This window comes from Paramesorhizobium endophyticum (assembly GCF_014640615.1).
Taxonomy (GTDB): Bacteria; Pseudomonadota; Alphaproteobacteria; order Rhizobiales; family Rhizobiaceae; genus Paramesorhizobium; species Paramesorhizobium endophyticum.
In genome coordinates this window covers 57672-115070 of the sequence record NZ_BMHH01000012.1, presented here as the reverse complement: position 1 = coordinate 115070, position 57399 = coordinate 57672, and the positions used below count along the sequence as shown (strand labels likewise).

Sequence of the window (57399 nt, the reverse complement as noted above, 5' to 3'; positions counted from 1 at the left end):
ATTTTATAATCGAATTTGTTTTCAAATAATAATATTCAATTTTATATATAAATCGCTATGCACTTTTCGAGGTCTTTTAACCTAATTTAATCCTGATTTCGGCATATTTGGTTTCACCAACGCTTTCATACATTTATATGTGCATTCTTTATCCAGATACGAGATTGCTCTAAGTTCCATCATTGCCTGCGGAGAGGCAATGAGGAGGAGACACTTATATGACGAATGCAATGGTTGATTCCGCGGTACGCAAGGCGACGCGGAGACTTCTGCCTTTTTTGGCCATCATGCTGATCATGGCCTTTCTCGACCGGGCGAATATTGGTTTTGCCAAAAAAGAGTTTCAGCTCGATACCGGGTTGAGCGATGCCGCCTACGCCTTCGGCGCCGGCATCTTTTTTATCGGCTACGCGCTTTTCGAGGTGCCAAGCAACATCATCATGCACCGCGTCGGCGCGCGGCTGTGGTTGAGCCGCATCATGATAAGTTGGGGCCTGGTGTCGGCAGCCATGATGTTCGCCCACACGGAAACGACATTCTACGTGCTTCGTTTTCTGCTCGGCGTGTGTGAAGCAGGCTTTTATCCAGGCGTTCTGCTCTACCTGACCTATTGGTTCCCCGCGAAGGAGCGGGCCAAGGCGATAGGTCTCTTCTATCTGGGCGTTCCCTTGGCGCTCGTGCTTGGAAGCCCGCTGTCTGGTTGGCTCCTGACGCATCACGGCGTGTTGGGCCTCACCAATTGGCAATGGATGTTCGCGGTGGAGGGAGTCGGCGCGTCGATCATCGGCGTAGTCGCCCTGTTCTATCTGACGGACCGGCCCGAAAAAGCCCGCTGGCTGACTGCGGACGAGCGCACAGCGCTATCGGCGGTCATCGCCTCGGAGGAGGAGGCGAAGCAAAAACAGGCCAGCCATACGGCGCTGTCCGTTCTCAAGGATTCCCGCGTATGGGCTTTTATTGCCATTTACTTCTTCCTTCAAATTGGTACCGCGCCGTTGACGTTCTATTTCCCTTCCCGCTTCGCCGAAGCGGCATCGGGCGGGCAGATGAACCTTCTGATCGGGACGCTGCTGAGCCTGCCATGGGTGTGCTCGGTCATCGCCACGCGCTATTTCACTGTGCTGGCGGACACCACGAACCGGCATCGGATGATTTGCGCAGGAATGGTCACCGTCGGGGTTCTGGCGCTTGCCGTCATCGGCCTCACGGACAATGCTTGGATCATGCTGTTGGCGGCCTGCGTCGCGGTCCCGGGGCTTACCGCATCGCAGCCGGTATACTGGAGCCTGCCGACCCGTTATCTCGGCGGACTGGGAGCAGCGAGTGGCATCGCCTTCATCGTTTCCATCGGTAATCTCGGCGCCTTCTTCGCGCCGCAGATCAAGAATTGGGCCGACGTTGCCGCCGGAAATCATGACGCCGGATTTTATACACTGGCTGCGCTATGCGGTCTGGCGATCCTTGTGCTCGCCGGGCTTCGCGCACCTTCACCACAAGAGCCGGCGGCACAGCGAGTATAACAACCACTGGCCCTCTCGATTGGCCGCCGACACGGCAATCGAGAGGCTACCCTCGCAGTTCGCATGGACGATCCAGATTATGCGTCCGCAGCGATCAGTCAGCCAGAAGACGCTGCCCCCTTGCGCCACCGCTGTCGCCAGCGGCCGCTCCGGTTGTTCGAAAATGTCGAGGCATTCCACACCGCATCGTCGATTCACGACCCGACAAACCAGCGGAATAACGGCCGGACTGCAATTGCTCGATCAACTGACGTTCTGAGCGGATCGAAATCCATCATCCCCCAATGCCAGTGGGTTTTGCAGCAACCTGTTGCAGCAGCGACGGCGCGCCGCTCACAGCCCTCACCACGAATATTTCAGCGTGCCGACGATCTTGCGCCGGTCACCATAATATTCGGTTCCGTAATAGCTGCTGGCGATATATTCGCGGTCGAAAAGGTTGGTGGCGTTCACGGCGAGGGTCACATCCTTAGTCACCTTGTAGCTGATGGCGGCGTCGACGAGGGTGTAGCCTCCGATCGAGACGGTATTGGCGTCGTCGCCATAGGTCTGGCCGATATAGCGCACGCCGCCGCCGATCGTCAGGTCGCCGCGCTTTCCTTCGCCCGGGATCGTATAATCGAGCCAGGCGGATGCAAGGTGCCTCGGTACGCGGGAGGGGCGGTTGCCGGCATTGCCTCCGGTCCCGTCCTCGCGGATTTCGGCATCCCAATAGGAATAGGCGAGCGTCAGGTTGAGATTGTCCGCGATTGCCGCCTTCCCTTCCAGTTCGATGCCGCGCACGCCGACCTTGCCGATCTGCTCCTGCACCAGCGGGGTCACATAGGTCGGCACATTGGTCTGGGTCAGATCGAACAGCGCCACCGTGAACAGGCCGTCGAATCCTTCCGGCTTGTATTTGACGCCCACCTCGTATTGCCTGCCCTCCTGGGGCTTCAACTCGCCCGTCATGGTGTATCCATTCGCGGTCTGGGCCACCAGCGGCTGGAAGCTTTCCGAGTAATTCGCATAAACGGCAAGATCCGGCGTGAATTTATAGGTCAGCCCGACGCGGCTGGTGAAGTCGGACGCCGTGTCGTCGTCTTGCGTTCCGCTATCCGGGTAATCCGCCTTGGTGCGGACATGATCCCATCGTCCGCCGAGGGTGACGATCCAGCGGTCATCGAAGGTCAACTGCTCCTGCGCATATATGCCAACCGCCTGCTGCCTGACGCGCCAGTTCACATAGGGACCGAGATTGATACAGGAGAGCCCGCAATAAACGGGATTATAGAGATCGATGGGCCCCGCCGTGCCCAGTAATATGTTTTCGTGCGTGTTGTCGTTGGTGTAGTCGACACCGACAAGCGTTTTGCTCTCGATCCTTTCCCATCCCGTGTCGTATTGCAGCTGGTTGTCGAAGGCGTAACGGTTCGACATGCCATCCACCGAATACGCCGTTCGATCCGCCGTGGGGTCGAACGATGCGCCGTAAACTTCGGCATAATCGAGGTTGAGATGGGTATAGCGGGCGTTGGAGCGGAATGTCAGCTTGTCATTGATCGCGTGCTCGAACTGATAGCCGATGTCGACCTGCTCGGTATTGAAGCGGTTGAAGTCCGGTTCGCCAAGGAACGTATTGATATCGAGGCCGGAACCAACAGGAAATCCACGCGCGCCGGTTCCGTCGCGCTTGTAATAATCGGCCAGGATGGTGAGCGAGGTGCCCTCCTCCGGCTTTATCGTAAGCGCCGGCGCGATATAGATGCGGTCGTCGCGGGAATAATCCCGGCCGAGATCGCCATCCTTGACAAGCCCGGTCAGGCGATAGCTCCACACGCCATCGGGATCGACCGGCCCGCCGAAGTCAAGGCCAGCCTCCCTGGTGCCGTCTCCAAGGGAGGTGTAGACTTCCCCATGCTTCTCGTCCATCGGCCGTTTCGTGATGCCGTTGACGAGGCCGCCCGGACCGTTGAGGCCGAAGAGCGTCGAGGTCGATCCCTTCAGCACCTCGACACGCTGAAGGCCGTAGGGCTCGAGGCGGCTGGCGGTGAACCAGGCGGGGATGCGCGCCGCCAGCCCATCGCGATAGGTGCCGAGACTGGTCTGATCGAAACCGCGAATGCGGATATAGTCATACCGGTCGTCGTTACCGAACTCGTCGGTCAAAACGCTCGATGTGTAGGCGACGGCCTGTTGAAGATTCTCCACATGGCGCGTCTCCAGCTCCTTCTGCGTCACGACGGAAACGGAAGCGGGCACATCGATAACCGGAGTGTCCGTCTTGGTGCCGGTGGCGGTATTCCTGGCGACGATAGTCCGATCCGGACCGCCCGCACGATCCGACTTTCCATCGACGACAATCGTCTGCAATTGAATTGCATCGCCGCCCGCGCCGTCCTGGGTCCAGCCCGGACCAGTCGTCATCGTTATCAAGGCGCTGCTCGCGATCAATCGCTTTGCCAACGAACGCAACCCAACCTGCCGGCCTGTCATCATCATTTGCCCCTGTTCATATCCACATCAAGCGGAGCGCCGCCTCCGATCCGGCGCACCGCAGGCAGGAATTAATAAAACAGGACTAAAAGAGTCAACTTAAAATCGGCATTCCGGAACGGCCTTGTGCGGGAATGTCGCGGGCCGCCGTTTTATACTTGATATAAACACTCATCTTTAGTAATCCCGCCCTGCCATGAGGGATGACGAATGAGCGAGACGCATCAAGACCAGCGGTCCACAGCCCTATCCGGGGCATGCGCTTTCAAGGTGGAAGGGCTCAGCCTGACGATTGATGACAAGGTGATTCTGCAGGATGTATCGCTGCCTTTTCCGAAAGGCGAACTGGTCGGCATATTGGGCCATAACGGCTCGGGCAAATCCACGCTGATGCGGATCATGGCCCGGCAGCAGAAGCAAACCGGCGGCCGTATCGAGGTCTTCGGCAACGATCTCGAAACGTTCGGCGAGCGCGACTTTGCGCGGCGCGTCGCCTATCTGCCGCAGGATATCGGCGCCGGGTCCGACATGACCGTCCGCGAGCTCGTCGCATGCGGGCGCTACCCATGGCATGGAGCGCTGGGGCGGTTCTCGGCGCTGGATACGGAAAAGGTCGATGCTGCCATTACCGCGACCCATATCGATGGCCTTGCATCAAGGCTTGTGGGTACGCTTTCCGGCGGAGAGCGCCAGCGCGTCTGGATCGCGATGCTGATTGCGCAGGACAGCGAATGTCTCCTCCTGGACGAGCCGACGGCGGCGCTCGATATCGCCCACCAGATAGAAATCCTGTCGCTCGTGCGCGGGCTTTGCCATTCGAACGGGCTCAGCGTCATCGTCGTGCTGCATGATATCAACATGGCGGCGCGCTTCTGCGACCACATTCACGCCCTGAAGAACGGGCAGGTCGTCGCCAGCGGCACACCGGCATCGATCGTGCGGCCAGAGCAATTGAAAACCATTTACGGCCTGGAGATGGGAACGCTCACCGCGCCCGATCTCGATACGCCGCTTGCCTATGTCCGATGACATGCCGCATCTGACGCGACGAAGCTTTCTCCTTTCCGCGGCCACAGCAATGGCAATGCCGCGCGCCGCGTGTGCGGCTTCTTCTCCTCGTATCGTCAGCCTCGACTATGGCCTCTCTTCGACGCTGCTTTCGCTCGGCGTGGTGCCGGCGGCCATCTCGGATCTCGCCGATTGGGGCCGGTGGGTAATCGAACCGGCCATGCCGGCGAGCGTCATCGATCTCGGCAATACGATGGAGGTCAATGTCGAAATTCTCGCGCAGATCAGGCCCGACATCATCCTGATGACACCTTATCTCGATCAACTCGCGCCGATCGTCGCGCCCTATGGAAAAGTCTCGCGTTATGAGATTTTCACCCCCGACAGCGGCGCGATCCTGACGGCCTCCATCGCGGCGACCCGCAAGCTCGGAGCGGAAATCGGGCGAGAGATGGAAGCGGAAGCCTTTCTGGCGCGAGCCGACGCCTTTTTCGGGAAATGCCGCGAACGGCTTGCCCGCGTGTCGCCGCCGCCCGTGGCGCTCGTCAATTTCATGGATGCCCGTCATGCGCGGATTTATGGCTCACCCGGCCTGTTCCACAATGTGCTGGAAAGGATCGGCGTGATGAACGCATGGAAGGAGCCGGCCAATTACTGGGGATTCCAGACGATCTCCATCGAGGAACTGGCGCGGGTCACCGATCCCGACGCTGTCCTCATCGCGTTCGACCCCGTCCCCGGCGACGTGCTGCCGAAGCTCGGCCGAAGCCCTTTGTGGCAAGCGCTGCCATTTTCCAGGCCCGGCCACTTCTCGATCCTGCCGCCGACCCTGATGTTCGGCATGGTCAATGAAGCCATGCGGTTCGCCGGACTGTTGACCGATCTTCTGGAGCGGCGGGCATGATTGGCGTTCTGGCAAGGCCGCGTCTCGGTCCCGCTTCGGTTGTCGTCTTCCTTTTGCTGCTGTCGGCGCTCTCCATATGGTCGCTGGTCTCTGCGGGGCTCAAGGGCGATGGCAACGCCACCTATGACGCCTCCCGCATGGTGCTTCTCTATTCGACGCTGCCGCGACTGGCGGTCGCCTTCATCGTCGGCGCCGCGACATCGCTTTCCGGCGCCCTGTTCCAGCAGGTTCTGCGCAATCCGCTTGCCTCGCCGACCACGCTCGGAATCTCGGCGGGAGCCAATCTGTCGCTCGTCATCGCCATGCTGTTCTTCCCCGGCCTTCTGGGCCTCGGGCGGGATCTGGTGGCGCTGGCCGGTAGCGCCGTCGCTGCGGCGATCGTAATGAGCCTTGGCGCCCGTCGCGGCTTCTCTCCGTTCGTGCTCATCCTCTCAGGCATGGTCGTCAGCCTCTGGTGCGGCTCGCTTGCGGCAATCCTGACGCTGCTCAACGACCGCTATCTTGCCAGTCTGTTCATCTGGGGGGCCGGGTCGCTCGCCCAGCAGAGCTGGGATATTCCCCTGTCGCTGCTCTGGAAGACCGTCCTCCTTGCCGTGATCGGCGCGCTCATCGTCCGCCCGATGTCGCTCCTGGAACTGGGCGAAAGCAATGCATCGGCGCTTGGCGTCAAGCTGCGCCAGCTCCGGTTGGTGGCAATCTCCGTCGCCGTCGCCCTCTCCGCCATCACCACAAGCGCCGTTGGCGTCATCGGCTTCATCGGCCTCGTCGCGCCCATCACCGCCCGCCTTGCCGGCGCGCGCCGCACCGGCGGCATTCTGATCTGGTCGGCGTTGATCGGCGGCGCGCTGCTGCTTCTGGCCGATGCGACGATCCAGGTGCTGGCGGGAAACCTCAGCGATTTCCTGCCGACCGGAGCGGTCACGGCGGTCTTCGGGTCGCCGCTCCTTCTCCTGCTTCTGCCGCGTTTGAAGGTCCGGCACAGGGCCCTCGAGGGAACCCGCAGGATCAAGGTGTCTTCGCTCCCGCGCCGGCAAATATTCGTGATGATCGGCCTGACGCTCGCCGGCATGATCCTGATCGGCCTCTTCGTCGGCAGATCCCTCGATGGCGGCTGGAGCTGGCTCGGTTCCGACCTCGTGGACACGCTGTTGCCTCTGCGGGCTCCCAAGGTGCTCGCGGCGATAGCCTCAGGCGCCATGCTCGCCGTGGCTGGTGTCATCCTCCAGCGAATGACCGGCAACGAGATGGCCAGCCCGGAGGTTCTCGGCATCAGCGCGGGCGCGACCTTCGGCTTGATGGCCGCCGTCTTCTTCGTTGCATCTCCAGGCATTCTCGGCCAGCTCGGTTTCGCCGCTATCGGAGCTCTCGGCGTCATGACGATCATCTTTGTCCTTGCCTTGAGATCGGGGCTCACGCCCGAGCGCGTGCTCTTGGCCGGCATCGCACTCAGCGCCATGGTGGATGCCGTGGTCGGCGTCCTCGCTTCCAGTGGCGATCCCCGCGCGCTGCTGCTCATGCGCTGGATGAGCGGCTCGACCTATAATGTCGATGCCGGTTCCGCGCTTGCCGCCACGACCGCCGCCGTGCTGCTTTTGGCCGGCGTGATGCTGGCGCGCCGGTGGCTGGACCTCCTGCCCCTCGGCACAACACCGGCGGCGGCTATCGGCGTCAGGATCACGCAATCCCGCCTGATCCTGTTCGGCCTGGCGGGCCTCTTGAGCGCGACCGCCACGGTCTGCGTCGGACCGCTGAGTTTCGTCGGCCTGATGGCGCCGCATCTGGCGCGGGAAGCCGGCCTCGTCAGAGCCCTTCCCCAGACCGCTGGCGCGGCCGCGATCGGGGCGGCGCTCATGGTGCTGGCCGATTGGCTGGGCCGCACCATCGCCTACCCCTATCAGGTGCCGGCCGGCCTGGTATCAGCCCTCGTTGGAGCGCCTTTTCTCATCCTGATGATGAGGAAGGGGCGGTAGGGGGCGAATATGCCCTCTTGACCGCCCTCCCCCACCGTCGGATAAGCTGAGCATACGGAACAGGTTCCGTCAGCATGACGGATGAAAAAGGGAACACGGTGAGGACTACCCATCAGAGACCGGGACTGTATCTCGGAGACGGGTTCCTACCCATCGAACGCGGATCGCAACACCGAAATCATGCTGACCGGCGAGACAGTGACCTTACAATTGGCAGACGGATAATCAACCGTGCGAAGCCATTCCTGCGAATGGGGAAGAGCGACTTTGATCTTTTCGCCATTCTTATACGGCGCTTTAAGCGGCATCCAATTGCCGAGGAAGATATAGATCTGGCATTTACAGCGACTGGAAAGTCACCGGAACAGACAGAATGGTGGTCTGCGGTGAGTAACCGGCATTTTCCAACGGGGGCCGTCCGGGCCGATTAGAGCGGTTCATGTTTTGATGGAATCAGCGCCAAGCGCCCTCGCCTTTTCGACAAGCTGCCGGGTGCCCGCTGCATAATCGCCACCGACATAAGAAACAGGTCTATCGGCGTCGTCGCACCGCCCGATTGCCACCAATGGATAATCCCCCCGCAAGCCGAAGCGCGGCTTGTTCCATTCCCGCCTTGCGGTGTGGTATCGGGTCATATCCTCACCCGGACAGGAAGCCGGTAGGGGTCTCAGACTCAATCAATGTGACCCCGCTTGTCGCTTGTTTCAGCATCGCACTGATAAGCATGGCGATCCGGGAAGCAGCCTCGGCTATCGGCAGACCGCCGTCGCGGATATTGGAAATGCAGTTGCGGCGGGAATCCGGCAAATTGGTTTGCGGTGCATGGGTCAGATAGGCGCCGAGACTATCGACCGCTGAAAGGCCGGGGCGCTCGCCGATCAACATCACGGTCACCCTTGCCTTCAGTGCAACGCCGACATCATCGCCCAGCGCCACGCGCGCCTGAGTGGCCAGGACGATCGGTCCCATGGTCAGCCCCTGTCCCTGCAAGAGCGGCAGAAGGGCGGCAACCAGCGGCGCGGCATTCCTTTCGACCGCCGTCGCCGACAAGCCATCGGCGACGATCAGTGCGACATCCACCTCCTTCTCCCGTTCGCCCAGCGCAAGGCTGTGATCTGGAGAAAGGCGGCGCCCAAGATCGGGCCGCCGGAGATATTCTGCCCGGTCCTTTGCCCAGCTGGCGACGTGGACGACGGTGACGCCGAAGGATATGAGTTCGCGCTCTACCGCCTCCACGTCGAGGGGACGCCACACCGCCTCGCGAGCGCGGGCATGGTCGAGCAGGAAAGCCTGAACGGCAGCTGTCGGCAGACCGGTACCGCTGCGGCCCAGCGCGATACGGGCTTCCGTGGCCGGACGTAGCGCTTCCAGTTCTTCCGGCGCGCGGGTGATGAGCGAGGGGCGCGTCTCCGGCATCACGAAACCTCCATCGTCAGTTGGGCGAGCTTGCCCAATACACGTCCCGTCAGGCTCGGTTTATCCATGAGATGACCCTCTGCATTGGTTAGCCCGACTTTCTGCATCCATGCCTCGAATTCCGGCGCGGGTGAGCGGTTCAGCGTCTGGCGGGCATAAAGGCAATCGTGGTGGGAAAGCGTCTGGTAATTCAGCATCACGTCGTCGGAACCCGGCACGGTGATAACGAAATTGACGCCCGCCGCGCACAGCATGGTCAGCAGAACGTCCATGTCTTCCTGGTCGGCATCGGCATGATTGGTGTAGCAGACGTCTACCCCCATAGGCAGGCCCAGCAGCTTGCCGCAGAAATGGTCTTCCAGTCCGGCGCGGATAATCTGTTTGCCGTTGTAGAGATATTCCGGACCGATGAACCCCACCACGGTGTTGACGAGAAGCGGAGAGAATTCGCGCGCCACCGCATAGGCGCGCGCTTCCATGGTTTGCTGATCGACGCCGAAATGGGCGTCGGCGGAAAGCGCTGCCCCCTGCCCCGTCTCGAAATACATCAAATTGCTGCCGAGCGTTCCACGTTTCAACGCCAGCCCAGCCTCATATGCTTCGCGCAGCACCGCGAGGTCGACGCCGAAGCCGGCATTGGCCTTCTGGGAACCGGCAATCGACTGGAACACCAGATCAACAGGTGCCCGCTTTTCCATCGCCCGGATGGCCGTCGTGACATGGCCGAGGCAACAGGTCTGGGTCGGAATATCAAGCAATTGCCTGAGATCATCGAGCAATTGCACGATGCGGAGGTAATCCGTCAGGGTACTGGTGGCCGGGTTGACGCCGATCACCGCATCGCCGCTTCCCAGCAGCAGCCCGTCAATGGCCGAAAGGGCGATACCACGGGATTCATCGGTGGGATGGTTCGGCTGATTGCGCGTGGAAAGCCGCCCCTGAAGACCGATGGTGTTGCGGAAACGGGTGACGACCTGCCGCTTGGCTGCGACCGTCACCAGATCCTGCAGGCGCATGATCTTCGAGACCGCCGCCACCATTTCGGGCGTCAGACCGAAGGTGAGCGCTTCAAGTTCAGCCTGCCCGACAGCGGGATTGAGCAGCCATTCGCGGAATTCGCCAATCGTGAGCGACGCGATCGGTGCGAAGGCGGAAGCATCGTGCTGCCTGGCAATCAGAGCCGACACTTCATCTTCGTCCGAAGGTATCAATTCCTCGCAGAGAAAGGCTGCAAGCGGCAGATCGGCCAGCGCCATTTGCGCCGCAAGCCGCTCCACCGGCCCCTCCGCCGCTATGCCGGCGAGTTGGTCGCCGGAGCGCTCGGGCGTGGCCCTAGCCATGAGGGTTTTCAAATCATCGAAACGATAGGTGGTTCCCGCTGCAGTCTGCCGATAAGCCATGAGACGTGATTTCCGTTATTTCACGAAGGTGCTGGTCAGCCCGGCGGTCAGCGGCAGCGGAACGGGACGTTCGTCCATGGGGTAGTCTCCTTTAAAGAACGGCCCGCAGAAGCCGGGAATAGAGGACAAGCGCCACGCCAAATATCAACAGTACGATCATCGACAGCGTGGCGGCAAGCGGCCAATTAAGCGTGACGATCGCCTGGTCATAGATTTCACGATCGCCCAGCAATTGGCCTGGTCTGCTCGACAAGGAAAGGGCGTGTTTCATCCAGCACCAGCGGCTCCAGCGCTTCCCGTACATGGGCATGATACGCGTCGAGGAACGCAATCTCGTTTTGCGTCAGGCCGGCTAAATTGACGGCGGACAGATCGATCGGCGCGAGTGTCAGGGATTTGAAACGGCAGAAGCCCTGCGCCGCGGCGGCAACCACTTCGACCTGGTTCTCGATGCGCAGGCCGTAGCGACCCACCTCGTAATAGCCGGGCTCAATGGTCATGATGTTGCCCGGCTCCAGCCCGTAGGGGTTCGCCAGCTTGGAGAAGCGGTGCGGATGTTCATGCACCAGCATGTTGTGGCCTACGCCATGGCCGGTGCCGTGATCGTAGTCGAGCCCTAGATCCCAGAGCGGGCGGCGGGCGAAGGCGTCGAGCTGATGGCCCTGCGTGCCCGCGGGCATTTGCGCCGAGATCAGCGACAGGAAACCTTTTAGCACCGCCGTATAGGCGCGGCGGATTTCGGGTTCCGCAGGCCCCAGGAACAGCGTCCGCGTTACGTCCGTCGTGCCGTCCACATACTGGCCGCCGGAATCGATGAGATAGGGCAGGCTGCTGTCGATGGGGGCATTCGTGGCTGGCGCGGCGCTGTAGTGGCAAAGCGCCGCGTTGATGCCGGAAGCTGAGATCGAACGGAAGCTATCTTCGAGGAAGCCTTTGCGCGTACTGCGGAATTCGAGGAGCTTCGCCTCCGCCTCCAGTTCCGTCAGCGGGCGGTCCGATCCCTCCCGCAAGCGGCCTTCGCGGAAGACCCACGCCATAAAATCGGTGAGCGCCGCGCCGTCCTCGATATGGCAGCGCCGGTAGCCGGCAAGCTCGGTATCGTTCTTCTTTGCCTTCAAAAGCGTGAGCGGGTTTGAGCGCACCAGCACCGCGCCGCCGCCTGCTTCGACCGCAAGCCTGACCGAGACCGGTGCGAACTGCTGGTCGATCATCACCTTTCCCTTGCGGGCGAGTTCCGTGACGCGGGGCAGGAATTCGTCAGGCGTACCCAGGCGTACGCCTTCAAGCTCGAAGCCCGATAAGTCATTGCCGAGCTTGCGTTTATCGACGTACCATTCGGTACGCCCATCCGCTTCGATAAGAAGGAAGGAATGCGGCACGGGGTTCATCGGCACATCCGAGCCGCGCACATTCAGGAGCCATGCGATGTTGTCGGGCAGGGTTTCGGCAAGCGCCACGCTACCTGCCTCGGCAATCGCCCGGCCGGCGCGCTTTCGTTTGTCCAGGGAATTTTCGCCCGCGACCGCCACCGGCACGGCGCGGATGACGCCCAGCGGCGCGGCGGGTCGGTCCGGCCAGATGGCGTCGAACGGATCGGCGGAGGCGACGAGACTGCCGCCCGCAGACGCCATCGCCATGGCCATGCGGTCGTGAAGCTCGCCATTGACCAGCGTCGGATCGAAGCCGATGCGCATGCCGGGCTTTGCATTCTCCCGCATCCATCGGTCGATCGGGGCATTGTGAAGGTGGCGGATATCGAACAGCATTTCATCCACTTCGCGCCGCACCTGAATGTCATAGCGGCCATCGACGAAGATCAGCGCCTTATCCCTGAGGATCAGTGCCAGACCCGCCGAGCCGGTAAAACCGGTGATATAGGCAAGGCAATCGTCGCGCGGCGCGGCGACTTCGCTCTGGTGCACATCGGCGCGCGGCACGACGAAACCGTCGAGGCCATTGGCCGACATATATTCGCGAAAGCCTGCGAGGCGCGCGGGGATGTCCATGGAAACACTCCTTTATGCGAGCGGACCGCCGCGTTCTTTCACCATCTCGACGAGACGGCTGAATACGCGGGAGGACTGGCGCACACCGTCATGCTCATATTCATTGGTGACCCAGCTTTCGAGATTGCCGACCCGCGCCGCCGTTTCCAGCGACAGGCCCGCATCGACATACATGTCGTCGAAATAGATCGCCGCCGCCACCGGCACTTCATTCGCGGCAAGGCGCTCAGGATCGTAGAGGCGGGGATAATCATCCCGCGCGGCCAGCGCCATGGCTCCGGCCCGGAAGGGTTTGAGGGAGCGGATGTCCTCGAACATCCACGAAAACATCATCTCGCCGGTGAAAAGGAGCGAACGGCGATTCTCGGCAAAGTCCGGGAATTCCGCGCGGATGCGCTCCGCCGCCCAGTTCGTCGCGCCATGGCCCTGGCCGTAAATGCTCTCCTGCAACACGGCGAAAAGCGGGCCGCTGTCGTAGGAGGTGGCGTTCATCACGGCGGCGAGGAAGCTGTCGGAGAGGCGGTCCGCCCGAGGTGATGAAAACGCCTCGTCCACGATCCAGTGGACATTCTCGAAACCGGGCGCCATGCCGAAATCGATGCCGATGGTCTGGAAGCGGCGCACCGTCAGCCGGTCGCCATCGGGCAGGCGGATATCGTTATCGGCGAGCACATCGGCGATGCGGGAGATGGTGGCGCGGTCATCGGGATAGCGGCGGTAATAGCGCTCGGTCCTGGCCGCGACACGCGGGTAGGTGCGGCGATAAACATCGTCCGCCGTGGCGTCGAGACCAGCGAGGCCGCCCGTCACATAACAGGCGGCGAGACCCTCCGGCGCTTTCGACAGATAGGTCAGCGTCAGGAAACCGCCATAGCTTTGCCCCAGAGCTGCCCATTTGTCGGTGCCATAAACGGTCATTCTGATGTATTCCGCATCCCAAATGATGCTATCGGCGCGAAAACAGGCGAGATAATCCGCCGCCGCCGCGCCGTCCGAACCGAAGCGCTCCATGGTCGCGGTTTCGATCCGCGTGCTGCGTCCGGTACCGCGCTGGTCGAGCAGCACGACGCGATGCGTCTTCAACGCTTCCTTCAGCCAGGACGGCCCGCCATTCGCCGGCCTCGGCGACTTGCCGCCGGGACCGCCTTGCAGGAAGACCAGAAGCGGCAGCTTGTCCCGCCGCTTCACCGGATCGCACACCTCACGCGCGAACACCTCGATCGTCTCGCCATCGAGCTTCCCCCAATCGAGCGGAACCGTGACCGTGTAATCGCGGATGAACATGCCGGGGATGGTGTATTCGGAAAGGATCATATTATTGCCTCTTATAGCAGTTCCCGGTTTTGGATTATCGGAGCCCTCTCCGCCGTCATTCTCGGGCTTGTCCCGAGAATCTACGACGGAGCGTTCAATCAGGACGGTAATCGCTTTTCTTCCTCTTATGGCAGATCCTCGGGACAAGCCCGAGGATGACGACGGCGAGGCGTTATTGTCTCACTCTGGGATCGAGCACCGCATAGAGAAGATCGACGATGATGTTCATCAAGACGATGAACAGGCCGCCGAGCAGGACCACGCCGATGATGATCGGCCTATCCTGATTCTTCACCGCCTGCACGGCGAGCGCGCCGACGCCCTGAAGCCCGTAGATCTGCTCGATGACGATGGCGCCGCCCAGAAGAATAGCGATATCAGCGCCAAGTTGGGTGACGAGCGGCGTCAGCGTGCTGCGCAGGCCATGGCGGAGGAGCACGTTCCTTTCGGAAAGGCCCTTGGAGCGGGCGGTGCGGATATAGTCCTCGCTCATGACCTGTAGCAGATTGCCGCGTGTCAGGCGGGCATAGATGGCGGCGGTGACGAGGGCGAGCGTCATCCATGGCAGGGTGAGGTGCCAGGCCCAGATGACTGGGTCTTTCAGGAAAGGCTTGTAGCCGCCGGGCGGAAAGAGCGTGAAACCCGCCTGCCTGGGCAGGAAATAGAAGACATAGAGCGACAGCATGCCGAGCACGAAGGTCGGGAAACTCAAGCCTATGAGGATGAAGCCCTGCCCGAGCCGGTCGCGCAAGCCGCCCGGATGCCGGGCCGACATGATGCCGATGGGAATACCGATGGCGAGCCAGAAGATCACCCCGCCGATGACAAGCGAAACGGTCGCCGGAATGCGGTTGGCGATGAGCTTCGTCACCGGCTGCTGGTTGCGATAGGAAAAGCCGAGATCGCCCGTCAGCGCCTTGCCGGCAAAGGATAGGTACTGCTCATATATGGGCCGGTCGAGGCCGAGATTGGTGCGGATCTGCACGAGCTGCGTCTCGGTCGCCTTCTCCCCGGCGATCATGCGGGCCGGGTCGCCCGGCGCGACGAAGAACAGGAAGAAGACGAACAGGCTCAGCGTAAACAGAACGAAGGCCGAAAACAGCAGCCGTTTGGCGAGGAAGCGGATCATGCGGCGGCCTTTCCCTTGAGCCGAACCGGCCTTGCGCGCGGATCGAGCGCATCGCGCAACCCGTCGCCCAGAATGTTGAAGGCGAGCGTGGTGAAGAGCAGCGCCATGCCGGGGAAAACCACCAACCACCAGGCGACGAGATAGATGGAGTTGGCCGCCGCGTCCGCCAGCATCCCGCCCCAGCTTGGCGTCGGCGGAACGATGCCCAGACCCAGGAAGGACAAAGTCGCCTCGAACACCACGGAACTCGGGATCATCATGGTGGTGTAGACGATGATCGGCACGCTCAGATTCGGCAGGATATCCCTGATCATGATCGAGACCGGCCCCGCCCCTAGCGACCGGCTCGCCTCGACGAATTCCCTATGGCGCAACGCATTCACCTCCGCCCGGATGACGCGGCCCATGGTGGTCCATGAGAAAAAGACGATAACACCCACGCTTAGAGAAAGGCTGGGCCCGAACACGGAGACGAGCGCCAGCGCGCAGAGCAGGAAAGGCACGCTCATCACCAGGTCCATGAGCCGGCTCAGCATCATGTCCGTCGCGCCGCCGACATAGCCCGCGATCATGCCAATGGTGAGGCCGATGCAGGCGGCGGCGAGCGAGGCGAGCACGCCGACGAGTAGCGACACCCGCGCGCCATAGGCGAGCCGGACCAGCACGTCGCGGCCCAGATGATCCGTGCCGAGCACGAACTCGCCGTTCGGCCCGACCGGCAGGCCCATGGGTGAGAGGCCCGTCGTGCGGTATTGCTCAATGGCGGAATGCCCGGTCCACGCCTCGATCAACGGCGCGGAAATGGCAAAGACGACAAGCAGCAGGATGAAGACCAGCGCCGCGAGGCTGGCCTTGTCACGCATGAAGCGGCGAAGCGTCAGTTCCAGCGGGCTGCGCTGGACGATAGCGGGGCCGGCCTCTTGGGTACTCATGCGGCTTCTCCCGGAAGGGTTTCCACGAGACGGCGTGTATGCGTGCCGCTCCGGCGCGGCTCATGGAAGGAGGCGGCGATCAGTTCGCGCGTATAGGGATCGGTGGCCTCGGAATAGATGGTTTCGGCGTCGGCCAGTTCGACGATGCGGCCCTTGTTCATGACCGCGATGCGGTCGCAGACATGGCGCACCACGGCGAGATCGTGCGAAATGAAGAGGTAGGTGAGCTTCAACTCCCGCTGCAAATCCCGCATGAGGTTCAGCACCTGCGCCTGGATCGACACGTCGAGCGCGGAGACCGGCTCGTCGAAGATGATGAGCTCCGGATTGAGCGCGAGCGCCCGGGCGATGCCGATGCGCTGGCGCTGACCGCCCGAGAATTCAGCCGGAAAGCGGTTGTAATGCTCCGGGTTGAGGCCGACCTTCTCCATCAGCCCCTCAACCGCGCGCTTCAATTCCCTCCCCGAGCAGACATTGTGAATGCGCAGCGGCTCGCCGATGATCGAGCTGACCCGCCGCCGTGGATTGAGCGAGCCGAACGGGTCCTGAAACACCAGCTGCACGCGCTTGCGCATCTCGCGCCATTCGCGGCTGCCGAGCGCATGAAGAGCCCGGCCCTCGAAGGTGACGGTTCCGCCGGTGGCAGGGATAAGACCGGCAAGGACACGGGCGAGCGTGGACTTTCCGCAGCCGGATTCCCCCACAAGCCCGAGCGTCTCACCCTTGTAAAGATCGAGATCGACGCCTTTCAGGACATCGATTTTTTTAGCGGCGCCGAAAAATCCGCCCTGGCTATAGGTGAGCCGCACTTCGCGCGCCTCGACCAAGGGGGGGCTTTCGGCATCGATGGGAGGAGGAGCGGCAGGCGAAATAGCGGCAGTGTGGCTTTGCGGCGGGAGGGTCTCGAGCCAGCAGAGGCTCTGCGCGCCATCGTCAAATTTTCGCAGCGGCGGTGGGGTAGCACAACGGTCCATCGCATGCGGGCAGCGGGGCTTGAAAACGCAAGCCTTCGGCAGGTCGATCAGGCTCGGCGGCCGGCCGGGGATCGGCACAAGCGCGCTGCCGGGCGTGGCGTTGGCCGGTGAGGAATTGAGCAGCCCCGCCGTATAGGGATGGGCCGGCTGCGTGAACAGCGTTCCGCTTTTGCCGGTTTCCATGCGCGTTCCGGCATACATCACCAAAACCTGATCGGCGACGCTGGAAAGAAGGCCCAGATCATGGGTGATCATGAGCACCGTCGTGCCGCGCTCGCGCCGCATCTCGTTGATCAGCGCAACGATCTGCTGCTGCACGGTGACGTCGAGCGCCGTCGTCGGCTCGTCGGCGATGATGAGCGGCGGGTTCAGCACCAGCGCCATGGCGATCATGACGCGCTGGCGCATGCCGCCGGAAAACTGGTGCGGATAGCTGCCGAAACGCGCCGAGGCATTGGGGATGCCGACCCGTTCGAGCAGCGCGACGGCCCGCTTTTTCGCCTCGTCCCGCGTCACCCGCTCATGCGCGTGGATCATCTCGGTGATCTGCGCGCCGATGGTGTAATAGGGGTGCAGGCTCGACAGCGGATCCTGGAAGATCATGCCGATCTTCGCCCCGCGCACCTTGCGCATGTCCCGCCGGGGAAGATCGAGCAAATTGCGCCCCTGGAAGAGTACCTGCCCGGAAATCAGGGCATTGGGCAGAAACCCCATGATCGCCTGCGTCAGGACGCTCTTGCCGGAGCCGGATTCTCCGGCAATGCCGAAGAACTCCCCCTCCCCCACAGCGAAAGACACATCGCGCACCGCCTCCACCACGCCATCCTCCGTCGGGATACGGACAGTCAGATTGCGCGTTTCGAGTATCGGCATTGGTTCCTCCCCGAGGGCGCGTAGAGCCGTTCATTGTCAAATGGAGCCGCTGGCGAAGTGACACCCCCCTCTGTCCTGCCGGACATCTCCCCCTCAAGGGGGGAGATCACGCTGTCATGAATGCCCGGCACCAATCGCAGACGTTGCAGAATGTGCGGTGATGGTCGTGTCAGCCAATCTCCCCCCTTGTGGGGGAGATGCCCGGGAGGGCAGAGGGGGGTGAGCGGCGCTTCCATCTATCCGCTTATTTCAACGTTCCAGCCACACATTGGTCCAATCCCCCTGCGCCCCCAGCGCATAGGGCTGAAAATTCTGCACCGCCTCGCCGTGATAGAGCACCACCTTTTCCGAGATGTAGGGCACGACCGGCGCATCCTTCATCACCAGTTCATCGACCTGAGCCCAGAGCTTCCCCGCCTCCTCCGGGGTGGTGGCGTTGATGGCCTGCGCGGCGAGCTTGTTGGCTTCGGGATTGTTGTAGTCGGTGTAATTATAGGTCTGGTGCGTGCCGTTATATGTGAATTGCGGCTGGAACACCGAGCGAGCCGCGCCCCCGACCCAGTCAGGCGACCAGCCGACCGGGGCGATGTCCCAATTGCCTTCCTTGGTGTTGAGCGGATTGGTCATGAACTTCGAATAATAGTCCGCAGGCGTGACCGGGATCAGCTCGATCTCGATCCCCGCGCGCTTCAGGCTCGCCTGGATTGTCTGGGCAATCGCAGGTTCGGCATTCTGGTTGCGATACGGCATTTTCAGCTTGATGCCGTTGGGAAACCCGGCCTCCGCCAGCAACGCCTTGGCCTTTTCCGGATCGCCTTTCGAACCCTCGGACGGATAGAGGTCGAATGCGTGGAAGCCGAGCACGCCGGGGCCGAAGATGCCGTTCTGCGGCTGCGCGACATCGGGGCCGCCCCATTGCTGGACGATGGCTGCCTTGTCGATGGCATATTGGAAGGCCTGCCGGACGCGCAGATCCTTGAGTGCGCCATTATTGTTGTTGGAAACCGTGTTGATGAAGATGAAGGAGGTGCGGCCCACCGACATGGTCATCAGCTTTTCATCCCCCGCGCTCGTCAGCATGGAGAGCGTGGCGGAAGGTATGATGATGTCGTAAGTCATGTCGCCATCGCCCGCCTGCAATTGCTGGATGGCGGCATCGGGCTGAATGCCGAAGGTGATCTCGATCTCGTCGACATAGGCCTTGCGCAGCGGATCGGACTCCGGCACCCAGGCCGGATTGCGCTTGAGCGAAAGCTGGCTGTCCGGCACGTAGTTGTCGACTGTGTAAGGACCACTGGCGATGAAGTTGGAGCGGTAATCCGGCCCGTCAGGCATATAATCCAGAACCTCGACCGGCGCGGGCGCTGCTGTTGCCAGCGATAGCATGTATACAAAATCGCCCGCCGGTTCGGTCAGGCGAATGACGATCGTCTTGTCGTCGGGCGTCTCGATGCCCGAAATATCATTACCCTCGAGATAGGCTTTCATCGTCGGAACCGTGGGCTCGACCTTGGCAAAGCCGTCGCAGAAGGCGCGCATTCCCTTGATGAGATCGACGAAATAGGTGAGCGCGGCGGAGCCGAGCGCGGGGTTGCACATGCGCTTCACACCGCGCTCGAAATCCTGCGCCGTGATGCCGCGCGGGCCGGACGGCGCGTTCCAGGCGATGCCGTCACGTAGCGTGAAGGTATAAGTCAGGCCATTGTCGGTAGGCTGCGGCACTTCCGCCGCCAGGTCGCCTTTCGGCTCGATCTGGACCTTGCTATCCGTCGAGGCCTCATAGCTGATCAACTGACGGCTGACCGCGCGCAGGAAGTTGTTGGTCGTCACCAGCGCACCGGATGTCGGATCGAAATGATCGAGGTCGGCCGTGCCGACGATTTTCAAGGTCCCGCCCGGTTGCGGCTCGTCCGCCAGGGCATGGGTTGGAGAAATCGCCGCAAGGGCGGCGGCGAGACGCAATGTCATTCTCGTTCGACGAACGCTCATGAAAGTTCCCTCTGTTTATTGATCGAGATGATTATTGGCTGACGCTCAGGACGCCGCGTGCAGGAGTTTTGTTTATGCTGGTCCGCATGTCAACAGTCTTGTCGACAAATTGCGCACAAGATAATTCACGCACCGTATTGCACGGTACCGGCTACGGCCGACGCCATCGTCTCGCACTGACTTACGAAGATTGAAGCGCCTGTTCTTCGACGCGGAGCTCGCTCTCCTTGTCAAAAAGATGCATCTGGTTCATGTTAATCGATAGCGGCACGATTGCGCCTGCCTTCGGTGCCGTTTCTGGATCGATGCTGGCGCAGATCGCCGTCTTGCCGACATTGAAATAGACCATCGTCGTCGCGCCGAGTGGCTCCACCAGATCCGCTGTTGCATCGAACGGCTCCCAGCCCGGACGATCCTGCCGGGCGGAAATCGCCTCGGGGCGGATGCCGAAGATGATTTCCTTGCCCGCATGGGAGTGGTAGGCCGCTGCCTTTGCGGGTGGCACGGCGAGGCGCACGCTATTTTCCAGCACCACGAAAAGCGCATCGCCCTCTGCCTCCAGCCGGGCGGGAAGGAAATTCATCGACGGTGAGCCGATGAAACCGGCGACGAATTTGTTCCTTGGGTGGAGGTAGAGTTCCTGCGGCTCGCCCATCTGCTCGACGATCCCCTGGTTCATCACCACCACCCGGTCGGCCATGGTCATGGCTTCCACCTGATCGTGCGTCACATAGACCGTGGTTGTCGGTAGCATCTGGTGCAGGCGCTTGATCTCGGTGCGCATCCTGACGCGCAGCTTGGCGTCGAGGTTGGACAGCGGCTCATCGAACAGGAACACTTTCGGGTTGCGGACGATGGCGCGGCCCATGGCGACGCGCTGGCGCTGGCCGCCGGACAGCTGGCCCGGACGCCGGTCGAGCAATTCGGTGATACCAAGCGTTTCCGCCGCCGAGGCGACGCGCTTTTCGATTTCCGGCTTCGCCAGCTTCTGCTGCTCCAGGCAGAAGGCGATGTTTTCGCGCACCGTCATATGCGGATAGAGCGCATAGTTCTGGAACACCATCGCAATGTCGCGTTTGCCCGGTCCGAGCCGGTTCACCACCTGGTCGCCGATGACGATCTCCCCGCCTGAGATGTGCTCGAGGCCGGCGATCATCCGCAGCGTCGTCGATTTGCCGCAGCCGGACGGCCCGACGAAGACGACGAATTCCTTGTCCTTGATGTCGAGACTGATGCCGCGCACCGCTTCATAGACACCGTAGGATTTGGTGACGTTTCGCAATTGCAGCGTCGCCATCGCTATTCCTCCGTCAGCCAGACCTGCATCGCGCCCGCGTCGCGATTGGCCCAAAGGTGGTAGGGAATGGCCTTGATCGGCCTTGGTTTCAGTGCGGGGGGCGCCTTGCGGTAGAGCGTTCCCTCCCAGCCGCTCGCATCGGCTTCGAGCGCCTCACCCTCCAGCACAACGGCCCCACCGAGCAGGCCATCATCGAAACGTGGTTCCAGCGCCGCATCGCGGGGAATGCGCAGACGCTGCGGCTCGGTGCCGATATCGGTTTCCTCGACGCAATAGACCATCGGCCCGCGCTTGAAGGCGACGCGGTGCGCGTCCTCGCCCACCGCCGGGTGCGCATAAAGCCGCTCCACCGGCATGGCGAACGCAAGGCGGATTTCATCGCCGTCCCGCCATTCGCGCGTGATGGCCGCATAGCCCTTTTCGACCGCCGCGGCGATTTCCTCGCCATTGACGAAAATCCGCGCCGCCTCGCACCAGCCGGGAATGCGCAGGCGGAAGGTGAGCATGGTGGGGGCAGCGAGGCCCACGGCAAGCCGCACATCACCATCCCAGGGATAGGCCGTCTCCTGCCGCAGCCGCAGGAAATGACCGTTCGCCTCAAGCTCCGCGCCATTGGCGCCATAGAGATGCACGGCAATCTCGTCACCCTTCACCGAGTAGAAATATTGCCCGAGCGAGGTGATGAAGCGGGCGATATTGGTCGGGCAGCAGGGGCAGTAGTGCCATTTCCAGCGCCGGTTCTGCCCATGGCTCTCCAGCACATTCTCGTAGAAATAATGCTCGCCATCGCGCGAGATGCCCGACAGCGCCCCATTATAGAGCACCGTTTCCAGCGCATCGGTGAACTTGCCATCGAGGTCGATCTGCGCCATGCGATGGCTCCAGAAGCCAAGCGCCACGGCGGCGCAGGTTTCCGCATAGGCCGTCTGGTTCGGCAGGTCGTATTCGCGGGTGAAGCCCTCGTTCGATGCGGATGGCCCGAGGCCTCCGGTGACATACAACTGCCGCCCGGTGAGATTGCCGAACAGCCGGTCGCAGGCGGCCTTCAGGCTCGGATCGTCATTCTCATAGGCCAGATCCGCCACGGCCGAGAAGAGGTACATGGCGCGCACCGCATGGCCGACCACCTGAGTCTGCTCGCGCACCGGCATGTGCGCCTGGCTATAGGCATAGGTCTGGTAGACATAATCGGCGGGATCCTCGCCGCGCCGCCGCGCCTCCTCATCGTAATAGGAAGGCATCTGCCCGCGCTCGTCGATGAAATAGGTGGCGAGCTTCAGGTGCCTGATATCGCCGGTGACGCGGTAGAGCTTGACCAGCGCCAGTTCGATTTCCTCATGCGCATCATAGCCGCGCAGCTTGCCCGGCTCGGTGCCGAAGGTGTCGATGATATGATCGACGGCACGGATCATCACGTCAAGGAAGCGACGCTTGCCGGTCGCCTCGAAATAAGCAACAGCGCCCTCCAGCAGATGGCCCATTGAATACATCTCGTGGAGGTCGCGTAGATTGGTCCAGCGCTTCTCCGGCTCGCGGCGGATGAACCAGCTGTTCAAATAGCCATCCGCCATCTGCCCCCGTTCGAGCTTCTCGACAATGGCGTCGATCCTGGCTTCGATATCCGGGTTGGGGTGGTTCTTCAGAGTATAGCTCGCCGCCTCGATCCATTTGCCGAAATCGGAATCGAAGAAATGCTGCATCGAAAGCCCGCTCGGCTGGATGGGCCGCACCAGCGGACCGGCGGGCTTGTCGAAATCGAGCACCTCCAGAAAGCCCTCCTCCTCCAGCCGCTGATGCTGGGTGGGAATGGTCACGTCACGCACGGTCTCGGACCAGCTCTTCCAGAAGCCGGAATCGAAGGAAACCTTGCTATGATCGACCGGCACGAAGCGCGAGAAATGGCGCGGCTGACCGGCGGGGGCCTTTTTCAACGACGAATGCATGGGAACTCCGTTATTTCACCGCGCCGGCAGTCAGGCCGCGCACGTAGTAGCGTTGAAGCATGAGGAAGGTGAGGATGCAGGGCACCATGGTGACGGTAATGCCGGCCTGCAGCGCGCCCCAATCGATGATGCCGTAGATGCCGGAGGAGACATTGACGAGCATGATCGGCAGTGTGAACTTGTTCTGGTCCGAGAGGAAGATCAGCGCCGCGAGGAACTCGTTCCAGGAATTCAGGAAGGCGAACATGGCCACGGTCGCCACGCCCGGCAGCGCCAGCGGCATCATGATGCGGCGCATCAGCGTCCATTGCGACGCGCCGTCGATCCGTGCCGCCTCGATCAGCGCGCCGGGAATGGCGTCGAAGGCATTGCGCATCATGAAGATGGAGAACGGCAGCTGGAAGGTGGTGTAGACCAGCACCAGCCCGAAGAGATTGTTCTGCAGCCCGAGGAATTTCAGGATCAGGAACAGCGGCGTCAGGATCGACTGGAACGGGATCATCATCGTCGCCATCACGATGACGAAGATCAGCGACTGTCCGGGAAAGCGGAATTTCGAGAAGCCATAGCCCGCCGGCACCGCTATGAGCACGGTCAGCCCGATGGTGCCGAGCGCGATCAGCACCGAATTTCCGGCATAGACATACCAGCCCGCGCCGACATCCTCCAGCCGCCGGTAATTCTCCAGCGAAAACGCCTTGGAGAACAGCGCCACCGGATTGGACAGCGCTTCTGCCGCTGGCTTGAAGGAATTGGCCACCGACCAGACGATCGGCATCAGGAAAAAGACGGCAAGAAGCAGCGACACCAGCAGGAAAGCGATATGGCCGAGCCGCTCATTCGCGGGAGTATTGGAGCGGATCATCGGCCATCCTCCGGGCGTTCGCGCATGAAGCTCAGCTGGATCGAACTGATGGCGACCAGCACGACGAGCAGGGCGAAGGAAAGCGCCGAGCCATAGCCGAGGCGGTAGGACGAGAAGGACGCCAGATAGATCGAGAACACCGCCGAGATGGTGCTGTTCTCCGGCCCGCCCTGCGTGATGATGAAGAACTGGTCGAAGGCCAGCATCGATGAAGTAATGTTGAGCACCAGCGCCAGCAGCAGTGAATTGCGCATCAAGGGCAGCGTGACGCGGCGGAACCGGCTGAACACCCCTGCCCCGTCGATCTTCGCCGCCTCGATGATATCCTGCGGAATGCTTTGCAGGCCGGTGAGCAAGATAACCATGGTGAAGCCGGCGGTCTTCCACACCACCATCAGGATGATGACGGCGAGCGCCGGCCAAAAGCTTTCGAGCGGACGCGGCGCGGCATCGACAAGCCCGAGACTCAGGAGCAGACGGGAGAAAACGCCGCTATCCGGGTTGAGCAGCCACATCCAGAGGGTGGAAGCCGCACCGAAACCGATCACAACAGGCATGAAATAGATGGTGCGGAAGAAACCGGCACTTTTGAGCGGCCGGTCCGCCAGCAGCGCCAGCGGAAAGGCCACTGCCAGGATCGCCGCCGTCACCAGCACGGTATAAAGCAGTGTGAAACCCAGCGAATGCCAGAGCTGCGCATCGCCCAGCAATTCGGCATAGTTTTCAAGGCCGATGAACTTCTTCCGGCCCAGAAGCGGCCAGTGATAAAAGCTCATCCAGAGGGTCATCGCCAGTGGGATGACGAACAGTCCTGATATGAACACCATGCTCGGCGCGATGAACGCCAGCCCCAGCCAGCCGTGGGGTTCATCGGTTTTGGGTGGGGAGGCCAAGGGTGGGGTTCCTTCTTTTGAAATATGTCAGCGCAGCCTTCACCCTCGCCCTTCGAGGCTCGCTTCGCGAGCACCTCAGGATGAGGGTGAAGGGGCACCGCCGCTCCAGTGGACCTGAGGTTTGAATGACGAGGGCGGGGTCCAGTAGCCCTCATGGTGAGGTGCGTAGTGCAGCGAAGCGGAACGAAGCCTCGAACCACGAGGGCGCTGGGCACTGAAATCATCAGCAGCCACCTACGGATTCGTCCGCTCCAATATCTTCGTGAACTCGTCCTGCGCCTTGCTTATCGCCCCATCCACGTCATCCCCGAACACGGCCCCCTGAATAAGATTCAGGAACGGCCCGGTGCGGCTGACGAACAGTTCGTCCGACGAGAAGGTATAGGGCGTGCGCGCCTTGGCCAGCACGTCGTAGGCGACGAGGTTGCGCTTGTCGAACTGGGCATAAGCCTCACCGGCAAGGTCCGTACGCGGCGGCATTCCGGCTTCCTTGGTGATGAACACCTGCTGCTCGGGCTGCATGTAGAAATTCACGAAATCGAGCAGGATCTTCTTCTTTTCCTCGCTGATGCCTCTGATCAGCGCGAGCGAGTCCCCGCCGGCAAAGCTCGATTCCCCGCCCTTCGGCCCGGGGATCGGCGCGACGTTGAACTTCACATCAGGGTATTTTGATGTCAGCAGATTGACGATGTAGGAGCCGGTCATGAGCACGCCGACTTTGCCCGAGGCGAACGCCTCGACGGCATTGTTGCCGTTGCCGGAGCGCGAGGTGGGATGGATCGCGCCGGCCTTCCACATGTCGCGATAGGCGGCGATGGTTTCGCGCATCGCCGGGGTATCGACGGTGGCCTCACGGCCGTCCTCGGTCAGCACATCGGCGCCCGCCGCCCAGATATGCGGCAGAAAATCATAGATCAGCCAGCTTCCGGAATTGGCGACAAAATAGAAGCCGTAGGTATCCGGCCCCAGCGCGCGGATTTTCTTGGCATCTTCAGCGATTTCATCGAGCGAGGCCGGCGCCTTGTTCGGATCGAGCCCCGCCTTTTCGAAGAGGTCGGTGTTATAGGCGATGATCGAGGCGTCAGGGAGTGCCGGAACGGCGTAGATTTTATCCTCATAGGTGGCGAGCCGCATATGGGAGGGGCTCAGAGCACCCGCATAAGGCAATCCTTTGACGAAATCGGTGATGTCCTCAAGCGCGTCATTGGCTGCGAACGTCGGCAGATAGATCAGGTCCAACACCGCGCCATCCGGGGGCGAGCCGCCGGCAATCGCCGCGCCCAGCTTCGGCACCATCTGCTCCGCGGTGATCTGCGTAACGGTGATCTTGTCCTTATGCTTGGCGTTATACTGATCCGCCAACCCCTGCAAAACCGCGCCCGATGAGGTGCGCACCCACAGCGTCGCCTCCTCCGCATGGGCCATGGAAACGGACGCGGCGAGCATGAGCGCCGCCAGGCCATAGCGATTGAATGATTTTCTCATCGCATTCCCCTTTTCGTTTGTCGCCCCCCTCTCTCCCGGTGGGGCCGATGGAAACGCTATTTCAGATTTTTTCGGCTGTCGATAATTTGTGCGCTCATACGTGCAAAAACCTTTTTGCAACGCTGATTGTCTTTGATAAATGCTTTTTGCAACGGATTTTGGATAAACTCATGAAGCCGATTTTCCACCGCAAACGGACGCTCAGAGACGTCGCCAAGGCCGCGGGCGTAAGCCTTTCGACCGCCTCGAACGCGCTCAACGGCGTTGGCCGCGTCAATGCCGAAACGCGGGAGAAGGTGAACCGCATCGCGCAGGAAATCGGCTTCCGCCCCAACGCCCTGGCGCAGAGCCTCTTACGCAAGCGCAGCCTCACCATCGGCATGCTGACCAACGACACTTATGGCCGCCTTACCCTCCCGATGGGCGCGGGCGTCTCGGAAGCGCTGGTGGACCAAGGCGTCTCGGTGTTCTTATGCGCCACAAACAATGACGAGCAGCTGGCGCGGCTGCATCTGCAGGCGCTCAACGACAAACAGGTGGACGGCATTATTTTCACCGCGACGCGCCTCGACCTGAAGCCGCCGCCGGAGCTGTTCACCCTGCCCATACCCGTGGTTTATGTCTTCGCCGAAGGGCCGTCGCGCAGCGTCAGTTTCGTGCCGGACGACGCGCAAGGCGCACGCCTCGCCATTGACCATCTCAAGGACCATGGGCGTAATCGCATCCTGCACATCACCGGCCCCAAGGATTATCTCGCCGCGCGCGTGCGCGCCGCCGCCTATGGCGAAATCTGCGGCAGCGAATGGGAGCCGATGTTCGGCGAATGGTCCGAGGAATGGGGCCATGAAGCGATAGACATCGCCTTCGCGCGTGGCATCCGTCCGGACGGCATCTTCTGTGGCAATGACGAGATCGCCCGCGGCGTCATCGACGCGCTGCGCGACCGGAATATCACGGTTCCCGCCGATATCTCCGTCGTTGGCTTCGACAATTGGGAGGTGATCGCCCGCCAGACGCGCCCTCCCCTCACCACCATCGACATGGAACTGAAGGAGCTTGGACGCCGGGCGGGCCTTGCCATGCTGCAACTTACACGAGGCGAGGAGGTCACGCCCGGCATCATTCGCCTGCCGTGCAGCCTCGTCATCAGGCAGTCCACCTTGCCTATGGGAGGAGCCAAAGACCGACGATAGAATAATATCTTCCCAGCGGCCTATTCCTACGCCAACCCCCGCTGGATGTCCTAACGGGGGTTGCTGTCATCATCACGCCTTGAGCGCCGTCACCACAACTTCGATGAGCGCGCCGCCGCCGAGATCCGCTACGCCGACGGTGGCGCGGGCGGGGAGATTCTCACCGAAGATTTCGGTCCACACCGCATCCATTTCCTTCTTGTGGGAAAGGTCGGTAACGAAGATCGACGCCGAAACGACCTTGGAGATATCTGTGCCCGCTTCTTTCAGATAAGCGGCGATCTTGGTCAGGATATTGCGGGTCTGCTCGCCCATGGAGACGCTGGTGTCGTCGGCAATGGTGCCGCCGATGAAGATGAAACCATTGGCTTCCACGGCGCGGTGCATGATCGGTGTGCGAATGTTGCGGGTAATCGTCATGGGATATCCTTTTTCCGGGTTGAGGTGAAACGGTCGATGGAGAGGCCATCGATTGGGGTGACGGTCTTGCCGGTGGCGATCAGTTCCGCCATGACGGCCCCGGTGCCGGGACCGAGTTGGAAGCCGTGCAGCGAGAAGCCGAATTGATGGTAAAGCCCGTCATGCCGCATGCTGCGGCCAAGCACGGGGAGGTCGTCTTCCATGCGGGCCTCGATCCCCGCCCAGGCGCGCGCAATGGTCGCCTGACGCATATTGGCGAACAGTTCGAACACCGTCGCGGCGCTCGCCTGAAGTTTCCGCCAGTCGAGCACGGTCTCATTGATGTCGGGAAAGGGCGTTCCCAGATGCCCGCCGCCGATCAGCACCGTGCCGTTGCTGAACTGCTTGAAGGAAAGCTTGCGTCCGCGTAGAATGACCACCGGCTTGATGAAATCCGGCACGCGCGAGGTGATCATCAGCATCGGCGCGACGGCTTTCACCGGCACCGGTTCGCTCAAATCGGCGGCGATGCGTCCGGCCCACGCGCCCGCCGCATTGACGAGAACAGGCGCCTCGAAGGTCTCGCCGCCCGCATCGACGCGCCATAGGCCACTTTCACGACGGATATTGGTGGCGGCGACGCCCTCGCGGACGGCCGTGCCCATCTCTTCCGCCTTGCGACGGAAAGCGGTAGTGGTTCGGGCCGGATTGGCCGCTCCGTCGCGGCGCGAAACGATGCCGCCGGGGCAGGTTCCCGCCACCGCCGGCACAAGACGGCGCAACTCGTTGGCGTCGATCAATTCCTCATGGGTGAAGCCATGACGGTGGAGTTCGGCGACCCGGGCGCGGCAGGCCTCCAGTTCTTCCTCGTTTTCGGCGACAAGAACCTGCCCGTGATTGTCGAAACCGCAATCGTCGTCGAGGAGATCGCCAATGCGCTCCCATATATCCATCGAGCGGATGGAGAGCGGAATTTCAGCGATATGGCGGGCAAGCTGCCGCACGCCTCCCGCATTGGCGCCAGAGGCGTGGCGGCCTGCATAGTCCTTTTCGATCAGCACCGGGCGGAAGCCATGCAGGCAGAGATGCAGGGCCGTCGAACAGCCATGAATTCCGCCGCCTATGATGATGGCATCCGTCCTGGTGATCATCAGCGCACCACGGCCTTCACCGCCTCGTCGCTTTGCGGCAATGCGGCCAGTTCGGAGAGCATGATTGGCTTGACCGGTGCGCGCAGGCGGTAATAGCCGATTTCCTCCGGCGTCTTACCGCGCGCTTCGGCCATGAGCTCGGTTACCGTCAAGCCACACAGCCTGCCCTGGCAGGGGCCCATGCCGGTGCGGCGATAGGCCTTCAACTGGTTGGGTCCGGTGGCGCCGACGGCGACGCTGTCGCGGATGTCCTGCGCCGTCACCTCCTCGCAGCGGCAGACAATGGTGTCGCCAGCGGGCACGCGGAACTGCTTGGCCGGACGGAAGAGGATATCGAGGAAGACGCGGCCCTTCTCGGCCTTGGCGACAGCCGCCTTCAATTCCGCCATGCCGGGAAGACCCGCCCTCGCGCCCAGCGCGTCGATCGCGGCCCGCGCGGCGACACGTCCGCGCGCCACCGCTGCCAGTGCGCCGCCGATGACCGCGCCGTCGCCCGCGATATGGATACCGGGCACGGAGGTTTCGGCATTGCCATCGAGTTCGGGTGTCCAGCAGAGCTGGATATCGTCCCATCGATGCTTCACGCCTGCCGACATGGCGAGGTTGACATTGGGCACGACGCCCTGATGCAAAAGCAGCACATCCACCGGAACGGTCGTCTTTCTGCCCTTGGCCTCGAAGGTAAGGTTCTCGATGCGGCCGTCGCCGGATGCAGCAAGGCCGGTGACGCCGCCGACGACCCGAACCTTCGAGCGGACCTCCCGCATCATCGCAAGACCCTTCAGGAAATAGGGCGAGGTGATGAAACCTGCCGCGTGGGGCAGCGCGCGGCGGTAATTGCTCTTGTCCGTCGTATCGAGCACAAGGTCGATCTTGCCGCCCATGCGCAGGATCTGCGCGGTGAGGAGCCAGAGCAACGGCCCCTGCCCTGCCACGACGGTTTTCCCATCCGGCAGAAGCCCGGAGGATTTCAGCACCGTCTGCGCCGCGCCCGCCGTCATGACGCCGGGAAGCGTCCATCCGGGAATGGGGAAAGGCCGCTCCAGCGCGCCGGTGGCGATGATGACGCGCTTCGCCCTGACGAGCCGCGCGCCGCCGCCCACCGAGATGCCAATTTCAAGATTGCGGTCTAGGCTCCATATGGTCGCGCCGTGCAGGATTTCAGCGCCGCTCTTACGCACGTCGTCCACCAGCGCCTGTCCGGCCCAGTAATCCTTGCCGAGCAGCGCCTTGTCCTGAACCGGCGTGGTAGTGATGGCGCGCCAGACCTGCCCGCCGGGGCCTTGGTTCTCATCGAGCAGCAGCGTGGATAGCCCGGCTTTTGCCGTCAGCGCCGCCGCCGCGAGGCCTGCGGGACCTGCACCGATGACGGCCACATCGTAGTTCTCGCGTGCCGGGGTCATTTACCGATCTCCCTCTTGCCCTTCTGGATTTCGATTGTCATGCCCTCGCGTACCGGCACGAGGCAGCCTTGCCGGTTGCCGACGCCGTCGATGGTGACGAGGCAATCGAAACAGACGCCCATCATGCAATAGGGCAGGCGCGGCGCGCCGCTGACCGCGGTGCGGCGGCGGGCGTCGAAGCCGGAGGCAAGCAGCGCGGCGGCGACCGTGTCACCTTCACGCGCGACGACGCTCCGCCCTTCGACTGTTATCGTGACCGGCGTTCTCCGGTCCTGTTCCATGCGTTTGAACATGCAGGTTTCTCCCATGCCCATGCGTCAGTAATAGCCGCTCGATCCGGCTTCGATTTTGTGAAAACGCCTTGCGGTAAAGCTCCCAAGCCTCGCCGCATCCAGCTGTCCCGCGGCAATCATCGGCGCGATTTCGTAGGCGTGGTTGGCGGCGAGCGTCACGCCGGAGTGGCAGCACGCGACAAAGGCGCCGGGACAGGTCTTGGACTGCTCATAGATCGGAAACCCGTCCTTCGGCATGACGCGGATGCCGGACCAGCTCCTCACCACGTTGAGCCGGCCAAGATGCGGGAACATGCGCCGGGCGCGGTCGGCCATGACCGAGGTGATGCCCTTGTTGGTGACGGTATCGTCCAGCAGGTCTTCCTTGCTGTCGCCGATCATCACCGTGCCCTCGTCGGTCTGCCTGACGGTTGCGACTGGATGGGGCATGAAGGGCTGCGTGCGCTCGGTGACGATGATCTGTCCGCGCGTCGGCCCCATCGGCGCTTCCAGCCCGACCATCGGCGCGAGCATCTGATTTGCATTGCCCGCTGCCAGCACCACCTTCCCGACGACGATCTCGCCCTGTGCCGTGGTCAGGCGGAAGGCGCCGTTCTCATGAACGATTTTCGAAACCGCGTGCTCGGGCCGGTAGTCCACCTTGAGCCGGGCAAGGCCGGTATGCAGCGCGCGAAAGGTGCGCAGCGAATTCACATGGCCATCGAGCAGGCAGAAGCTGCCGCCTGTCACCTCAGGACCGATATGGGGGAGCATCTTCCTGACCTGATCATGGTCCAGAATTTCCGCCTGATAATCGACACCGCCCTGTGCGCGCAGCTTGCGGAAGATTTCGGCGCGGTGCTCCAGCTCCGCGTCGTTTAAAGTGAGCTGGAAGCCGCCATTCTGCTGCAGGCAAACGTCGAGGCCGGTTTGCTCCTTCAGTTCAGCCGCAAGCCTGGGCCAGATTTTTGCGCCACGCACGGTCCAGCCCGTATAGGCGGGCATGCCGAGGCCCTTGGACTGCACCCAGACCAGCGCGAAATTGGCCCTCGAGGCGCGCTTCGCGACATCGCCCTCGTCGAGGACGCAGACCCTCTGACCGACGCGCCCAAGGCCCCAGGCAATGGACGAGCCCAGCAACCCGCCGCCGATGACGGCGACGTCAAATTCCCTGATCATTTTCCTGTTTCTCCTTATCTCGTCCGGTCGCTATGCCCGGCGAGCACCCGGTCGAGCCCGTAGAAGCGATCGAGCAGAATCAGCGCCGCCATGGTTATGGCGATGACGCAGGCGGAAACGGAGGTAACGAGCGGATCGATATTGTCCTGCACATAGAGGAACATGCGGACGGGCAGCGTCTCGGTGCCGGGAGCCGCGAGGAAGATTGTCATGGTGACCTCATCGAAGGACTGGATGAAGGCGAGCGCCCAACCGCTGACGATGCCGGGCAGGATCAGGGGCAGCGTCACCCGCCGGAACAGCGTCCAGCTTCCCGCGCCGAGCGAGATGGCGGCCATCTCCACCGAGCGGTTCATGCCGGTGGCGGCGGCCAGCGTCAGGCGTAGCGCGAATGGGAAAACCAGGATGATATGGGCGACGAGCAGCGCCGTGAACGTGCCGCCGATGCCCACTTGCGTGAAGAAGCGCAGGAAGGCGATGCCCAGCACCACATGCGGGATCATCAGCGGCGAGAGGAACAACGCGGACAGCACCTCCCGCCCGGGAAACTGATGCCGCGCGATGGCGAGCGCCGCGGGGATGGCGAACAGCAGCGCCACCGTGGACGAGGCAGCGCCGAGCCACAAGCTCATCCAGAACGCATTGATGAATTCAGGATATTGGGCGATGGCACGGAACCAGCGCAGCGAGAAGCCGCCCACCGGCAGGGACAGAAACCCTTCCGGCGTGAAAGCCACAAGGCAGACGACGACGATCGGCGCGAGCATGAAGATCATGAAGACCGTGTGAAAGATAAGGGCGAGCGGGCCGTTTTTGCTCATCGGAAAGCCTCCGCGTAACGGCGTTCGATCAGGGCGTTGCTGCCGACGACGATCAGCACGATGGCCGCCAGCAGCAGCACGGCGACGGCGGCGCCGAGCGGCCAGTCGAGCGTGTTGAGGAACTCGTCATAGGCGAGCGTGGCGGCGACCTTCAGGCGTCTTCCGCCGATGATGGCAGGCGTGGCAAAGGCGCTGGCGCAGAGCGAAAAGACGATAATGCCACCCGAAAGGATGCCCGGCATGATCTGCGGCAGGATGATGCGCCGGATGATCGTCAGCGGCCCCGCGCCCAGCGACATGGCGGCGTTTTCGATCTGCGGGTCCACCCGCTGCAGCGCCGCCCAGACCGAAAGCACCATGAAGGGCATCATCACATGGGCGAGCGCGATGATGACGCCCGTCTCGGTGAACATGAAGGGGATCGGCGTTTCGATAAGGCCCACCGACATCAGCGCCTTGTTGGCGATGCCGTTCTGGCCGCCGAAGAGCAGCGCCCAGCCGAGCGTGCGCGCGACGACCGAGATCAGCAGCGGACCGAGGATGATGAGCAGGAAGATGCCTTTCCAAGGCGCGCGCATGCGGTTCAGGATATAGGCTTCCGGCGCACCGCAGATCGCGGTCAGCAGCGTCGCGGCGATGGCGATGCGGAAGGTGCGCAGGAACATCTCATGGAAATAGGAGTCCGACCAGATTTCCTGCCAATTATCCAGCACGAAGACCGGCTCGATGCCCGTATACTGCCCCCATTTATGAAGCGAGAGCATGACGGTCATCACCAGCGGGATCAGCACCACCGCGATGAACAAAGCCAGCGCCGGCAGGATCAGCCGCCACGGCACGGGAGAACGGGCTTGGGCAACGGCGCTCATTGGCCCGCTCCCGTGCGGCGAAGGCCCATATCCGCCTCCCGCCAGACGAGGCGGACGCTTTCGCCCTCCCCCGGCTGCGGCTCTCCGTCGTTCTGGCGCACGACGATTGCCGGTCCGCATTCGGTTTCGCACTGGAAGAGCCAGTGATTGCCCTGGAAGATGCGGTTTGTGACGCGGGCCTTGAGGCCGTCGCCTTCAGATGAGGCGAAGCCCACTTTCTCCGGTCGCACCGTCACAATGACTGGGCCGGATGGTCCCGCGGGAGCCGGCCCCTCGCAGGAGCCGAAGATGAGCTTTTGGGCGCGGATTTCGCCCGCGAACTCGTTGGTCTTGCCGAGGAATTGCGAGACGAAGGCGGAGCTTGGGCGCTCATAGGTTTCCTGCGGCGTGCCGATCTGCTCGATACGGCCCTTGCTCATCACGACGATCCGGTCCGAAAGCGCCATCGCCTCGGTCTGGTCATGGGTGACGAGAACGGTGGTCGTGCCGAGATTGCGCTGGATCTGGCGCAGCTCGATCTGCATGTCCTCGCGCAGCTTGGCGTCGAGATTGGAGAGCGGCTCGTCGAGGAGCAGCACGTCCGGCTTGATGACGAGCGCGCGGGCCAGCGCCACGCGCTGCTGCTGCCCGCCCGACATGCGGCGCGGATAGCGGTCGCCATAGCCCTCCAGCCCCACCATAGCCAGGGCCTCGCGCACCTTCGCCTCCCGCGCCGCGCGGTCGATGCCCCGCATTTCAAGTCCGAAGGCGATGTTCTCCGAAGCAGTCATGTGGGGGAAGAGCGCATAGCTCTGGAAGACGATGCCGAGCCCGCGCCGGGCAGGCTTCGTGGCGATCAGGTCGCGCCCGTCGAGATGGATGGAGCCCGCGGTGGGGTCCACGAAACCTGCGATCATCTGAAGCGTCGTCGTCTTGCCGCAGCCGGAAGGGCCGAGCAGCGAGATGAACTCACCCTTTTTTACGGAAAGTGTGAAGTCTTCCACGGCAGTGTGGTCGCCGAAGCGCTTCTTGACATGGTCGAGTGTGAGAAAGGCCATGTATGGGGTGTTTCCTGTGTCAAATTAGGAAGGCCGGAAAGGTCGACGGGACAGCGCCCCCCTCTGTCCTGCCGGGCAGCGCCCCCGCAAGGGGGGAGATTGCGCTGTCAGTACCGCTTTCGCCAATTGCCAGCATTGCAGAATGAAGCGCCGTCATCGATGCCAGCCAATCTCCCCCCTTGCGGGGGAGATGCCCGGCAGGGCAGAGGGGGGCGACGTAGAGCGCCGCCGTTGCCAAAAATTCTACCGCTCCACTTCACGATTCCAGCGCTTGGTCCAGTCCTCGCGTTGCGGGTTGATGGCCGACCAGTCGGGATTGTAGAGCGCGCTCAGATGCTCGCCGGTGGGGGCGATCTTGCCGAGCCCTTCGGGGATTTCGACCGTCTTGTTGACCGGGCCGTAGCCGTAATCGCGTAAGAGAACGAGCTGCACCTTCGGCTCCAGCATCGCCTTGATGAATTCCGAGGCGAGCGGCGACGCCTCCGGCTTCTCGATCGGGCAGGCAGTGGCGAGAAGCGTCACCGCGCCCTCCTTGGGATAGACGAAATCGACCGGGAAGCCCGTATTGACGAAGGACTGCACGCGGCCCGTGCCCCAGACGGCCAGTGCGGCCTGCCCGGACTGGAAAAGCTCCGTCATCTTGCCCGGCGAAGGCTCATAGGCGAGCACATTCGGGTTGACCTCTTCAGTCATGATCTTGAAGCCCGGCTCGATATCCTTCTCACCACCGCCATTCATCTTGGCGAACATCAGCAGCGTATACAGCCCATAGGTATTGTTGATCGGCGGGATGACGATGAGGCCCTTATATTTCGGGTCTTTCAGATCGTTCCACGACGTCGGGGCGGCCCAGCCCTTCTTTTCGAAATAATCCTTGTTGTACATGATGCCCGTGGCGACGAGGCCGACAGCAACGGCGCGGTCATCCCTAAAGCGGGCCGCGTCATGCAGATTCTCCGTCGCAAGCCCATCGATCTTCCCGCAAAAGCCGAGATCGATCGCCTGATACATCGGGCCGTCATCGAGGAGAGCCACGTCGATCTGCTGGTTGCCCTTCTGGGCCTGAAGCTTGGCGAGCGTATCGGTTGAATTGCCGGCGATATATTCGACCTTCACGCCATGCTTCTTTTCGAAATCCGGAATGACCTCGTCGCGCATCGTCTTTTCGAACGTACCGCCATAGCCGGCGACATAGAGCGTCTTTTCCTGGGCGGAGGCCGCCCCGAAGCCGGCAAGAAGCGCAAGGGCGCTGACAGCCGCGAGAATTCCCGATCGTTTCATGAGTGTTCCTCTCATTTGTTGTCTTTCACTGGCACTTTTTGAATTTTTCGAATGTGCCGTTCCCATGAAACGCAACATTCCAAACCATGCCTTGACCGTCAAATTCATAATGGTACACTTTGCATAACCAAATATTATAGGGCGGGAACATGGCGCGGGTGAATCTGAGGCAGGTGGAAGCCTTCCGGGCCGTGATGCTGTCTGGCAGCGTCACGGCGGCGGCGAGCATTATGGGCGTGACGCAGCCGGCGGTGAGCCGCATGCTGCGCGATTTGCAGGGCGCGCTCAAAATGCCGCTCTTCGAGAAGAAGGGCAGCGGTTTGGTGCCGACCGCGGCGGGCAGCGCGCTTTATACGGAGGTAGAGCGGTCGTTCCACGGCCTCGACCGCATTGTCGCGGCAGCGGAGGAAATCCGCACCCGGCGCACGGGCATGCTGCGCGTCGCGGCGCTGCCGGCGCTCGCCAATGGTTTCATGCCGCGCTTCGCCGGTACCTTCCTGATGGAGCGGCCCAATCTCAATTTCTCGCTGTTCGGCGTGATCTCACCCATTGTGGTGGACTGGGTGCTCAATCTTCAATGCGATGTCGGTTTCGCCGAGGTACCGATTGCCCATGCCGGGCTGCCGATCGTCCAGATGCCTGCATTGCCCCGTGTCGCAGTCGCGCCGGAAGGCCATAGGCTCGCGGAAAAACAGGTGATCACGCCGGAGGATTTCGAGGGCGAGAACTTCATCTCGCTCACCCATGGCAGTTCGAGCCGGCACCTAATCGACAATATCTTCGCCCGCCACAATGTCTCGCGGACGTTGCGGGTGGAGACGGCGCTTTCCGAAATCATGTGCGGCATGGTGGCATCGGGCCTTGGCGTCGCGATCTGCGATCCCTTCACGGCAGCGGAGTTTTCCGGGCGCGGCGTCGCCAGCCGTCCGTTTCTGCCCCGGATCGACTTCGATTTCGCCGCCGTTTTCCCGCCGCAACGCGGCCCGTCGCCGGTCGCGACGGATTTCGTCAACGCATTCGCGGAGCATGTGAGGCGAAACGTTGGATCAAACTTCTAGTCTGGCTGGACATTTAGAGTGTTTCATATTTAGACAGAACCAACTGTGCGCCCTTCACCCCCGTGGTTCGAGGCTCCCCTTCCCCTTCGACAAGCTCAGGGGAAGGGGCGCACCTCACCATGAGGGTGAAGGGGTTGCAACGCCGCAATAGCCCTCATCCTGAGGTGCGTAGTGGACCCTGAGCTTGCCGAAGGGGGAACGAAGCCTCGAAGGGCGAGGGCGCTTGGCGATTCCATCAAAACAAGAACCGTTCTAGCCCTTGGAAACGGGCCTGCTGTCAGACGAGGCCCGGCACGACGAGCACCAGCCAGGCCACCACTGGCCCAATAATGGCGATCAATGCGCTGTAGATCAGCAATTGGCGCAGCACCTGCTCGCGCTTTTCATCCGGCGCATTGGCGACGACGAGCGCGCCATTGGTGGAAAACGGGCTGGTGTCGACGATCGTCGTCGAAATCGCGATTGCCGCGACCACGCCGACGGCGCTGATCTGCCCTGCAGCAGGACTGGAAGGCAAGCGGGATGATCGCGCCGAGAAGCGCCGTGGAGGAAGCGAAGGCCGAGACGATGGCGCCCGTGAAGCACAGCAGGAGCGCCACCAGCAGCGGCATGCCGAGGCTGGAGATGCCGTTGGCCACATAATTGACGGTGCCGGCCTTCTCCATGACGCCGACATAGGTGATGATGCCGGCGATAAGCAGCACCGTCGACCAGCTCACCTTGTCGATCGCCGCTTTAAAGATCGGCGATTTCCTCGACCGGCGCATCCAGATCGTTGGTGACGAGACGGATGATCGTACCTGTTTGGATGCGCACGGTGATTTCGCGCACCGGATCGCAATGAGGATTGCGGCGCGAACGGGCCATACGCTGCGGCAGAAAGCCGATACGGTCACTGAGGATGCTGCCATCGGTGGGAATCGCCTGTTCGGCGATGACCTCAAGCGTGGTGTTGTTCTTCAGGCGGGAGACGAAGCGGCAGCCTTTGGCGTCGAGTTCGGCCCACCAGCGGAAGTCGTAGTAACCCAGATCGAACACATAGGTCATTCCGGGTTCGATCATCCTCTCCTTGGCCGGGGTGATGTCGCCCGCCCTTTGGCTGGTGAAGGTGGCTTCCAGCGGAATGCTGTCACGTGGGTCGAAGGTGATGTGCAGCTTGATGGCGCGCGCGCCCTTGACGGTATCCACCCAGCCATTGCTCAGCGAGGACAATTGCAGCCGCGTGGCGTCGAGAATGCGCACCGCATCGGCCACATGCCGGCGGGTGCGGCGGCTGGCGGACGCGGCCATATGAAAAACGCTATTCTCATGCCGCATGACATTGGGTCTCCACTCGTGTCCAGAACGCTGCCAAACGTCTGAAATCGAGTAGAATCAATGTCATGCGCCTTGTCCAGAATTTTAAACCGGACAGCTGTGGGACAAGCCCGAGAATGACGGCAGGATTACGCGCCTTTTCTTCACAACGTTTCAGTTGAGCTCTGACAGACTCTAGCGCCTTCGCTCCATCAGCACGGCATTGCTGCCATGATGGCCCCGACAGCCACGGCCAGCTTTGCGGCTGTCATCATGCGGTTGGTTCGCTTCTGCATAATCGTGCCCCGCTGATCATGATCGTTCCCCGCAAGGGGATCAAAAGGGAATGGTGCGGGCATCAAGGCTCAGATCAGTCAAGGATCACATGGGGTACGAAGCGCGATAAATTCGCGGTTATGGGCGTCTGGTCTTCGCGAATGCCGAGCCCGCAAGCGCGGTCGCCGATGATCCAGCTTCCAAGCACCGCATGGCCGGCATCGCTGTGGAAAAGCGGCGCATAGGCCTGCACGATGAAGCCTTCGTCGCCATAGCCGCCCCCAAGCGACAGGAACTCCTTGCCATCGCGATAAACAGTGACATTCTCGCCTTCGCGGGAGAGCAATGGCTTGCGGACATAATCCGTAAGTGCGGGAAGGCGGGGATCGTCGGGGAAATAGCTGGGCAGTAGGTTCGGGTGATCAGGATAGCGCTCCCATAACAACGGGAGGAGGCCCTTGTTGGAGAGGACGGCCTTCCAGGCCGGCTCCACGAAAACGGATGCTGAACCGGGCAGATGCCCGCTGAAAGGCTCCCGCAGCATGAATTCCCAAGGGTAGAGCTTGAAGCAGCGGTCGATCACGCGGTCCTTCAGATCGGTGAACCGGCTGGCACTGTCCACGCCGATATCGCTGATATCGAGCAGCTCGACGCGGTGCCCGGCCTGCACGGCGCAATCCATGAGATAGACCGTCGTGCCGCGGTCTTCCTCATTGTCCGTCGTCGCGGCAAAATGGAAAATGGAGTTCGCGTCGAATTGCTGGAACGCTTCGACAAGGCTCTCCTGCAGGGAGTTGAATTGGTCGGCATCCGCCGGCAAAGCGCCAAGCGCCACCTGGTCCGTCAGCCAATTGTACTGAAAATAGGCGGACTCGAAGATCGAGGTCGGCGTATCCGCGTTGTATTCGAGCAACTTGGCCGGGCCGCTTCCGTCATAGGCGAGGTCGAACCGGCCATAGAGGTGGCGGTCCTGCCGTTTCCAGGAATTGCGAACCACATCCCGGAATGCTTCCGGAATCGCAAGCCGGTGAAGCATCTCGTCGCTCGCCACGATGTCGGTGAGGAGTTCCATGCACATCTCGTGCAGTTCCTCGCTCGGCCCTTCGATGTGCGTTTCGATCTCATCGAGAGTGAACGCATAGGCTGCGCCGTCGAGCCAATAGGGCTCGCCATACATCTCGTGAAAGCCGAAGCCGGCGGCGCGTGCCTGCTCCTGCCAGTTTGGCCGGGCCGGCAGTGTGATCCGCTTCATGGCAGCTCCTAGCCCCCGAATCCGAACGACGACGAACGACCGCCAAATCCCTGACGCGCTACGGTTCGCGTGTTCACATTGGCGGGCTTTGCCTTGTATCCGGGTGAAGAGACGCCGGTGCTTTGCGTTCCGCCGGCAGGGACCGGAGCGGTCGTGACCGTCTGGCCGGAGCGGGTTCTGTAGATGGGAGCCGAACCGGAATAGCGATATGCTCCGCTCTGATCCTGTTCCCGGCGGCGGGATTTGTAATAATCGTCGATGGTATTGATGCCCCTGGACAGCATGTACCCGGCCATGAAGGGCATGAAGAAGCTCCCCGAGCTACCGCTTCCTGCGGCCGCGCGCGTCTCGGTGCATTGTCCCGCTCCATACTCCGCTTCGCAGGCCGCCTGCCCATTGAAACGGGGCGCGCCGTCGAGATGCGCGCGCATCGCATCCTGATAGGCGGCCTGACAGACCTGCTCATTCGTCCCGGCCTGCACGCACTGGTCGACGGATTTGAACAGGACATCCTGGGCAGGACCGCTGTCGCCGCAACCCGCCAATGCAAGGCCGGAGGCTGCAATCGTGCCGAGGGCAAGAATGGGGCGGGTGCGCCCGGAAAGACGTCTGCGCATCGGAGCCTCCCCTCAATAGGTCATGCAGGCGGCGTTGAGAATGCCGACCGCCAAGGCGATCCCGCCGCCCCAAAGACCGGCGGCCATCTCCCCCTCGGTGATCTTCTTGTGCAACCCCGGCATTGTGAAACCGGCGATAAAGAAGGCCAGCACCTGCACGACTATGCCGATGACCGCCCAGATGATGTAATCGAGGACGCTGACGGAATGCGCCGCTGCGGAGGCCAGCGGCAGGCTGAAGCCGAGCAGCGCGCCGAGAAAAGCCGTGACGGCGGCCAGGTTCCCAGAGCGGATCAGCTTCACCTCCGCATGCGGCGTAAGAAGGGTGTAGACGAGCGTAAAGACGGCAAAGGCAGCCAGGCCGACGGCGAAGTAAGCAAGAAAAGCCGGCAGCCCTTCAACGTAACCAAACATCTGGGTCTCTCCAAAACGCGATAAATGCTATTCAGACACGCCTGACATCGGCGGGGCCAAGGCCGTAGCCGATCAGGAATTCGACGGAGCCGCCGGCCGGGCCGTAACCTTGCTCGAGATCCCGCTCCACATTGATCAGCAGCATCTCCCGGGTTGCGCCAAGGGGCCGGAAGTACAACATGCAGGTCTGATGGATCGAGCGCTTGGTTTCTCCGTCATCGACCATCTCGACAAACTCGACCGGCTGAGTCCGGTCCGGCCCCTCGCCCCAGAAGCGGGTAAAGAGAATGCCGTCCGCGTCGTAGCTCGGCTGGCCGATGAGGCCGGCCGTTCCCATCCAGCGGTTCCACTCGGTTTGCCCCGAGGGCACGACGCTGTCCCACGGGTGATAGATGCTGATATCCTCAATGGCATCGCCCGGGCGCCCGGAAGCCGATATCACCTGGATCATCCGGTGCTGGTCGTCATAATAGCGCGAGAGGACGGTGTTCGCCTCAAGGGTCACCTGCCCATAGGCCGCGACGATGAATGGGCCCCGCGCAGGAAGCGGCATGGCCGGCTCGCCGCCCAGGGCGTCGGCTTCGAGCGAGAGCAGATCGACATCGATCGCCCCGTCGATCCCCACGGCCAACGGACCGAGCTCGACGGGGATCGAATTCCTGCTGTGGTCGTTGCGTCTGCCGAACCAGCCGATCATGGGGTCGCTCCTGCTGTGGGCCATACGACGGAGGCGGGCTCCAGACGGCTTTCACCGATGTAGTAAAGGGTCTCGCCGCCCTTGAGAAGGACGTCGTCGCGGCAATTGAGGTCGGTAAGCCCCTGACTTGCCATCCCGACGAGCGTGACATTGTGCTTGCGCTTGAGCCCGACAAAGGCGTCGCCATAGCGCAACGGCGCGGTCAGACTGGGAACCGGCAGGGAAAAGGCGGTATCGGAAGAACTTGCCGACAGCAAGCGCGCCGCCACCTCCGATGCGCCGGGATCGCGCGCCGAACGCGACAGTAATTCCTCCGCCAGCGATCCGACGGCCTCGACGCGGGGGCGGCGCTGCCTGACCATCTGAGCGGTCCGGTCATCGGCGAAATAGGCAACGATGTGGGCGCCAGGAGCATGGTCCTCGGCGACCAGCACGGCGGCGAGCGTCTCGTCGTCGTTGGCGCCACGAATGATGATGGTCCGGGCTCCGGCTGCGCCTGCCCGGGTGAGCGCATCCGCATCCGCCAAGCGGTCCACCCGCACATAGTCGGCGCATTCGGGTGCGGGGTTCTGCGTCAGATCCTTAGCGATCAGCACGGTGACCGGCTCGTGCGGCGGACGTTCCGCGCCTACGAGCCGCAGGGTCTGGAGCGTGGTTCCCTCCTGCCAGCCAACGACGATGATATGGCCCCTTCGCTCGGTGTAGTCGCCAAATCCACGCATGCGGTTTCTCCAGATCGTGCCAATTTCCGTCAACACCTTGCCAAGGACTGCCGTGAATATGGCAATGCCGCCGGGCAGCACAAACAGCACGACCGCCAACCGGCCGAGGTCTGTTCGCGGCGCCAGATCGCCATAGCCCAGGGTTGTTGCTGTAACCACGTAATAATACAGGAAGGTGATGGCTCTGCCGCGCAAATCCACTTCGCCTGCGAAGGCAAGCAGGATGTATGAAATCGCGACGTGTATGGCTGCTACGGTTGTCAGGGCGGACCAGGAAAGCTCGCTGATCGACAGATAAAGCCGCCGCAACAGCCGTGAAAAAAACACCACGCGATTCGTTCCCTCTTCCCCGAAAACCGTATATCAATCCGCACAACCTGCGGGAACCCTCACGCACGGTTCGGATCATTTTAAAGTTTACAACCAATGGAGGATTGCTTGGAGCTGTGGAACCTTACGACCCTGGCGCGCCTGTTCGCGTCGGATCCCGATCCGCTTGGCGACGTAGACGTCACAGTGCCCGCCAGTGGGGATGTGATATGCGTTACCCTGAAGGAAAAAGGCGACCTCGACGTATTCGTGACGATGAGCGGTGAGCGCGATATTCTGGCCAGCGTCGTCCTCGCGCGCTGCAGCGATGTCGCCGATCGCGAGCGGTTCGAGCGCATGGTCCTGAAGACCCACAAATTCGTGCCGCTGTCCAGCTTCGGCATCACCACCATCGACGGGGAAGAGTGGTACGAACTGTTCGGCTCGCTGTCAGCGCGTTCCAGCGCCGAGACCGTCGTTGAGGAAGTCGCGGTTCTGGCCGCCAATGCGGTCGACGCGGCGGCGATGATCGGGGAATGGCAGAAAGGGGAGATTTCGACATGAGCACCTGGAGCAAGATCTTTACCGCCATTCGCGGCGGCGTGAGCGAGGTTGCGGAAGCCGCTGTCGACAGCCAGTCGATGCGCATTCTCGAGCAGGAGATTCGCGACGCCGAGCAATCGCTGCGGCGGGCCAGGCATGATCTCGCCGGCATCATGGCGTCCAACAAGAGCCTGATGCGCCGGATCGAGGAGAACCGCGCCAAGGAACACAAGGACATGGAAAGCGCTCGCGCCTCCATCGCCGCCGGACGCAACGATCTGGCGCAGGGCCTCGCGCAGCGGATCGCCGCCACGCGCGCCGAAGTGCAGGCCGACCAGGAGGAACTGGATCGGCTGCTTCCGCGCCAGCAGCAGATGCTGCGGACCATTCAGGAAACCGAGGCGCGCATCACCCAGATGAAGCGCGAGGTCGAAAACGTCAAGGCGAATGAATCGCTGCTGCGAGCCCAGTCGGCAATCGCCCACAGCCATGCGGGCGTCAACACGCGGCTGGGAAGCGCCGTGGAAAGCCTGGAGCGGATCAAGAAGCGGCAGCAGGAGGTCGCCGGACGCATCGAGGCGGGCGCCGAGCTCGCCGCGCTCGAAACGGGCAATGACCTCGACCGCCAGCTTCTGGCCGCGGGCATCGGCGGAGCAAGCCAATCGGCCGACGCCGTGCTTGCCGAATTGATGGCGCCGAAGGGTTCCACGGAACCGTCTTTGCTGCCTCCGCCGGTCAAGGCGAATTAATCTAAACGGGTAGCGCTTCTCGTACGGCTTAGCCGGTGCGAGAAGCGCTGCAATCGCATCTGACAGTCTTGCGCACAATTGCTGGACAGCGCGCGATTACGCGCTTTTCCGCCTTCAGCCAGAAGACGAGGCCGGAAATTCAGGTTCTATCGAGCCCATATCTCCTACGGCGGGAGCGCGCGGAAATTATTTCGCGGTCCAGCCGCCATCGATGGATATGGTGGTGCCGGTGATGGACCGCGCCATGTCGCCGGCGAGATAAAACGCCATTTCCGCTACTTCCTCCGGCTGCACGAAACGTTTCGTCGGCTGCGGTGCGAGCATCACCTTTTTCACCACCTCGTCCTCGCTCATGCCATGCGCCCGGGCCTGATCTGCGACCTGGGCGGCCACGAGCGGGGTCCAGACGTAGCCGGGGCAGATCGCATTGCAGGTGATGCCGAGTTCGGCCACCTCAAGCGCCACGCTTTTTGTCAGGCCAACCACCGCATGTTTGGTTGCGACATACGGCCCCTTGAAGGGCGAAGCACGTAAGCCATGCGCGGAAGCGATATTGATGATGCGGCCCCAGCCCCTTTCCTTCATGCCGGGCAAGGCGGCCTGGATCGTGTGAAAGGCACTGTCGAGCGAGATGGCGACGATGCGCGAGAAATCGGCAAAATCGAATTCATCGATCGGCGCGACCTTCTGGATGCCGGCATTGTTGACAAGCACGTCGATATGACCGAAGGCGGCGATGACGTTTTCCGGCAGACGCATCGAGCGCTTCTGCATTCTTCATCGGCCGGCGGTAGATTTCGGCTGTACCGATACGCACGCTACCAAGACCAAGCGTCGTGTTCGAATGGCCATGAATAACATACCCGCCGGATGGTCGCAATTCGGCGAAATCGCCATGTGTCCAGACTCAGGAAACCGCTGGAAATGGGAGTGCCACGGTATTTTTCCGGCTTTTTTGAGCCAACGCAAGGCGCGGAGCTTCCCGGTATGATCCCCAAGCCAGAGAAGCATTATCCGGTCGTCATACAAGCCATTCCGGCCCGGCTTGCTCTAGTTTGACCAGCCGTTCGCATGCGGAAACTCACTCCATTCCCACGCCGTGTGAATCGGACGCTTGACGAATGTTAATTGGTAAGACAATCTGGCCACATGACGCGGGAGGAGAAACGCGTCCGGAGGTTTCCATGTTCGCCGCGCTCGAACCACGCCGACTTTATCGCCAGGCTGCGGAGCAGCTTCGCATGCTTATTCAGTCGGGTGAAATTCCCGTAGGCGAGCGGCTGCCTGCCGAACGCGAACTGGCCGAACGGCTCGGCGTATCGCGCCCTACCGTACGTGAGGCCCTGATCGTTCTGGAGGTCGAAGGGTTTGTGCAGATCCGCATGGGATCGGGTGTCTATGTCAGTCGCAACGCCGGCAGCGAAGCCGCTATTCTTCCTGTGGATGACAGCGATGGGCCGTTCGAAATCCTGCAGGCGCGCTGCCTGATCGAAAGCGCTATTGCGGAAGAGGCCGCGAGACGAGTCGACAGTGCCGGTATCGAAAAGCTGGACTTGATCCTTCGGGAGATGGAAGGTGCGCTGGAACAGCCCGCGCGGGCGCTCACGCTCGATCGTGCATTCCATACCGCAATCGCCGACATTATCGGCAATTCGGCACTGAACGTATTCACCGGTCTTATCTACGACAAACGTTCGTCACCCTTTTTCGAAAAGCTCGCGAGCTATTTCGAGGGCCCCCATACGTGGCGCGCGGCCCTTGAGGAACATATGGCGATACGCAATGCGCTGGCGGCAGGAGATCCGGAGGCGGCACGCGAAGCCATGCGAATGCATCTGACTCTATCACAGAAGAGATTCTCGGAAAGCTTCGGAGAAGAGCCGACGAGAGAGGAGTGACCGACCGCGAGGAGGCGGGCGGCCAAAAGCATGTCTCCCAAAAGTGGGAACCGGTTTTGGGACAAAGACATGCTGAACAAGGTAATCTGAACGCAATTCGGGAGGAGAGAATGAGTTCAAGATTTAAGACGCTGCTTGGTGCGGCGGCAATCATCATGGCATCGGCGTTGACTGCACATGCTGAAACCACTCTGAAATGGGCGCATGTCTACGAGACATCCGAGCCGTTCCATACAGAGTCGGTCTGGGCCGCACAGGAAATCGCCAAGCGCACCAATGGACGTTACAAGATCGACGTCTATCCGGCATCCCAGCTCGGCAAGGAAGCCGACATCAACCAGGGCCTGAAGCTTGGCACTGTCGACATCATCATATCAGGATCGAGCTTCGCCTCCCGCGATTTCAAGCCGATAGGGGTCACCTATTTCCCCTATATCTTCCGTGACCCGAGCCACCTCATCGCCTATACGAAGAGCGACGTCTTCAAGCGCCTCGCCAAGGGATATGAAGACAAGACCGGCAACGTCATCACCGCGGTCAGCTATTACGGCACCCGCCACACGACATCCAATACATCCATCACCAAATGCGCCGACCTCAAGGGCGTGAAGATGCGGGTGCCCGATGTTCCCGCCTATCTTGCCATGCCGCGTGCCTGCGGCGCCAACACCGCGCCGATCGCGTTTGCCGAAGTCTACCTCGCGCTACAAAATGGCACTGTCGATGCGCAGGAAAACCCACTGACGACGATCGAAGCGAAGAAGTTCTTCGAAGTGCAGAAGAACATCATTCTATCCGGCCACATCGTCGACCATCTCAACACGGTCGTCTCTAAGAGCCGCTGGGCGAGCCTGTCCGACGAAGACAAGCAAATCTTCCGGGACGTGATGCAGGAAGCGGCCGCCAGGACGACGAAAATCATCGAGGAGCGTGAAAAGGCGCTGGTCGACGACTTCAGGAAGCGTGGCCTGAACGTCGTCGAAGTCGACAAGGCCGATTTCGAGAAGAACGTCCTCGAAAAGGTGAAGTTCGAAGATTTCGGTTACGAAAAGGCCGACTGGGAAGCGATCCGCGCCATCAAATGATCCCGTTCGGCGCGGCCGTAAACGGCTGCGCCGGCTTCTCTTGAATGGGACATACTCATGTCGACAGCACAGGAAATCCACACTCAGGTCACGCCTGAGGAGATAGCGCATACCTTCGACGAGGCCCCGGCCGATATCGATCTCAAGGTCTATTCCTTCGAAGACTGGATTACGCTCGGCCTCTTCTGGCTGATGACGGGCTGTGTCTTCCTGCAATTCTTTACTCGCTACGTCCTCAATGACAGTTATGCCTGGACGGAGGAAATCGCTGTCAACTGCCTGATCGGCGTGGTCTTTCTCGGCTCCGTCATGTGCGTGCGGATTTCGCGCCACATCCAGGTGGATGTCCTCTACCATTACCTGCCCGCAAAAGCGGCGCGCGTCCTGGCGACGATTGTGGATCTCATCCGCATCGCCTTCTTCGCCTATGGCTCCTGGCTGATGTGGCGTTACATGGAGGTCCTCGCCGGTGAGGAAATGGTCACCGTCGCCCTTTCCCGTGACATCGTCTTCTATTCCGTTCTGGTGGCATTCGTTCTGATGCTGCTGCGTTCCATCCAGGTCTTCGTTGCCAATATGCGCCGCGGGTTTTCGGTGCTCGAGCGGCCCGAAGCCTTCCAGAGCGAGGGCTGAGATATGCTGCTTCTGATCGGTTCTTTTCTGGTGCTGATGCTAATCGGCGTCCCGGTTGCCATCTCGATGGCGGTATCATCTCTCGCCTATATCGTCTTCTACGGTGTCGCCCCTGATATCATCGCCGCGCAACGCCTCATCGCCGGCGTCGAGAGCTTTCCGTTGCTCGCCGTGCCCTTCTTCATTCTCGCCGGCAATCTGATGAATGTCGCCGGCGTCACAGGGCGCATCTATTCCTTCGCCGTCGCGCTCGTCGGCTGGATGAAGGGCGGGCTGGCACAGGTGAATATTATCGGCTCCGTGGTCTTTTCCGGCATGTCAGGCACGGCGCTCGCCGACGCCGCCGGCATCGGCACCATCGAAATCAAGGCGATGAAGGACCACGGCTACCCGGTCGAAGCCGCAGTCGGCGTCACCGCCGCCTCCGCAACGCTCGGGCCGATTTTCCCGCCATCGCTGCCCTTCGTCATCTACGGCATGATGGCCAATGTCTCGATCGGCGCGCTGTTCATGGCCGGCATCATTCCCGGCGTCGTCATGACGGTTCTGATGATGATCACGGTTGCCGTCTTTGCCTTCATCAGGCGTTGGGGTTCGGACACGCCCTTCAGTCTCTCCAACCTGTTCGGCGCCTCGCTGGAAGTCGTCGTTGTCATGCTGGTGCCGCTGGGCATCTATCTCCTGACGCTGCTCGGCCTGTCGCTTAACGTCGCGGTCGGCCTCGCCTTGGTCGCTCTTATCGCCGCCGACTGGTATTTCGATTTCTCGGCTGTGATGGCGCTGATGACGCCGGTTATTCTGATCGGCGGCATGACGATGGGGTGGTTCACTCCGACCGAAGCTGCGGTTGCAGCGGTCCTCTGGTCGCTGTTCCTCGGCCTGGTGCGCTATCGCACGATGACGTTCAAAAGCCTCGCCAAGGCGACGATGGATACGATCGAGACCACCGCCTCGGTCCTGTTCATCGTCGCGGCAGCCTCGGTCTTCGCCTGGTTGCTCACCGTCAGCCAGACCGCCCAGTTGCTTTCGGCGGCGATCACTAGTTTGACGGACAGCAAATGGGTGTTCCTCATCCTGGTCAACCTGCTGATGTTGTTCGTCGGCTGTTTCCTGGATACGATCGCTGCGATCACCATCCTTGTGCCGATCCTGCTGCCGCTGGCACTGAAGTTCGGTGTCGATCCCGTGCATTTCGGCTTGATCATGACGCTGAACCTGATGATAGGGCTGCTTCATCCACCGCTCGGAATGGTGCTGTTCGTGCTTTCGCGCGTCGCCAAACTGTCGGTGGAGCGCACGACGATGGCTATTCTCCCCTGGCTGGTGCCGCTGTTCATCGCGCTGATCATCATCACCTTCGTCCCATCAGTCACGCTTTGGCTGCCGACGGAGATGGGCCTGATCCGCTGACGCAACCGCCTGCGCCGGCTGGCGGCGCAGGCGCCTCAATCCAATCGGAAAGCATACGCATGTTGACGAAGATCGTTCGTCTTTACGGTAAGTACGACTTGCATGTCGAAACGCAAGAATGCCCGGAGCCCGACGCTGGCGAGGTCCGGTTGAAGATGGCCCGGGGTGGCATCTGCGGTTCGGACCTGCACTATTTCCAGGATGGCGGCTTCGGCCCAGTCCGGGTGCGCGAGCCGGTCATCAGCGGCCATGAGGCCTCCGGTTTCGTGGAAGCCGTCGGCCCCGGCGTCAACGGGTTCCGGACTGGCATGCTCGTCGCCGTCAATCCCTCGCAACCCTGCGGCCATTGCCATTATTGCAGCGCGGGCCTGCCGATCCATTGCCTCGACATGAAATTCATGGGTTCGGCCATGCGCCTTCCCCACGAACAGGGTCTGTTCCGAGAATATCTCGTCGTTCCGGCGATCCAGTGCTTTCCAATTGACGGCGATGTGTCCGCGGCAGAGGCTGCTTGCGCCGAACCGCTTGCCGTTTGTCTTCATGCAGTGGCGCAGGCCGGCGATCTCTCTGGCAAGAACGTGCTGGTCACCGGTGCCGGCCCGATCGGCCTGCTGGTCGTCGCCGCTGCCCGTCATGCCGGCGCCGGCTTGATCACGGTTACAGATATCGCTGATGCCGCCCTGTCACGTGGCCTCGCGATGGGCGCCGGTGAAACTGTGAATGTTTCCGGACTCGACCCGCTTGCCCGCTACCGGAAAGACAAGGGAACGTTCGACATTGTATTCGAATGTTCGGCAGCAGGCCCCGCCCTTGTCTCTGCATTCGACGCGGTCAAGCCGCGCGGCACGATCGTCCAGGTCGGCGTTACCGGGGAAGTGCCGGTCCCGGTCAACCTGCTGGTCGGCAAGGAGATCGTCTGGCGGGGCTCGCAGCGGTTCCACGAGGAGTTCGCGCAAGCGGTCGAGCTGATCGGCAGCCGCGCGATCGATGTCCGCCCGATTCTTTCCCACACATTCCCGCTCGATGAGGCGCTTGATGCATTCCTCCAGGCTGGTGACCGCACCGCTGCCTGCAAGGTCCAGATCGCGCTTAGCTAAAGCATGTCTCCCAAAAGTGGGAACCGGTTTTGGGAAAAAGACATGCGTAGAAAGGACAGACAGATGAGACATACATGGCGATGGTTCGGACCGGTCGACAAGGTCACGGTCAGGGATGCTGCCCAGGCGGGTGCCCAAGGCATCGTCAGCGCCCTTCACCACATCCCCACGGGTGCGGTCTGGCCGAAAGATGCGATCGAGAAACGCCATCAGGCGATCCGCGATAGCGGGCTTTTTTGGGACGTCGTGGAAAGTGTGCCTGTCTCGGAGGAGATCAAGACCCAGACCGGCAATTGGCGCGAACATGTCCGGAATTGGCAGGAGAATCTGCGCCGCCTCTCGGCATCGGGCATCAAAACTGTCTGCTACAATTTCATGCCGGTTCTCGATTGGACCCGCACTGACCTGCGCTGGGAAACACGTCACGGCGCGAGAGCCATGCGGTTCGACCTCATCGACTTCATCGCCTTCGACATCCATATCCTGAAGCGACCGGGTGCCGAAAACGAATATCCGGAAAAGCTGCAGGACGAAGCCGCGAAACGCTTTTCTGCGATGGACGCTCCCCGTATCGGAGCGCTCGGAAAAAACATAGGCGCGGGCCTGCCGGGTTCGGCGGATGGCTACACGCTCGACCAGCTCCTTGAAAAACTCCGCGCCTACCAAGGCATCGACGCCAGGAAGCTGCAGTCGCATCTCATTGATTTTCTCTGCGAAGTGACGCCGGTCGCCGAACAGGTCGGCATCAACATTTGCGCCCATCCGGACGATCCGCCCTGGCCGTTGCTCGGCCTGCCGCGCATTCTCTCGACGGAAGCGGACTACGCTCACATATTGGCCCAGGTGGATAGCCGCGCCAATGGCGTGACGCTCTGCACAGGTTCGCTCGGCGCTCGCGCCGACAACGATCTTCCGGCGATTGCCAGACGGTTCGCCGATCGCATCCATTTCGTCCACTTACGCAACGTCACCCGCGACGAGGACAGCCTGCCTTGCTCCTTCTTCGAGGATGAGCATCTGGAAGGCGGCACGGATATGGTCGCCGTCATCGCAGCCCTGCTGAAGGAAGAAAAGCGCCGCAAAGCGGAAGGCCGCGAAGACCATCAGATCCCGATGCGCCCCGACCACGGCCAGGAGATCCTCGATGACCTGACCCGCGGCGCGCAACCCGGATATCCGGCAATCGGCCGGTTGAAGGGATTGGCGGAACTTCGAGGCATCGAGCGGGCGTTGAGCCACAGCCAGTTCGGGATCGACCGATGAAGAGCCATTTTTCCGCCCAAACCCCGTTGCCGCCGACTGTCGCGAAACCCGGTTTCAATCGAAGCGCGTTGAAACCGGGCATCCTGCATTTCGGTCTTGGCGCCTTCCATCGCGCTCATCAGGGGATCTACACCCAGCGGGCGCTGCAGAGCGAGTTCGGTCCTTGGGGAATCGTCGCCGTGAACCTTCGTTCGTCCGGACCGGTCGAGGCACTGGCTGCACAAGACGGCCTTTACTCGATCACCGTACGCGACAGCGATGGCGAAACGAGCGAGGTAGTCGGCGCCACCGTCGACTGGCTGTGCGCCGCGACCGATCGGGATCGCGTCCTCGCCTATCTTGCAAGTCCCTCCATTCATGTCGTCACCCTTACGGTCTCGGAAAAGGCCTACGGCCTCAATCCCTCGACCGGCGGGCTCGATGAGACGCATCCGGCTATTGCCCATGATCTCGCCAACCCCAACGCCCCCACCGGCGCCATCGGTTATCTAGTCGCCGGTCTTGCGTCCCGCAGAGACAAAGGTTTGCGCCCCTTCACCGTCCTTTGCTGTGACAACCTCACGTCCAACGGCAAGGCGGTCCGGCGTTTGGTTCTTGAAATGGCGCACCGGCGCGATCCGGAACTGGCGAAATGGATCGAGGGGGAAGCGCGCTTTCCCTCCTCGATGGTCGACCGCATCGTGCCTTCCGCCACGGAAGATACCCGCCTGCGCGCCAAAAGCCTGCTCGGTGTGGAGGATGCGCTGGCGCTGGACACGGAACCGTTCATGCAATGGGTCATCGAGGACGAATTCGTCTCCGGCCGCCCCGCCTGGGAAGCAGGCGGGGCGCTTTTCGTCGCAAATGTCGAGCCCTACGAGAAGATGAAACTCCGCCTTCTCAACGGTTCCCACACGATGATTGCCCATCTAGGCTTGCTCACCGGGCTCGACTGTGTGCGTGACGTAATGGCCCTTCCGGAATTCGTCGCAATGACGAGGGAGCATATGCGGGCGGCAGCAGCGACGCTCGATCCGGTCCCCGGCATCGATCTCGACCATTACATGAACCAGTTGATCGAGCGTTTCAGCAACCGCGCCATCGCTCATCGCAATATCCAGATCGCCATGGACTCAAGCCAGAAACTGCCGCAGCGCATTTTTATGCCGGCGATAGAGGTGCTGGCTGCCGGATCGGATGGCGCAAGCTTCGCCCGTGTCGTCGGCCTCTGGATCGCCGCGCTGATCCGCTTCAAGGATTGCAACGACCCGCGCCGTGACGAGTTGCTGAACGCCGCGCTGGCTGCAAGCCCTCACGATTACACGGCATCGTTCATCGCAATCGACGGGCTTTTTCCACCGCAACTCGCCCAATCCCGGCCATGGCGCGACCTTGTCAACGCCGAGGTGACGAAATACCTCTGAACGATGGCTCCCGACAAAGCCCACATCCATCGAGAGTTCGTCATGGATGGACACGTCTGATTGAGCCTGGCTGTCTCGCTGGAGAGATAGATCACGTTCGGGCCGAAAGCGAGGTCAAAGTCCGCTCTCTATAACTGCTCTCCGCATGGGCAAGCGCAAAGAAAGGTGGCAGCCCCGAAGGCCGGGCGCGAGGACATCGAGGCATCCTCTACCGTGCGTCTCCTTGTATTCTACAGTTCTATATAGAACCAGTTGACCTCTCCTCCGATTTGCGGCACATTGGGAGCGAGGAGGTGCATGATGCCTGAACATTCCAGCGATCCATACCATGTGCCGGACCGGAGGCTGCCAGCCTATCTGCAACTGCGCGATGTCCTTGCATCGCGCATCGCCAGCGGAGAGTGGGGCCCGAATGTGGCCTTGCCATCGGAAAACCAGCTCACATCAGAAACGGGGCTTTCCGTCGGCACAGTGCGCAAGGCGATTCAAACACTCGTGGACGAGGGGCTTCTGGAACGCCGCCAGGGCGCGGGGACGTTTCTCCGCAAGCGCGCTTTCAATGTCTCCCTGTTCCGGTTTTTCGCCATGCAGACGGGCGACGGCGTCCCGATCATTCCCCAAAGCCGCTTCTTGGGCCGCGCCGTCGTGGCTGCGCCGGAGACGGTGGGAAAAATCCTGGGGACACAGGATTGCATCCGCATCGACCGCCTGCGCAGCCGTTCCGACGAGGTGCTTCTGTTCGAAGAGATCTGGCTGCCGCGTGAGCGTTTCCAGGGAATGGAGACGCTTCCGGAGGCGGAGGCCGGGCCCCTCCTCTACCCGCTTTATCTCGAAAAGTTCAATGTCTTTATAGCCAATGCGGTCGATGACGTGAGCTTCACGCGGGCTTCCCCGGAAGTGGCCGCGCGCCTCGGCATAGCACCGGGAGAGCCCGCCGCCGTGATCGAGCGCACGGCTTTCACCGTAGATGGCGCTGCCGTGGAATGGCGCATCGCATACGGCTCCGCCCAGAAGTTCCGCTACCGCAGCCGGCTTGGCTGAGCCCTCCCCGCCGCCGGCCGAACCTGACGAGGCGACCGGCGGCAACCCGGCCTCTGTTTGATCCTCCCCCTTGGGCGGAGGCCGGGTTCCCTATCCCTGAATGGATGGACCGATGACAGAAACGCCCCGCATTCGCGGCATTGACACCCATGCCCATATTTTCCGCCCGAACCTGCCGATGGTGGCCGGGCGACGCTACAGCCCTGATTACGAAGCCCGTTTGTCCGATTGGCTGGCTTTGCAGGATGCAGCGGGTCTCTCGCATGGCGTGTTGATCCAGCCAAGCTTTCTCGGCACAGACAACAGTATCATCGAGGCCGCGCTTCGCGCCTACCCCGAGCGCCTGCGGGCAGTGGCGGTCGTCGACCCAAACCTGCCCGAAGCGAAACTCGACCGGCTCGATGCCCTCGGCGTCGTTGGCGCACGCCTCAACCTCGTCGGACGCGAGGTCGGCGATTTCACGGAAGCCCTTTGGCAACGGTTCTTCCGCCGCCTCGCCGAACGGCACTGGCAGGTCGAGATCCAGCGGCGCTTCGACGATCTGGCAAGCTTCGTGCCTGCTATCGCAGCATCCGGGGTGACCTTGATGATCGATCATTTCGGCCTGCCTCAAGGCGGAATCGACCCGGCCAATCCCGCGCATGCGGCATTTCTGGAGATATTGCGCGACACGCCCTCCATATGGGTGAAACTCTCGGCCCCGTACCGGTCCGGGATGGGCCCCGACAGCGTAGCGCGCAGTTTCGAGCATCTTCAGGCCGCTTGCGGCGGTGTCGAGCGCTTCGTCTGGGGCAGCGACTGGCCGTTCACCCAGCACGAAGCCGAAACATCCTATGCCGATCAGGTCGCGCATCTCGCCGCCCTGATCCCCAACCCTGCCGAGCGCGGTCATGTCCTCGCGGACAATCCCGCGCGGCTCTTCCGTTTCAACTGACATCTCTTCGGGAGGAGATTCCATGAGCCTCATTATCGTCGCGTCCATCGTGCTGGCCGTCGCCCTGGGTTATACGACCCGGATCAATATCGGCCTCTTCGCCATCGCCTTCGCCTATCTGCTCGGCTGTTTCGGCCTCGGCCTGAAGCCGGGCGAAATCGTCGAGATGTGGCCGCTCAAGATCTTCTTCGTGATCTTCGCGGTCTGCCTGTTCTACAGCTTCGCGCTTGTCAACGGCACGCTGGAGCGGCTGGCAGAGCACCTGCTTTACAGGTGCCGCAACATGCCCTGGGTGCTGCCATACGCCGTTTTCGCGACAGCGACGGTGATCGCGGCAATGGGCGCAGGCTATTACACGGTGCTGGCCTTCATGGCGCCGATCACGCTGATCCTGTGCAAACGGACGGGACTTGATATGGTGCTGGGGGGGATGGTCGCTAATTACGGCGCGCTCGCGGGCGCCAATTTCATGTCGAGCCAGTCGGGCATCATCTTCCGCGGCCTGATGACGGCAAATGGGGTCGACGATACGGCGGCTTTCCTGAATGCCGCGGCGATTTTCGCGGCGACAACAATCATACCGCTTGCGGTCATCACGGTCATGCTCTTCGCCTCCGGCCGGCATCGCCAGATCCAAACGGTAGTGACCGAGGCCGACCGCCCTGCCCCGTTCGATGGCAAGCAGAAAACCACGCTCGCCCTGACGCTGACGATGATGGGGCTCGTGCTGCTCGGCCCGATGCTGCACCTGATGCTGCCGGAGAGCAAGGCAGTCGCCTATTTCAACGGCAAGATCGACATCGGCCTTATCGCCAGCGTCTTTTCCGTTATCGCGCTGATCCTGAAGCTGGGCGACGAGCGCAAGGCAATTGCCTCGGTGCCGTGGTCGACCCTTATCATGATCTGCGGCATGGGTATGCTGATCTCCGTCGCGATCAAGGCGGGCACGATCGCCGCATTGGCCGGCTGGCTGGGCAACAGCATCCCGCCCTATCTGCTGCCTGTCGTGTTCGGCATCGTGGCGGCAATCATGTCGCTCTTTTCAAGCACGCTCGGCGTTGTGACCCCGACGCTCTTCCCGCTGGTGCCGAGCCTCGCAGACCAGCTGGCGGTGAGCCCGATGCTCCTGTTCACCGCCATTGTGGTGGGCGCGCAGGCGACATCGATCTCTCCCTTTTCCTCGGGCGGCAGCCTTATTCTGGGGGCGGCCCCGGATGAGGCGACGCGCGGCTCACTGTTCACGCGCCTCCTGCTTCGCGCAGCCCCCATCGGCTTCATTGCAGCGACGGCGATGAATGTCGTGCTGACCTTCATCCTCTGACCAAAAAAATCCTGGCTGGGGAGTTCATCGCTACAGGAAGCGGGCGCCGGTGTTTTAGTCCGCTTCCAATGATGGGCGATCCCTTTTCGGGTGCCATCATCGTCGGCGCATTGATGTTTCCGGCGATAATGTTCGGGAAGATCGAGGGTCGATGATGCGCAGGCCAGCCACACCATGAACGTGGAACGCGCATCCACCACGGCGCTGCGTTCATCCGGACCCATCGCCGCTGTGCCGCAGAGATGATAGATCGAGCCACTGTGCTGCCGGAAATAATCGAGCAGTTCCGCATCGCTCGATGCCTCCGCCGAGGGTAATAGCTGGCTCATATGCGTGCGAAAAGAAGGCATCCTGTTGCCGGCGCTGTTCGTGAAGGCGCGAATCCTCCACAGTGATATCGCCGAGGCGACCCGCATGGCCGCGTTTGACCGGGCAGGTCAGCTTGAGCGCCGCGGCGGCATGGTGCTTTCCCGCAGGATCAGTTCGACCGGCCACAATTCGTGGATCTCCTGCACGGGCCGTCCAGCGATTATCTGTAGCGTGAGCTCGGCGCAACGCGCACCCGCGGCACGCATGGAGGATCGTGTCGCGGAAAGGGAGGGGACCATGTTTTCCGCCGTCAGGAACGGGAAAACATCGTCATGCGCGATGACCGATACATCCTGCCCTACAGACAGCCCGAGCGAGCGTATGGCGCGATAGACACCGAGTGCCGTCATCGTCGAGCCGGCGACGATAGCTGTCGGCCGGTTCACATTTTCCAGAAAGGAACGGGCATGGCGAAGGCCGCTCTCATCGGTAAATTTATCGCAGACGATCAAGTTCGGATCGGCGGCGAGCCCGCGGTACTGGAGCGCTGCACAAAAACCCTGCTCCCGATGGATCGAATAGGTCCTGCCGCGCAGGCCGTTGATCAGCGCGATGCGCCGATGCCCCAGATCGAGCAGATGTTCGGTCGCCCTGCGTACGGCATTTTCGTTGTCGATATCCAGCCATGCGTGGACCTGTTCGGTTTCGGACCGGCCATGGACCAGGAAGGGCAGTCCCAAACTGTTGAGCAGATCGATCCGGGGATCGTTGGGGCGCGGCGAATGAAGGATGACCGCGTCCACCCGCCTGCTTTCATGCAAGCGGCGATAGGCCTGCATTTCATCGTCATCATTATCGGCGTCAACAGGCGTGATGACGATATCGGTATCGGTCGTTTCCAGGCGCTGCGCCATGCCCCACATGAATTCGGTGAAGTGGAACTCTGAACGTCCCATCATGACCCCGATCGCCCCGGCGCGGCCCGTCTTCAGCCGCACGGCATTGGCGTCAGGGCGATAGCCCAATCTCTTCGCTTCGCTCGCGACACGGGCACGCGTGGCTTCGCTGACCTCC

The 57399-nt window shown here is 61.7% G+C and carries 49 protein-coding genes and 4 pseudogenes (1 of these 53 cut by a window edge); 18 read left to right on the top strand and 35 right to left on the bottom strand.

What is annotated here, in order from left to right:
* The first annotated feature begins 218 nt into the window (after window positions 1–218).
* Window positions 219–1520, top strand: coding sequence for an MFS transporter (locus tag IEX53_RS15010; protein WP_188824986.1), 1302 nt, complete (start codon window positions 219–221; stop codon window positions 1518–1520).
* A 342-nt stretch (window positions 1521–1862) separates the two neighbouring features.
* Here IEX53_RS15010 and IEX53_RS15005 read toward each other — a convergent pair whose 3' ends face one another.
* A complete protein-coding gene (locus IEX53_RS15005) occupies window positions 1863–3998 on the bottom strand; it encodes a TonB-dependent siderophore receptor (protein ID WP_188825004.1) in 2136 nt (711 codons plus the stop codon).
* Between the two features lie 207 nt (window positions 3999–4205).
* Here IEX53_RS15005 and IEX53_RS15000 point away from each other — a divergent pair, with 207 nt between their 5' ends.
* From IEX53_RS15000 to fhuB, 3 genes are read left to right on the top strand one after another with little or no spacing between them, the layout of a single operon-like run.
* Window positions 4206–5024, top strand: coding sequence for an ABC transporter ATP-binding protein (locus tag IEX53_RS15000; RefSeq protein ID WP_188824985.1), 819 nt, complete (start codon window positions 4206–4208; stop codon window positions 5022–5024).
* A gap of 49 nt (window positions 5025–5073) precedes the next feature.
* Complete coding sequence (locus IEX53_RS14995; protein ID WP_236016211.1) at window positions 5074–5907, top strand: ABC transporter substrate-binding protein; 834 nt, start codon at window positions 5074–5076, stop codon at window positions 5905–5907.
* Window positions 5904–7877, top strand: coding sequence for a Fe(3+)-hydroxamate ABC transporter permease FhuB (fhuB, locus tag IEX53_RS14990; protein WP_188824984.1), 1974 nt, complete (start codon window positions 5904–5906; stop codon window positions 7875–7877). The genes IEX53_RS14995 and fhuB overlap by 4 nt, the downstream gene beginning before the upstream one ends.
* A 458-nt stretch (window positions 7878–8335) precedes the next feature.
* Here the strand turns inward: fhuB and IEX53_RS24280 are convergent.
* The 15 genes and pseudogenes from IEX53_RS24280 to IEX53_RS14915 all read right to left on the bottom strand — a co-directional run.
* Window positions 8336–8452: pseudogene (locus IEX53_RS24280) on the bottom strand (LacI family transcriptional regulator); the annotation flags it as partial.
* Between the two features lie 64 nt (window positions 8453–8516).
* A complete protein-coding gene (gene eutC / locus IEX53_RS14980) occupies window positions 8517–9293 on the bottom strand; it encodes an ethanolamine ammonia-lyase subunit EutC (RefSeq protein WP_188824983.1) in 777 nt (258 codons plus the stop codon).
* Window positions 9293–10693 (bottom strand): ethanolamine ammonia-lyase subunit EutB, encoded by a 1401-nt coding sequence (locus IEX53_RS14975; protein WP_188824982.1) that lies wholly within the window; start codon window positions 10691–10693, stop codon window positions 9293–9295. Before IEX53_RS14975 ends, eutC begins: the two co-directional genes overlap by 1 nt.
* A 91-nt stretch (window positions 10694–10784) precedes the next feature.
* Entirely contained in the window at window positions 10785–10925 is a 141-nt protein-coding gene (locus IEX53_RS14970) for a hypothetical protein (protein ID WP_236016209.1), read from the bottom strand.
* Window positions 10909–12699 carry an aminopeptidase P family protein gene (locus tag IEX53_RS14965; protein ID WP_188824981.1) on the bottom strand — a complete coding sequence of 597 codons (1791 nt, stop codon included), beginning with the start codon at window positions 12697–12699 and terminating at the stop codon, window positions 10909–10911. The genes IEX53_RS14970 and IEX53_RS14965 overlap by 17 nt, the downstream gene beginning before the upstream one ends.
* A 12-nt stretch (window positions 12700–12711) precedes the next feature.
* Entirely contained in the window at window positions 12712–14010 is a 1299-nt protein-coding gene (locus tag IEX53_RS14960; RefSeq protein ID WP_373288663.1) for an alpha/beta fold hydrolase, read from the bottom strand.
* Between the two features lie 175 nt (window positions 14011–14185).
* Window positions 14186–15142, bottom strand: a complete 957-nt coding sequence (locus IEX53_RS14955; RefSeq protein ID WP_188824979.1) for an ABC transporter permease — start codon at window positions 15140–15142, stop codon at window positions 14186–14188.
* Window positions 15139–16074: an ABC transporter permease gene (locus IEX53_RS14950; protein WP_188824978.1), complete on the bottom strand. Its 936-nt coding sequence runs from the start codon at window positions 16072–16074 to the stop codon at window positions 15139–15141. Before IEX53_RS14950 ends, IEX53_RS14955 begins: the two co-directional genes overlap by 4 nt.
* Window positions 16071–17921, bottom strand: coding sequence for a dipeptide ABC transporter ATP-binding protein (locus IEX53_RS24275; RefSeq protein ID WP_188824977.1), 1851 nt, complete (start codon window positions 17919–17921; stop codon window positions 16071–16073). The genes IEX53_RS14950 and IEX53_RS24275 overlap by 4 nt, the downstream gene beginning before the upstream one ends.
* A gap of 249 nt (window positions 17922–18170) precedes the next feature.
* A complete protein-coding gene (locus IEX53_RS14940; protein ID WP_236016208.1) occupies window positions 18171–19910 on the bottom strand; it encodes an ABC transporter substrate-binding protein in 1740 nt (579 codons plus the stop codon).
* Between the two features lie 181 nt (window positions 19911–20091).
* Complete coding sequence (locus IEX53_RS14935; RefSeq protein WP_188824976.1) at window positions 20092–21207, bottom strand: ABC transporter ATP-binding protein; 1116 nt, start codon at window positions 21205–21207, stop codon at window positions 20092–20094.
* Between the two features lie 2 nt (window positions 21208–21209).
* On the bottom strand, window positions 21210–23150 hold the full coding sequence (locus IEX53_RS14930) for a glycoside hydrolase family 127 protein (protein ID WP_188824975.1): 1941 nt from the start codon (window positions 23148–23150) through the stop codon (window positions 21210–21212).
* Between the two features lie 10 nt (window positions 23151–23160).
* On the bottom strand, window positions 23161–24015 hold the full coding sequence (locus tag IEX53_RS14925; RefSeq protein WP_188824974.1) for a carbohydrate ABC transporter permease: 855 nt from the start codon (window positions 24013–24015) through the stop codon (window positions 23161–23163).
* Window positions 24012–24932 (bottom strand): carbohydrate ABC transporter permease, encoded by a 921-nt coding sequence (locus IEX53_RS14920; RefSeq protein ID WP_188825001.1) that lies wholly within the window; start codon window positions 24930–24932, stop codon window positions 24012–24014. The genes IEX53_RS14925 and IEX53_RS14920 overlap by 4 nt, the downstream gene beginning before the upstream one ends.
* Window positions 24933–25142: 210 nt before the next feature.
* Complete coding sequence (locus IEX53_RS14915) at window positions 25143–26393, bottom strand: ABC transporter substrate-binding protein (RefSeq protein WP_188824973.1); 1251 nt, start codon at window positions 26391–26393, stop codon at window positions 25143–25145.
* A gap of 170 nt (window positions 26394–26563) precedes the next feature.
* On the opposite strand from IEX53_RS14915, the gene IEX53_RS14910 reads away from it, so the two are divergent.
* The gene (locus IEX53_RS14910; protein ID WP_188824972.1) at window positions 26564–27586 is read left to right on the top strand and encodes a LacI family DNA-binding transcriptional regulator; all 1023 of its coding nucleotides are present in this window, start codon (window positions 26564–26566) and stop codon (window positions 27584–27586) included.
* A 72-nt stretch (window positions 27587–27658) separates the two neighbouring features.
* Here IEX53_RS14910 and IEX53_RS14905 read toward each other — a convergent pair whose 3' ends face one another.
* The 9 genes from IEX53_RS14905 to IEX53_RS14865 form a co-directional block, all read right to left on the bottom strand.
* Window positions 27659–28006: a RidA family protein gene (locus IEX53_RS14905; RefSeq protein WP_188824971.1), complete on the bottom strand. Its 348-nt coding sequence runs from the start codon at window positions 28004–28006 to the stop codon at window positions 27659–27661.
* Complete coding sequence (locus IEX53_RS14900; RefSeq protein WP_188824970.1) at window positions 28003–29136, bottom strand: NAD(P)/FAD-dependent oxidoreductase; 1134 nt, start codon at window positions 29134–29136, stop codon at window positions 28003–28005. Before IEX53_RS14900 ends, IEX53_RS14905 begins: the two co-directional genes overlap by 4 nt.
* Window positions 29136–30539: an FAD/NAD(P)-dependent oxidoreductase gene (locus IEX53_RS14895; protein WP_188824969.1), complete on the bottom strand. Its 1404-nt coding sequence runs from the start codon at window positions 30537–30539 to the stop codon at window positions 29136–29138. The genes IEX53_RS14900 and IEX53_RS14895 overlap by 1 nt, the downstream gene beginning before the upstream one ends.
* The gene (locus tag IEX53_RS14890) at window positions 30536–30832 is read right to left on the bottom strand and encodes a (2Fe-2S)-binding protein (protein WP_188824968.1); all 297 of its coding nucleotides are present in this window, start codon (window positions 30830–30832) and stop codon (window positions 30536–30538) included. The genes IEX53_RS14895 and IEX53_RS14890 overlap by 4 nt, the downstream gene beginning before the upstream one ends.
* A 24-nt stretch (window positions 30833–30856) precedes the next feature.
* A complete protein-coding gene (locus tag IEX53_RS14885) occupies window positions 30857–31990 on the bottom strand; it encodes an NAD(P)/FAD-dependent oxidoreductase (protein ID WP_188824967.1) in 1134 nt (377 codons plus the stop codon).
* A 14-nt stretch (window positions 31991–32004) separates the two neighbouring features.
* Window positions 32005–32811, bottom strand: coding sequence for an ABC transporter permease (locus IEX53_RS14880; RefSeq protein WP_188824966.1), 807 nt, complete (start codon window positions 32809–32811; stop codon window positions 32005–32007).
* Window positions 32808–33680, bottom strand: a complete 873-nt coding sequence (locus tag IEX53_RS14875) for an ABC transporter permease (protein ID WP_188824965.1) — start codon at window positions 33678–33680, stop codon at window positions 32808–32810. Before IEX53_RS14875 ends, IEX53_RS14880 begins: the two co-directional genes overlap by 4 nt.
* Window positions 33677–34717 (bottom strand): ABC transporter ATP-binding protein, encoded by a 1041-nt coding sequence (locus IEX53_RS14870; protein WP_188824964.1) that lies wholly within the window; start codon window positions 34715–34717, stop codon window positions 33677–33679. The genes IEX53_RS14875 and IEX53_RS14870 overlap by 4 nt, the downstream gene beginning before the upstream one ends.
* Window positions 34718–34960: 243 nt before the next feature.
* The gene (locus IEX53_RS14865) at window positions 34961–35998 is read right to left on the bottom strand and encodes an ABC transporter substrate-binding protein (RefSeq protein WP_188824963.1); all 1038 of its coding nucleotides are present in this window, start codon (window positions 35996–35998) and stop codon (window positions 34961–34963) included.
* A gap of 149 nt (window positions 35999–36147) precedes the next feature.
* Between IEX53_RS14865 and IEX53_RS14860 the strand changes: the two genes are divergently transcribed.
* Complete coding sequence (locus tag IEX53_RS14860) at window positions 36148–37056, top strand: LysR substrate-binding domain-containing protein (RefSeq protein ID WP_188824962.1); 909 nt, start codon at window positions 36148–36150, stop codon at window positions 37054–37056.
* A gap of 277 nt (window positions 37057–37333) precedes the next feature.
* On the opposite strand, the pseudogene IEX53_RS14855 reads toward IEX53_RS14860, so the two are convergent.
* From IEX53_RS14855 to IEX53_RS14825, 7 genes and pseudogenes are all read right to left on the bottom strand, one after another.
* Window positions 37334–37793: pseudogene (locus IEX53_RS14855) on the bottom strand (SLC13 family permease); the annotation flags it as partial.
* A complete protein-coding gene (locus tag IEX53_RS14850) occupies window positions 37792–38346 on the bottom strand; it encodes a transposase (protein WP_373288662.1) in 555 nt (184 codons plus the stop codon). The pseudogene IEX53_RS14855 and the gene IEX53_RS14850, both read right to left, overlap by 2 nt.
* A gap of 376 nt (window positions 38347–38722) precedes the next feature.
* Window positions 38723–39880, bottom strand: a complete 1158-nt coding sequence (locus IEX53_RS14845) for a glutathionylspermidine synthase family protein (protein WP_188824960.1) — start codon at window positions 39878–39880, stop codon at window positions 38723–38725.
* A gap of 8 nt (window positions 39881–39888) precedes the next feature.
* The gene (locus IEX53_RS14840) at window positions 39889–40497 is read right to left on the bottom strand and encodes a DUF1190 domain-containing protein (RefSeq protein ID WP_188824959.1); all 609 of its coding nucleotides are present in this window, start codon (window positions 40495–40497) and stop codon (window positions 39889–39891) included.
* Window positions 40498–40509: 12 nt separating this feature from the next.
* Complete coding sequence (locus IEX53_RS14835; RefSeq protein ID WP_188824958.1) at window positions 40510–40911, bottom strand: DUF350 domain-containing protein; 402 nt, start codon at window positions 40909–40911, stop codon at window positions 40510–40512.
* A gap of 31 nt (window positions 40912–40942) precedes the next feature.
* Window positions 40943–41608, bottom strand: coding sequence for a DUF2491 family protein (locus tag IEX53_RS14830; RefSeq protein WP_188825000.1), 666 nt, complete (start codon window positions 41606–41608; stop codon window positions 40943–40945).
* Window positions 41605–42660 carry an ion channel gene (locus IEX53_RS14825; RefSeq protein ID WP_188824957.1) on the bottom strand — a complete coding sequence of 352 codons (1056 nt, stop codon included), beginning with the start codon at window positions 42658–42660 and terminating at the stop codon, window positions 41605–41607. Before IEX53_RS14825 ends, IEX53_RS14830 begins: the two co-directional genes overlap by 4 nt.
* Before the next feature lie 96 nt (window positions 42661–42756).
* Here IEX53_RS14825 and IEX53_RS14820 point away from each other — a divergent pair, with 96 nt between their 5' ends.
* Together IEX53_RS14820 and IEX53_RS14815 are read left to right on the top strand one after the other, a co-directional pair.
* The gene (locus tag IEX53_RS14820; RefSeq protein ID WP_188824956.1) at window positions 42757–43203 is read left to right on the top strand and encodes a DUF2170 family protein; all 447 of its coding nucleotides are present in this window, start codon (window positions 42757–42759) and stop codon (window positions 43201–43203) included.
* Complete coding sequence (locus IEX53_RS14815; protein WP_188824955.1) at window positions 43200–43931, top strand: PspA/IM30 family protein; 732 nt, start codon at window positions 43200–43202, stop codon at window positions 43929–43931. The genes IEX53_RS14820 and IEX53_RS14815 overlap by 4 nt, the downstream gene beginning before the upstream one ends.
* A 186-nt stretch (window positions 43932–44117) precedes the next feature.
* Here the strand turns inward: IEX53_RS14815 and IEX53_RS14810 are convergent.
* A pseudogene (locus tag IEX53_RS14810) lies at window positions 44118–44693 on the bottom strand (3-hydroxybutyrate dehydrogenase); the annotation flags it as partial.
* A 422-nt stretch (window positions 44694–45115) separates the two neighbouring features.
* Here IEX53_RS14810 and IEX53_RS14805 point away from each other — a divergent pair.
* From IEX53_RS14805 to IEX53_RS14760, 10 genes are all read left to right on the top strand, one after another.
* Entirely contained in the window at window positions 45116–45829 is a 714-nt protein-coding gene (locus IEX53_RS14805) for a FadR/GntR family transcriptional regulator (protein WP_188824954.1), read from the top strand.
* 110 nt (window positions 45830–45939) lie between these two features.
* A complete protein-coding gene (locus IEX53_RS14800) occupies window positions 45940–46914 on the top strand; it encodes a sialic acid TRAP transporter substrate-binding protein SiaP (RefSeq protein WP_188824953.1) in 975 nt (324 codons plus the stop codon).
* 57 nt (window positions 46915–46971) lie between these two features.
* Complete coding sequence (locus IEX53_RS14795; RefSeq protein WP_188824952.1) at window positions 46972–47547, top strand: TRAP transporter small permease; 576 nt, start codon at window positions 46972–46974, stop codon at window positions 47545–47547.
* A gap of 3 nt (window positions 47548–47550) precedes the next feature.
* The gene (locus IEX53_RS14790; protein ID WP_188824951.1) at window positions 47551–48957 is read left to right on the top strand and encodes a TRAP transporter large permease; all 1407 of its coding nucleotides are present in this window, start codon (window positions 47551–47553) and stop codon (window positions 48955–48957) included.
* A 59-nt stretch (window positions 48958–49016) separates the two neighbouring features.
* The gene (locus IEX53_RS14785; RefSeq protein ID WP_188824950.1) at window positions 49017–50054 is read left to right on the top strand and encodes an L-idonate 5-dehydrogenase; all 1038 of its coding nucleotides are present in this window, start codon (window positions 49017–49019) and stop codon (window positions 50052–50054) included.
* 63 nt (window positions 50055–50117) lie between these two features.
* Complete coding sequence (gene uxuA, locus IEX53_RS14780; RefSeq protein ID WP_188824949.1) at window positions 50118–51317, top strand: mannonate dehydratase; 1200 nt, start codon at window positions 50118–50120, stop codon at window positions 51315–51317.
* Window positions 51314–52720, top strand: a complete 1407-nt coding sequence (locus IEX53_RS14775) for a mannitol dehydrogenase family protein (RefSeq protein WP_188824948.1) — start codon at window positions 51314–51316, stop codon at window positions 52718–52720. The genes uxuA and IEX53_RS14775 overlap by 4 nt, the downstream gene beginning before the upstream one ends.
* A gap of 297 nt (window positions 52721–53017) precedes the next feature.
* Entirely contained in the window at window positions 53018–53761 is a 744-nt protein-coding gene (locus tag IEX53_RS14770; RefSeq protein ID WP_210311651.1) for a GntR family transcriptional regulator, read from the top strand.
* A gap of 112 nt (window positions 53762–53873) precedes the next feature.
* Window positions 53874–54695 (top strand): amidohydrolase family protein, encoded by an 822-nt coding sequence (locus IEX53_RS14765; protein ID WP_188824947.1) that lies wholly within the window; start codon window positions 53874–53876, stop codon window positions 54693–54695.
* A 22-nt stretch (window positions 54696–54717) separates the two neighbouring features.
* Window positions 54718–56016 (top strand): SLC13 family permease, encoded by a 1299-nt coding sequence (locus IEX53_RS14760; protein WP_188824946.1) that lies wholly within the window; start codon window positions 54718–54720, stop codon window positions 56014–56016.
* A 245-nt stretch (window positions 56017–56261) separates the two neighbouring features.
* Here IEX53_RS14760 and IEX53_RS23950 read toward each other — a convergent pair.
* Both IEX53_RS23950 and IEX53_RS14750 read right to left on the bottom strand, forming a co-directional pair.
* Window positions 56262–56345: pseudogene (locus IEX53_RS23950) on the bottom strand (hypothetical protein); the annotation flags it as partial.
* Between the two features lie 108 nt (window positions 56346–56453).
* A protein-coding gene (locus IEX53_RS14750; RefSeq protein WP_188824945.1) for a substrate-binding domain-containing protein crosses the window boundary here: on the bottom strand, window positions 56454–57399 show its 3' portion. The gene runs 74 nt beyond the window's last position; the window shows 946 of its 1020 coding nt (coding positions 75–1020); its start codon lies beyond the right edge, outside the window; it ends in the stop codon at window positions 56454–56456.

Coding starts and splice junctions, on each gene's coding strand:
- IEX53_RS15010 (WP_188824986.1), top strand. CDS start 219: ATGACGAATGCAATGGTTGATTCCGCGGTACGCAAGGCGACGCGGAGA.
- IEX53_RS15005 (WP_188825004.1), bottom strand. CDS start 3,998: ATGATGACAGGCCGGCAGGTTGGGTTGCGTTCGTTGGCAAAGCGATTG.
- IEX53_RS15000 (WP_188824985.1), top strand. CDS start 4,206: ATGAGCGAGACGCATCAAGACCAGCGGTCCACAGCCCTATCCGGGGCA.
- IEX53_RS14995 (WP_236016211.1), top strand. CDS start 5,074: ATGGCAATGCCGCGCGCCGCGTGTGCGGCTTCTTCTCCTCGTATCGTC.
- fhuB (WP_188824984.1), top strand. CDS start 5,904: ATGATTGGCGTTCTGGCAAGGCCGCGTCTCGGTCCCGCTTCGGTTGTC.
- eutC (WP_188824983.1), bottom strand. CDS start 9,293: ATGCCGGAGACGCGCCCCTCGCTCATCACCCGCGCGCCGGAAGAACTG.
- IEX53_RS14975 (WP_188824982.1), bottom strand. CDS start 10,693: ATGGCTTATCGGCAGACTGCAGCGGGAACCACCTATCGTTTCGATGAT.
- IEX53_RS14965 (WP_188824981.1), bottom strand. CDS start 12,699: ATGGACATCCCCGCGCGCCTCGCAGGCTTTCGCGAATATATGTCGGCC.
- IEX53_RS14955 (WP_188824979.1), bottom strand. CDS start 15,142: ATGATCCGCTTCCTCGCCAAACGGCTGCTGTTTTCGGCCTTCGTTCTG.
- IEX53_RS14950 (WP_188824978.1), bottom strand. CDS start 16,074: ATGAGTACCCAAGAGGCCGGCCCCGCTATCGTCCAGCGCAGCCCGCTG.
- IEX53_RS24275 (WP_188824977.1), bottom strand. CDS start 17,921: ATGCCGATACTCGAAACGCGCAATCTGACTGTCCGTATCCCGACGGAG.
- IEX53_RS14940 (WP_236016208.1), bottom strand. CDS start 19,910: ATGAGCGTTCGTCGAACGAGAATGACATTGCGTCTCGCCGCCGCCCTT.
- IEX53_RS14935 (WP_188824976.1), bottom strand. CDS start 21,207: ATGGCGACGCTGCAATTGCGAAACGTCACCAAATCCTACGGTGTCTAT.
- IEX53_RS14930 (WP_188824975.1), bottom strand. CDS start 23,150: ATGCATTCGTCGTTGAAAAAGGCCCCCGCCGGTCAGCCGCGCCATTTC.
- IEX53_RS14925 (WP_188824974.1), bottom strand. CDS start 24,015: ATGATCCGCTCCAATACTCCCGCGAATGAGCGGCTCGGCCATATCGCT.
- IEX53_RS14915 (WP_188824973.1), bottom strand. CDS start 26,393: ATGAGAAAATCATTCAATCGCTATGGCCTGGCGGCGCTCATGCTCGCC.
- IEX53_RS14910 (WP_188824972.1), top strand. CDS start 26,564: ATGAAGCCGATTTTCCACCGCAAACGGACGCTCAGAGACGTCGCCAAG.
- IEX53_RS14905 (WP_188824971.1), bottom strand. CDS start 28,006: ATGACGATTACCCGCAACATTCGCACACCGATCATGCACCGCGCCGTG.
- IEX53_RS14900 (WP_188824970.1), bottom strand. CDS start 29,136: ATGATCACCAGGACGGATGCCATCATCATAGGCGGCGGAATTCATGGC.
- IEX53_RS14895 (WP_188824969.1), bottom strand. CDS start 30,539: ATGACCCCGGCACGCGAGAACTACGATGTGGCCGTCATCGGTGCAGGT.
- IEX53_RS14890 (WP_188824968.1), bottom strand. CDS start 30,832: ATGTTCAAACGCATGGAACAGGACCGGAGAACGCCGGTCACGATAACA.
- IEX53_RS14885 (WP_188824967.1), bottom strand. CDS start 31,990: ATGATCAGGGAATTTGACGTCGCCGTCATCGGCGGCGGGTTGCTGGGC.
- IEX53_RS14880 (WP_188824966.1), bottom strand. CDS start 32,811: ATGAGCAAAAACGGCCCGCTCGCCCTTATCTTTCACACGGTCTTCATG.
- IEX53_RS14875 (WP_188824965.1), bottom strand. CDS start 33,680: ATGAGCGCCGTTGCCCAAGCCCGTTCTCCCGTGCCGTGGCGGCTGATC.
- IEX53_RS14870 (WP_188824964.1), bottom strand. CDS start 34,717: ATGGCCTTTCTCACACTCGACCATGTCAAGAAGCGCTTCGGCGACCAC.
- IEX53_RS14865 (WP_188824963.1), bottom strand. CDS start 35,998: ATGAAACGATCGGGAATTCTCGCGGCTGTCAGCGCCCTTGCGCTTCTT.
- IEX53_RS14860 (WP_188824962.1), top strand. CDS start 36,148: ATGGCGCGGGTGAATCTGAGGCAGGTGGAAGCCTTCCGGGCCGTGATG.
- IEX53_RS14850 (WP_373288662.1), bottom strand. CDS start 38,346: ATGGCCGCGTCCGCCAGCCGCCGCACCCGCCGGCATGTGGCCGATGCG.
- IEX53_RS14845 (WP_188824960.1), bottom strand. CDS start 39,880: ATGAAGCGGATCACACTGCCGGCCCGGCCAAACTGGCAGGAGCAGGCA.
- IEX53_RS14840 (WP_188824959.1), bottom strand. CDS start 40,497: ATGCGCAGACGTCTTTCCGGGCGCACCCGCCCCATTCTTGCCCTCGGC.
- IEX53_RS14835 (WP_188824958.1), bottom strand. CDS start 40,911: ATGTTTGGTTACGTTGAAGGGCTGCCGGCTTTTCTTGCTTACTTCGCC.
- IEX53_RS14830 (WP_188825000.1), bottom strand. CDS start 41,608: ATGATCGGCTGGTTCGGCAGACGCAACGACCACAGCAGGAATTCGATC.
- IEX53_RS14820 (WP_188824956.1), top strand. CDS start 42,757: ATGGAGGATTGCTTGGAGCTGTGGAACCTTACGACCCTGGCGCGCCTG.
- IEX53_RS14815 (WP_188824955.1), top strand. CDS start 43,200: ATGAGCACCTGGAGCAAGATCTTTACCGCCATTCGCGGCGGCGTGAGC.
- IEX53_RS14805 (WP_188824954.1), top strand. CDS start 45,116: ATGTTCGCCGCGCTCGAACCACGCCGACTTTATCGCCAGGCTGCGGAG.
- IEX53_RS14800 (WP_188824953.1), top strand. CDS start 45,940: ATGAGTTCAAGATTTAAGACGCTGCTTGGTGCGGCGGCAATCATCATG.
- IEX53_RS14795 (WP_188824952.1), top strand. CDS start 46,972: ATGTCGACAGCACAGGAAATCCACACTCAGGTCACGCCTGAGGAGATA.
- IEX53_RS14790 (WP_188824951.1), top strand. CDS start 47,551: ATGCTGCTTCTGATCGGTTCTTTTCTGGTGCTGATGCTAATCGGCGTC.
- IEX53_RS14785 (WP_188824950.1), top strand. CDS start 49,017: ATGTTGACGAAGATCGTTCGTCTTTACGGTAAGTACGACTTGCATGTC.
- uxuA (WP_188824949.1), top strand. CDS start 50,118: ATGAGACATACATGGCGATGGTTCGGACCGGTCGACAAGGTCACGGTC.
- IEX53_RS14775 (WP_188824948.1), top strand. CDS start 51,314: ATGAAGAGCCATTTTTCCGCCCAAACCCCGTTGCCGCCGACTGTCGCG.
- IEX53_RS14770 (WP_210311651.1), top strand. CDS start 53,018: ATGATGCCTGAACATTCCAGCGATCCATACCATGTGCCGGACCGGAGG.
- IEX53_RS14765 (WP_188824947.1), top strand. CDS start 53,874: ATGACAGAAACGCCCCGCATTCGCGGCATTGACACCCATGCCCATATT.
- IEX53_RS14760 (WP_188824946.1), top strand. CDS start 54,718: ATGAGCCTCATTATCGTCGCGTCCATCGTGCTGGCCGTCGCCCTGGGT.